The sequence below is a fragment of the Bacillus sp. X1(2014) genome, assembly GCF_007678255.1.
This window is the reverse complement of sequence record NZ_VEED01000013.1, coordinates 1-57671: the sequence shown is the minus strand read 5'-3', so window position 1 is coordinate 57671 and position 57671 is coordinate 1. Positions and strand designations below refer to the sequence as shown.

The window sequence follows — 57671 nt, the reverse complement described above, 5'->3', positions numbered from 1 at the left end:
TCAAGCTGGTCAATTTCCTGGCGGCCATTTTTTAAGACATTAATGAGGAATTGATCTTCCGGCTTTTCACTCTCAATATTTGGAATCGGCACCCAGTGCGATAGGCCGCCAGATGCGACAATTGCAACCTTTAGTTCCTGATCCCATGACTCAATCGCCTTCCGAACGATCTCACCAAGCTGAAAACAGCGGTCCATAGTTGGCAATGGCGGTGCTGAAGTATTTATCGCGATTGGAACAACAGGGATTTGCAGATCAGGGTTTAAGAAATAAATCCCTTGCGTATGACCATGATCCACTTTCATTTTCAACGTAAAGGCAAAATCAATATTGTTTTCCAAGCTAGTATGGAGAATATGTTTCGCTAATTCTTGTTGTACCGGAACATTGTATTTCGGCAGCTGCCAGTCTCCCCAGCCTTCACATTCGCCGATTCCAATCGTAAATGAAGGCATGTGATCGTAGAAATAGCTATTGAAATGGTCATCAGATATCAATACAATGACATCTGCTCCTGAATCCTCAAGATATTTCTTCATTTCCGCTGCCGTATTCAGGAACCTCTGTCCTTTTTCTCCAGCACCCGCTTCATTCGTCATGATCATCGGGCTATGTGACATTGCCACACCTGCGATAATTTCAGCCATTTAATCCACTCCTTTTCAAAAATGATCATATGTTAAGAAATTCGTAATTTCCTTGATTCAACAATTTCCTTTTGCCAGATTATTGATAGTTTCCCTTTTAAAAATATAGGGATCTCATCCGTACATTTGAGTGTTGCGCCATCGTTCTTTATAATCACTTCCCGATGGACGGAACCGCTCTCGTTTGTTAAGACCACTTCATATCGTCCGGGTGCCGGCAGCGTATAATACGGATACAGCGTGAAGGTCTCTCCATTCCACTCACTCTCTGTTCTATAGTAATGACCCAGAAAATCTAAGAGTTCTGCGACTTTTCCATTCTGCAGCCGTTCACGAATACAGGTGGAACTTATTTTCTCGCCCCTTAGTTCTACTTTTGCTACCGTTGTTACGTCAATCAGGTCGCCTGAGTCCAGTTTCAAGCGTTTCAAATTACCCGCGCCGCGTGAACCATAGGAAAAATCAAATCCTGCAACTGCATGAATAACACCAAGTCCATTCAAGTAATCCGCCACAAACTGCTCTGGCGTCAATCCAGCAAACCCTTGATTAAATTCAACGATATAAAAGATATCAACGCCCATTTCACGAAGCTTCGCCTCTTTTTCTGCAAGCGGCATTAAATACTTCACATGAACTTTTCCCTTTGAGATCACCGATTTCGGATGAGGGAAAAAACTCATGACAGCTAACGGCGCCCGTTTCTCTTTTGCCTTTTGCAAAGCGGTTTTAATTACTGCACAATGTCCATGATGAAGACCATCGAAACAACCAAGTGCCATCACATTTGGCCCCGCCTTCTTCTGCCATTCTGCCAAATTATCCTGGTTCAAGTGTATTGTTTCCATAACGGTCTCCCCTCAAATTTTTTAAATAGACACTGGCATTTGTTCTACTAATGAACGGTATTTGCCACTGTAAAAAATCAATGGCTCTCCGTCTTCAAGGTGAATATCGGTTACTTTTCCGATAAACAGAGTATGGTCCCCTTCGACATGCTCGGCGGATACTTCACATGCAATCTGCGCTACTGCACCAGGCAATACCGGCTTTCCATCGAGGCGGTTGAATATGACTTCCTTATGCTCTTTCAATTGTCCAGCGAAAATCATCGACAACTCCTGCTGGTCAGCAGCTAAAATATTAACCGTGAAGATGCTACTTTCTTTTATTTTGCTAAGAATCTTAGCCTTTTCTCCGATTGAAATAACGACAAGCTTTGGATCAAGCGATACGGACATGAACGCATTCGCTGTCATTCCGTGAACGTCTCCTTCAACTTCTGTTGCTATAACAGTGACCCCTGTTGCAAATTTCCCCATTGCTTGACGAAATTGACGATCATCCATATAAAATCCTCCTAAAAAAATTTTCCCCTATTAAACTTTTAAACTCTCCCCTGCTGGAACAAAAATTATCCTCTAACTCCGCTTTCAAAACCAAACAAATCCTTACCATATGCGTCAACGGCATCTTCATATAGTGAAGTTTTATGTGTAGCAACAGCCATGATATCCCTTAAGAATAATTCCATTGGACCGCCTTTATAGAGAGCGCCCCCGCCAAGTGTTAACAAAGCTCTGACAGCGATATCCACACAAATTTTGATAGCTTTTGTACGAATAGCAAAGAATTCAGAGGGCGGTGTTTTACAGCCATCCTTTTCATAATTCACAAGCAGGTCAATATATTTATCCAATAAGCCTTCCGCTATATGAAAGTCGGTTGTCATTTCAGCTAATACACGCTGGCTCCTTGGTGACTCACTTTCCCTAACGCCATCCATTAAGCGCACGCGTTTTTCAGTAAGCACTTTAAATTCCTGAAGAATTCGTTCTGCCCCCCCAAGCGCCATGTACCCAAATCCAAGATAAAAGGAAGGAAAGAAAGGAACATGGTAGAATGGATAATCCGTATCATATTCATCCAAAGGCGGTCTTCTTGTAAGCTCGGCTTGATCCAACCGTAAAATCCTCTCCATTGGAACATATACATCATTGGCAATAATCTGATTGCTGCCCGATCCTCTTAACCCAAAGGTATCCCAATTATGAATGACTTCCACCTCAGAAATCTTTAGCATCGGCAGGCAATACACAGGCTTTTCCGTTTCAGGGAATTGAATCATAACCCCAACACCCACCCAGTCACTATAATTAACACCACTTACAAAGCTCCACTTTCCGCTTATACGGAAACCATCGCCATCCCGTTCTGCTTTGCCTAATGCAGCAAAGATATCGCAAATTAATCCGCCCTGATTGATGACTTCATCTGCACCCTTTTCAGGCAGAAAGGCAGGCAGCATATTGTGAAGTGGATATAGGTACGTAAGCCATGCTGCTGAAATGTTATAATTTGCTACTTTACGGACAATCTTAGCAAACGTTTTCAAATCTACCTGAGGACCGCCATATTTTTTAGGAAGCATCATCCTTGCGATTTTCGTTTCCTTAATAAGATCAACTACATTCTGTGAAATTGTCGCGTTTTTCTCTGCTTCAGCCGCCTCCAGCTCCGCTAATTTTCCGACCCGCTCCGCTCCGGCTAACAACTCTTCAACTGTTACACTTTTTTCCCCAACTGCATAATTTTCCATGTTAACACCCCTTACGTTTCTTATGATGTAGATCATTTTCAACCATCGTTACAATGGATCACATATAAAACTCGCTTCTGTTATCGCTTACATTAACTACTTTTTTAACTTGCTAATAATGTTTACTTCGATATATTAATAGTTTAGTTAATTTATAATCTTCAGACTAGAGCAATAATTGTTCATGATTTTTCTTTTTATCGTATATTTTTGTTCATCTTGTTTTTCAATCAAAAAAGGCCAGCCAGATAAAATCTGGTTGGCCTTCACATCTATTCGAATTCTATTTCCCCTAAAGCAATTAAAGATTTGATAATCAATAATAATTGATGCATTTCATTTGGTTCACGGAGGTCTTTTTCAAGTAAACTTTCTATCTTATTAATTCTATGTCTTAACCCGCTCATTGATAAGGAAAGATCCTGCATCGTCTGCTCCAGCTTTCCTCCATTTATTAAAAAGAAGTATAACGACTTAAGGAGCTCTACTGTTTTTGGGTCCTTCGTATTATAGAGCTGCCCAAGCTCCTGTTTTGCTATCATTTTTATGCCAGTACTATTTTTGGAGTTAATCAGCACTCCAACAATTCCCAATGATCGAAAAGGAACGATTTCTTTTTTCACTGACAGCCGTAAAGCAATCACAGCCTCTTCATAACACGTTACAGCGTTTTCAATTTCATCACTTACATTACTTATGCCAAATTTGAAATCCCCATGAGGATATTTTTGCATTAAATAACCATGAAATTCTTGCATGACATCCGTAATCGTTGAATTTTTTATCGTTTGTTTCGTCAGCAACAAGATGATGTTTCCATCGTGCTGACCTGCCAAAACAATCGGTTTTTTGCCATTAAAATAGCGAAAGGTCGTTTCAAATAGTTGCTCTTGTAACAGAAATTCCTCCTCAATCGAGCCTTGTGTTTTTTTATATTCCATCACGGCTACATAAAAAGGCTTTCCCAGGTCAATTCCCGTATACTTTCCTCTTTTGATCATTTCACTTTTTGGAAGCTTTCCCTCTATTATTTGTTCTAAAAAATTACCTTTCATTCTTTCAAAGGATTCGAAACTCGTCTTTTCATTTAAGAGAATTAGAGAAGCAGCATTGGCAAAACGGTCTAGAAGCAAGTAATCTTCCTCATGTTTTTCCTTATCCCCTTCCTCGTAAATGAATGCACAATACCCTACGACCTCTTTTTGGACAAGAATTGGTGTAATCAGCCGTTCTTGCTTTTCAGTTTTAATCATCTTTTTCCTAAATGGTAACGGGTAATTTGCATGTTTGGCTTGCTGGAACTTCTGCTCACTTTTTTGAATAAAGTGGTCCATATCCTCTTTCAATTCTAAATATCGCTCTTCTGATAAACCGGTATACACCATGGTCCGGTGATCTGTATCTTCAATTATCATTGGAATAGGGAGGTTGTCATATACCTTTTTAGCAATCGATTGTAAATTACTTCCGTTAATTATTTCTTCGGTTAATTTTTGTTGAAAATCAGCCAATTTCATAACAACATTTTTTTGTTCGAGCAATTGATCATATGTATACTCCAATTCCTTTACAATGGGAGTCTCATTGTAAAAATGAAGGTCATTTTCCCCTTCAGCCTCCCATTCTACCTGTCTTTTAATTACCCAGCGGCATTCGATATCACCTTTCCCGACACACGCCACCTCTTTCGCCAGAAGCCTTTCCCCGAAAACCGTGGACATGAATCCGCTTGAATAGCCAATTAGTGTATGACAAACTTGGGTCTTGGATATACCTAAACGTTTAATATGCTCACTAGCCTCATAGGAATCAATCCAAGTACCATTTGAATAAAAATAATTGATTTTACTCTGATCATTCAATTCAAACGTGCAATCATGCAGTATCCCTCTAATATGGCCATTTTCAATATGTCGAATAGGACCATCCTTTATTAATTCCTCTAACGATAGATTGCTTTTCAAAGCGTCTTTGGCATCATTAACGCCCATTTCCCATCCATAATGAAACAGGAAACCCTTGATTCTTTCAATTCCTATATTTTTAACCAGCTGGTGCCTTAGAATCCCAAAGGCCGATGAAGAGGAGATGATTTTACGGTCATCCAAAGTGGCCTCTTTGCTATGGCTTACTTCTGAAATTTGAATTCTCATACGAACACCTCGATTCTCCGTGGTTAGTACTATTCCTTTTTAGCAGGAATTTATCAAAAATTTATTTTAAGTATAGCAGAATCTTTCTATGATGCTGGCAATGCCGGATGTTAGTCCATATTTAAAATAGCTTGTTTAAAAAGCCTTCTAAATTGATCCCGATCTTCTGCTGTAAACGGCTTTGGTCCCTTTGTCCGCTTTCCGCTTTTTCGAGCCATTGCACTTAAGTATCGTGTTTGTAATAATTGATCAATATTTTCATGGGTATACCTAAACCCTTTATGGTGAAGGACGATACATCCTTTTGGTAAACCTAGTGATGCAAGTCCATAATCTTGCGTAACAATCATATCGCCTGATTCGGCTAACTTCATAATCCGATAATCGGCAGCATCCGCTCCAGAATCAACATAAATAATTTCTACTCCTGAAGGTTGTTCCGCATTAGAATAGTGCGAAAAACTTGTAACAAGGGTAACAGGAATTCCTGCTTTCCCTCCTTCTGAAATAATAATATCTTTTACTGGACAAGCATCCGCATCCACATAAATTTTCATCTTTATCTCTCCTATAAAGAAGTTCGAATTAATTGTGATACTATTGGTAAATTACGTTTTTGTCAAACCATGGAATCAGAAGTACGGTGCTTTGCAAAGTGCCTGACCCCCAGTATGTTTAGAAATTATGATACGGTTCTTCATGGACAACCAAATAGAAAAATCCTAATTAACATTAATTTAGTTAATTAGGATTTTTTAATACGAATTTATGCTTCTTTCTCAACAGTTGTGACTTCATTCAATCTTCATTTTCAAAAATAGTCCAAGTGTTTCCCTGTAATGAATCCAGGCGAATCGAATTCTCGAAGCCTGCTGTATTCAATTAATTTATTAGCTCGATAAGTAAATCACCTTGCTGGATTGCCTCCCCACATAACACATATAGATCCTTTACAATTCCATTGGAGGGTGCTTGTATCGTTGTTTCCATCTTCATCCCTTCTGTAATCATGAGATGATCCCCTTTTGATACCCTTTCCCCTTTTTTGGTTAATATTTTAATGACGGTTCCAGGCATGGAGGCTCCTATATGGTATGAATTGAGTGGATCTGCTTTAAGCCTTGATACAACAGTTGTTGTGATGCTTTCATCTTTAATGATCACTTCACGAGATTGACCGTTTAATTCAAAGTACAATATGCGTGTACCGTCTAGTTGCGCCTGACCGATCGAGACAAGTTTAACCATCAGTGTTTTTCCTTTTTCAATTTCCACTTGGATTTCTTCACCAAGACGCATACCATAAAAGAAAGTAGGAGTGTCTAACATCGATATTTCACCGTATTGTTCGAATGTCTTCTGATAATCCAAAAAGACTTTTGGATATAAAGCATAAGAAATGACATCATGACTGGTAACAGAACGGCTAATTGTTTGATATAATATATTTTCCGTTTTTTGAAAATCGAAATCCTCTAATAGCTCTCCAGGACGAACGGTAATGGGTTCTCTTCTTTTTAGAACAATCCGTTGAAGTTCCTTCGGGAAGCCTTCATAAGGCTGACCTAAGTACCCCTGAAACAGTTCAACCACAGAATCTGGGAAGTCTAAGGTTTCGCCTCGTTTGTAAATATCTTCCTCCGTTAAGTTGTTTTGCACCAAATAAAGAGCCATATCACCGACTACTTTTGATGAGGGGGTTACTTTGACTATATCTCCAAATAATTGATTGACTCTTGTATACATTTCTTTTACTTCATCCCAGCGATCTCCTAATCCAACTGCTTTTGCTTGTTGCTGAAGGTTACTATATTGACCGCCAGGCATTTCATGAATATAGATTTCTGTGTGAGGCGACTTCATTCCACTCTCAAAAGTTTGATAGAAAAGACGAACGTTTTCCCAATAGTTAGAAAGTTTTTCAAAACTGCGAATATCGATATTTGGTTTCCGTTCATGGCCTTCTAATGCATAAAATAACGAGTTAGCGCTTGGCTGTGAAGTTAACCCTGCCATAGAACTGACGGCAACATCGACAATATCTACACCTGCTTCTATGGCCTTCGCGTACATTAAGATTCCGTTACCGCTTGTATCGTGACTATGCAGGTGAATAGGAATATCTACTGTTTCTTTAAGTGTGGAAATTAACTCATATGCCGCTTGTGGCTTTAATAATCCAGCCATGTCTTTTATACCTAGAATATGAGCACCAGATGCTTCCAACTCTTTAGCAAGTTGCTTATAGTAGTTTAAGTTATACTTTCTTCTTGATGCATCTAAAATGTCTCCTGTATAACACATGGCTGCTTCAGCTATTTTGCCGCTATCTCTTACAGTATTAATAGCAAGAGTCATACCTTGCACCCAATTTAAACTATCAAAAATACGGAAGACATCAATCCCAGCTTCCGCTGATTCTTTTATGAACGTTCTTATGATATTGTCAGGATAATTTTTATAACCCACCGCATTAGAGGAACGAAGAAGCATTTGAAATAATAGATTAGGCATTTTTTTGCGTAATTGTAATAAACGATCCCAAGGATTTTCGCTTAAGAAACGATACGATACATCAAATGTGGCGCCTCCCCACATTTCTGTTGAGAAAAGATTATGTGCTAAACGTGCCGTTGGCTCCGCAATACGTAATAAATCGTTTGTTCGTACTCGGGTAGCTAGTAGAGATTGGTGTGCATCACGGAATGTCGTATCGGTTAACAGTATTTCTTTTTGTTCCTTAATCCATTTGACGACCCCATCAGGACCTTCATCATTTAAAATTTGTTTTGTTCCCGTTGGAATAGGTTCAGAGTTTTTTATTTCAGGCAAGGAGGGTTTAGAGAATTCTGGCTTCTTGGTTTTACCGATTCCAGGGAATCCATTTACCGTGATATTCCCGATATACCTCAGCATTTTTGTTCCGCGATCCTTGCTCTCAGGAAATAGAAATAATTCTGGTGTTGTATCAATAAAGGAAGTATCATAATTTCCTTTTAGAAACTTTTGATGCTTGACCACATTTTCAAGGAAGGGAATATTAGTTTTGATTCCACGAATACGAAATTCACGAAGGTTGCGTAACATTTTTGTAGCCGCCTTCTCAAACGTATTCGCTGCGGTTGTTACCTTTACGAGCAATGAATCATAATAAGGAGTAATAACAGCCCCCTGAAATCCATTTCCTGCATCAAGGCGAACACCAAATCCGCCACCAGAGCGGTAAGTCACTATTTTCCCAGTATCTGGCATAAAATTATTCAGAGGATCTTCTGTAGTTACACGGGATTGAATCGCATAACCGTTGATTTGTATATCGTCTTGAGAGGGAATACCCACTTCATTACTATGTAAAGTGTATCCATCCGCAATTAAAATTTGTGACTGAACAATATCAATACCAGTAATCATTTCGGTAATTGTATGTTCGACCTGTACGCGTGGATTTACTTCAATAAAATAAAACTTATCTCCTGATACAAGGAACTCTACTGTTCCAGCATTTTGGTAGCGTACGTTTTTCATTAAATGAACAGCCGCCTCACAAATCTGTTTACGTAAGCTTTCGGATAATGTGACACTTGGTGCAATTTCTACTACTTTTTGATGACGGCGTTGTATAGAACAATCACGCTCATATAAGTGGATGATATTGCCGTCTTTGTCTCCTAAAATTTGTACTTCAATGTGCTTTGGGTTTTCAATAAACTTCTCTACATAAACCTCATCATTGCCAAATGCAGTCTTTGCTTCAGACTTTGCACGTTCATAGGATTCTTTTAATTCATCCTCCTTTCGTACAATACGCATACCTCGGCCTCCACCACCAAGTGAGGCTTTAATCATTAGAGGATAACCATACTCTCGACCAAAAGCTTCGGCATCTTCCATACTGGAAATTGGTCCATCACTCCCCGAGATGACTGGTATATTCGCTTGTATGGCTTGATGACGGGCTTTTACTTTATCGCCAAACATATTAAGATGTCTAGATTCGGGTCCAATAAACAAAATGCCCTCTTCTTCACAACGTTTAGCAAATTCAATGTTTTCCGACAAAAATCCATATCCTGGGTGAATTGCATCTACTTCATGTGTTTTAGCTAGTTCAATGATCCCTTCGATATCCAAATAAGCTTCAATTGGCTTTTTTCCTTTTCCGATTAAATACGCTTCATCTGCTTTAAAACGATGAAAAGACCATGCATCTTCTTTTGAGTAAATGGCTACAGTTCGAATATATAGTTCTGTACATGCACGAAAAATACGAATGGCAATTTCCCCACGGTTTGCGACTAAAACTTTGTTAATTTTTTTCGTTACCACACTCAAGCTTTTTACCCCTCTCGCATAAATTAGACAAATTTATAGATTAATATTTTATAAATGATTAAAGAGTTGTGCATTATAAAAAAATATATAAATGGATTATAGAAGAACAATAGAACTGTTATTGAAGAAAACAAACTATTATATTTTCAAATACCTTATAAACTTAGATTGGCCCGGGAGTATACCCTAAAAAGGAATCGTGGGCTGAAAAAATACCTTCTTGTTGTAAAGGTTGAAATACCCGAAACTTACGGAGTTGTTTTCCATAAACATGGATGGTTATCGCCGTTTGATCGCCCTCCGTTTCAAGGATGTGACAATCCGCTGGGGGCAGGAGTTTGCCAGTCATTTGCTGATTTACAATCAATGTATCAGTTTGCCTGAGCATTACTAAACTTTCTGAAATCTCATCCACTCGAAGATAGTTCGTCACCTTGATCTGTCCAGCCACAACCCCTTCAGCTCCCCAAGTACCATCGTGATCATGGAGTGAAGTTTTCTGCCCCGGCTTCCAGACAAGTGCAATTATCTCAAAACGACCCTGCGGATCGCAGTATAGGGAATGGCGGGCATAACCTTCCGAGCTGGGCTTGCGCTTTTCGGGAGAGAGCCAGGATGTGGTACGAAGCAGTTCACCGAGTAAACGCTCTGCCTCTGCCACCCGAACGGCATCACTCTCATTTCTCTCTATTATCCATGTCATATCTCGAATAAAGTCGATCAGTGTATATTCCGTCGTTTGATTTGTCATGATACATTGTCCTCCTATGAAGGATAATTTCTTTTTGAAAATTATGGGATTTACCTTTTCCATAACCACTAACGATACCTTTGTTGATTCTTTAATGTGAGAAATCTTTATCTCAGGTCTGAAAAACAATTCCGCTAATACCAAGGAAGAAAAAGGACCTTATGTAAGGGTCTCTATTGCACTATGGATTCTAATTCTTTACATGACCGATAGATAAGTTCAAAAAGCTGGTCCAAATCACTTAATTCAACACAGGAAAATGCGATTCGAAGATCCGTCTTGGCTAGTGAGATCGTCCCCACTCCGTACTGCTTGAGCAAATGGATCCGCAGCGTTTCTGCATCGGAATGCTTGATTCGAAGACACACGAAATACCCTGAATTGAATGGATAGGGTTCGAATGCATCCGCATATTTCCCGTCTGCTAAGATCTCTTTGACTCGCTTCGCCCTAGCTTCCATTACCTTATTTCTCTCCCTGCGCTGCACTTCAAATTCGGGATTTAACAAGGCATCCAAAATGGTTGTTTGGGAAAGGTGGGGACTACAAGAGATGGTACTTCGAATGGAACCCATCGTCTTTTTCTCCAGCGCTTCCAAAACCAAAGCATCTTGGATTCCAAATGTGAGAAACCCAACACGAAAACCCCAAGCATATTCTTCTTTGGTTGCCCCATCAATTTTAATGGGGAGGACACGCGGGTGTAACCCTACTAAACGAGCAAATATAGATTCTTTGATTGAATCTTCATAATATAATCCAAAATAAGCATCATCAATAACAGCAACAATGTTAATCCCAAGATCCGCTGCCTGCTTGATGGCATGAAGGATTTCCTCCACTTCTTTTTCCAAAGGAGTATAGCCTGTTGGATTATGAGGGAAATTAAGCACAAGGATAACTTTTCCATTCTTACAGGATAAAAGGGCCTCCAGCATACCTTTTCCATTAAATAGGTTTGCTTTGGTGAATAATGGATAGGTCACTGTATGGCTGCCGCGGCGGACGTTGAATGTTATATGATAATTATCCCAATACTTATCTGGTAGTAAAATGGGATCACCCTTTTCCACAAACAGGTCGGATACGATACTCAAGCCATGGGTCAGCGCGTTCGTCACGATCGGAGTGCCAAATTCCTTTCCTTCAAGGGAAGGATTCTCTTTAAGAAGCTTCTTTCTCCAAACCTCACGCAACTCTGGTTTTCCTGCCGTTGGTGCATATGGATACAGGTCTATCGGATCGTATGAGGAAAGGTTCTTGTGGATGACATCTAAATACATTGGTTGTCCACCCTCTGAAGCCATCCCGATTGTTGCATTGAATCGGTCTGCTTTTCCCTTTGCCTCTCCTGCCTGGCTGACAATCCCTTTTGGAAAATACAATGATTTTCCCAACGATGACAACATCTCATATACTGGTTTATTGCGTTCTTCAATGACATGATTTAATTCTAAAGCCAATGGGTTCAGCACTTTATTCACCTTCCTTTTATACATCAATTGTTTGGCTTAATTTAATTCGTTCTTCTCTTTAATCCTGGATATCTAATTTTCATTAATTTGTTAAGTAATAAATCTAAATCTTGACTATATTTAATGGTTCTTGTATCACACAGTCCATACATGAATCCTGATTTCTCCATATTGACTTTTAGATAATTGTATTCCTTCACATATTTCATGAGTTCCATTTTTTATTCCTCCTTAATGTACATTAGATAGTGGTGATTCTAGCCCTAATGGCTGAATAGTGCATATACAAAAAACAAGTCGATAAAATTGATAATTTCGAATATATTGCCAATAAATATTGAGTGAGTACTCAATATTTATTGGCTTCAGATTAATGCATTCTTATTTTCTACTTTCCTCTAAGATTTGGTTGAGAAACTGTTCAACCTCTTCCTGGCTTTTTCCGAGTTTACTAACAAAGCGATTAAGTTCCTTCCCTTCTTGAAAAACAATAAAGCTTGGGATTCCGTACACATCTAGCTTTTCTAATAGTTCCGGAAAATGTTCTCGACTTACTGCGATCATATCTACTTTTTCTTTATATGCTTCTTCCAAAATCGGCATGAATAAATCGGTATGCTGACAGTCTGGGCAATATTCAGCATAAAATTTGGCCATAACTGGTTTTGTTGATAAAATCGCCTCATTAAACTCTTGTTTTGTTTTGATCTCTTTCATAAATAAAATCCTCCCTATATTTTGTTCTCAAATGTTATACTGATTGTTTCCACTACTTAAACGCAATTGTATCAAGGTATCTTTCGCAATCCAGAGCAGCCATACAACCACTTCCTGCAGCAGTAATGGCTTGGCGGTATTTATGATCTTGAACATCCCCGCAGGCAAATACACCAGGAATATTTGTTTCTGTTGTACCAGGATTCACAATGATATATCCCATATCGTCCGTTTTGATTTGATTGTCTAAAAAAGATGTGTTCGGTTTATGCCCGATTGCCATGAAAATACCATCAGATTCCAGAAATTCGTTTTTTCCAGTTTCACTGTTTTTTACTTTCAAGCCAGTAACGTGTCGTTCTCCTGCAATCACTTCTTCAGGAATGTAATTTAAACTCCAAGTAATTTTTGGATTATTTTTGGCACGGTCTTGCATAATTTGGGAAGCGCGAAGCTCCTTTCTGCGGTGCACAACACGAACCTCCGAAGCAAACTTCGTTAAAAAATTTGCTTCTTCCATAGCTGAATCTCCGCCACCGACAACGATAATTTTCTTTCCTCTAAAGAAAAATCCATCACACGTTGCACAGGTACTTACCCCACGGCCAATATTTTCCCTTTCCCCTGGAATATCCAAAAGTTTCGCAGAAGCTCCCGTTGAAATGATTAATGATTGCGTTTTGAGCTCCCCTATTCCTTCCACTGTTAAGGTAAAAGGGTTATTTGAAAAGTCGACTTTTTTAACCCACCCCCTTTTAAACTTTGCTCCAAAATGCTCAGCTTGCCTTCGCATGTTCTGCATCAACTCTCGTCCCATAATCCCTTCAGGAAAACCAGGGAAATTCTCAACATCTGTTGTCAATGTCAATTGCCCCCCTGGTTCAGGCCCTTCGATGACTAAAGGACTTAGGTTAGCACGTGCTAGATAGATTGCTGCGGTCAGCCCAGCAGGGCCAGTTCCTAAAATAACGGTTTTATACATTACTTACCTCCTCGTTGTGCTAATCTCTTAGTCATGAATATTTATTTGCAATTTTTATGCCAACTTTTCATTTTCTGTAATAACGCTATTTTTACAACCGTTCTATAGATCAATCAGTCCCACTTTCTATCACGATTGAGAAAAATATTTTCAAGATTAAGAAAAACATCTTAAGACAATTTTCTCGAAATTTTAATTTAACTGAAATAGCATACAATATGGGATAGGAAGAATAGATTAGCAATGATAATGACTAAATGCCCCAAGAACTGAGTAAAAAAAAGCAAACAGAGCGACTTCTGTTTGCTTTTTCATTATTTAAATCGAGGAAAGTAAATCAAAGATTTCTGCCCCTATTAATCAATATACTTTTAGAACTTTGTTGTTAAAGTGAGGAAAAGCTAGTAGGATTAACCATCCTCTAAATATAGTTAGATCATACGTAAGAATAATGTACTATGTTTAATACGCCGTATGTCTAAGTTTGGGAGATTACTTGCATGGCTGCTTTGCCAGATTATGCATAGTTAAATCGTTTTACGAACAAAGTTTATTTAAAAATTGTAATGTACGTTCATGCTCTGTATTTTCAAAAATCTGTTGTGGTGTTCCTTCTTCGACAATCACACCATTATCAATGAATACTACCTTATCCGCTGCCTCACGAGCAAAGTTCATTTCATGGGTTACAACAACCATAGTCATTCCTTCTTTAGCCAGTTCTTTCATAACCTTCAGAACTTCGCCTACTAACTCAGGATCTAACGCGGAAGTAGGTTCATCAAAAAGTAGGACTTCAGGTTCCATTGCCATCGCTCGGGCGATTCCTACGCGTTGTTGTTGTCCCCCGGATAGCTGAGATGGGTAGTGGTTTGCACGTTCCTTTAATCCTACCTTTTCTAGCAAGTGAAGAGCTTTAGTACGTGAAAGTTCCTTGTCTTGCTTACGAACGATGAACAGACCTTCCATAACATTTTCCAGTGCAGTCATATGAGGGAACAAATTATACCCCTGGAAAACCATACCTGTTTGTTGACGGAACTTAATAACCCTGTCTTTTGGAACATGTTTTTTATCCCGAAAATCCAAAGAATATTTTCCAAGCTTGATAGTTCCTTTTGTAGGTATTTCCAGTAAATTCAAACAGCGTAACAAAGTTGTTTTGCCTGATCCCGAAGGCCCAATAATACAAACCGTATTGCCTTCCTCTATTTTCAAATCGATTCCCTTTAAAACTTCTGTTTTCCCAAACTGCTTATGCAGGTTCTTTATCTCAATCACTTGAATATCCTCCTATCAAATCAGCCCGCCACATATCGATCAAGTCGTTTTTCCATACGGCCTTGAGCGTTAGAAAGAACTGTACTGAAAATCAAATAAATAAATCCTGCTAGACAATATAGTACCAATGGTTCATAGGTTGTTGCTGTAATTTGCTGAGCGATTCTAAACATTTCGGTCACTGTTATGGTAGCAGCCAATGATGTATCCTTTACCAAGCTAATAAAACTGTTTGACATGGGTGGGACAGACACCCTTGTTGCTTGAGGAAGAATAATCCTTTTTAATGCTTGACGATAGCTCATCCCGATTGAGTAAGCGGCCTCCCATTGCCCCTTGGGAATTGAGAGTATAGCTGCGCGAATAATCTCTGAGTTATAGGCGCCAACACTAATAGTAAAACCGATAATAGCCGATGGCAGCGGACCAATTGTAATCCCAACACTTGGAAGACCATAGAAAATAATAAACAATTGAACAAGCAGAGGTGTTCCCCTAATTACCCATACATAAAATCTTGCAACAGCATCGAGAGCTTGAATTCCCGAGATTCGAGCCAGTGCTGTAAGCAAAGCAAGAATGAGTCCCAGAAAAAAAGATATAAGTGTCAACGGTACGGTAAAAGCGATCCCTGCTTTTAACATCGGTAAAAATGAGTTTACAATGATGTCAATAATTCGTAGCATTCTTTCATCAGCAAACATTGGAACACTCCTTATTTTGAAACATCGGTTTCAAAGTATTTTTGTGAGATGCTTAAATACGTACCATCTTTCTTCATGTCGGAGAGTGCTTTATTTACGGCCTCTACCAATTCTTTATTCCCTTTCCTAAGCATAATTCCCATTTGTGCCGGTTCATCAAGCTCTGCTACAGCTTTAATAGGTGCATCAGGCTTTTGCTTTTTGAAATCAAGATAGGACAATCCATCATTTACAGTCGCATCAGCGCGTTTTGAAAGTATTAAATCAACGGATTGATTAAATCCTTCGACTCCCACGATCTCAGCACCGTTGGATATTGCTATATCCTTAAAATTACTAGTTAGTGTCTGAGCTGCTTTTTTTCCTTTCAAATCTGCAAATGATTTAATAGTGTCATTGTCTTTGTGAACAATCAAGAAAGGTTTTGACACAATATACGACTCAGAAAAATCGTATTTTTCCTGACGGTCAGGACGTATTCCAACTTGATTAACAATGATATCGAATCGCTTCGAATCAAGTCCTGCAAATATACCGTCCCATGGGGTCTCAATAAATTCTGGTTTCACACCAAGTCTGTTCGCTACTTCCTCAGCGATTTCGATATCAAAACCAGTTAATTTTCCTGAAGCATCATGGTAGCTAAACGGTGCATAGGTTCCTTCTGTTCCAATTTTAATTTTTCTATCTGCTTTAATTTGCTTTAGCAGATTCTTACTCCCAGCTGCCTTATTATCCGGTTGAGTGGTTGCTTGATTTTGCGTTTTTCCACATGCAGTTAACATAAGTGAAACGAGTAATGAAAAAGCGACTATTTTTAAACTCTTTTTCATACAAATATCCCCCTTTGTAATGCGTTCAATTGTTCTCTCCTGTAAAACTCTTAATAATTCAGGTTGTAACGAAAGTGGCATATTGCCTAATTCGTCTAGAAATATTGTCCCTTTGTGCGCATATTCAAATTTTCCAATATTCCCTTCACGTCTTGATCCTGTGAAATCACCTCCCTCATAACCAAATAACTCGCTTTCCAAAAGATTTTCAGGAATGGCAGCGCAATTTATTGCAACTTAGGAATATTTTCTGAGAATGTTTGGACAAGCAATAGGAATTATACTATTAAAAATATTTAAATTTATTTATATCTTTATATTATTCTGATAATTTTATTTAAAATTTAAGTGGGTTGTTTACAACTTCTCGCCCTAGTGCCTTGGTGTGTAAATGAATGGATAAACTAGGATAATCCCGGGAGGATGCCCGGAGTTTAGAGCTTCCCCCGTATAGAGTTGGACAAAAGGATCCTGATACCATCCGTTATCCTAATGCCATTTCGAGATCTTTCCATATATCTTCCACATCTTCAATTCCAACCGAAAAACGAACGAGTCCATCATTGAGACCAGCTTTTTCTCTTTCTTCTTTAGGGATAATCGCATGTGTCATCGAAGCTGGATGTTGAATTAGTGTACCTATGTCTCCAAGGGAAACTGCTAAAGTACACAATTTTACTGAATTCATAAGTTTAACACCTTTTTCGTATCCCCCCTTCAAGACAAAAGAAATCATTGCTCCAGGACCTTTCATTTGTTTCTCCATAATATTTTTATCTTCGAAACTTGCTAGTCCTGGAAAATAAACCTTCTCTATAGCCTTATGTTTTTCCAAGCGGTCAGCCAAAATTTGTGCATTTTCTTGTGAGCGATCCATACGAATGTGTAATGTACGTATCCCTTGACAGAGAAGCCATGCATCCATTGGGGACAAATTTGCTCCCATAGTCTTCTGCACTTCTTTTCTCATCGGATCAATAATTTCCTTACTGGAAATCACTACTCCACCAATAAGATATCCATGACCGGACAAATATTTTGTTGCACTGTGGACGACAATATCAATTCCACATAGAATAGGATTTTGCAAATATGGGGACAAAAACGTATTATCAACTACGGTCAAGATCCCCTTTTGCTTGGCGATCGCTGCTACACTTTTCATATCCACTAAGGAAAGAGTAGGATTGGAAGGTGTTTCAAAGTAGACCACTTTCGTTCTATCTTTAATGTGTGGTTCAAGCTCTTCCCCATTTTTAAATGGTACAAATGTTACATCAATTCCAAACTTCTTTACCGTTTTGGTTAGAAATGCGTGCGTCGCCCCATACAACGCTGTGTGTGCAACAACGTGATCTCCTGCCTGCAAAATACCCAAAAGGCAACCAGTTATAGCAGCCATCCCAGATGAGAACGCCAAACAACCTTCACCAAATTCCAATGCCGCTACCTTCTCTTCTAGCTCTCGTACATTTGGATTTCCCAAGCGTGAATACATAAATCCTGGATCTTCTCCTGCGAAGCGTTTTGCTCCGATTTCTGCATTATCAAAAACAAACGTTGAAGTCATATAAACAGGGGAGATGTGTGAGCCATGCCCTGGATCTTTATTTACTTTAACTAGTTTAGATGAATAGTTCATGATTATTACGCCTCCTAATTTTAGTAATCTGGATGACAAAGAGCTAAAAAAATCGTTATTTTTTTAGGGACATATTTACTGCTTCAAGCGAATGTCTTCTCATAAACTGACCTCGCCATTTAATTTTTTTAAAACCCACCATTTTTATCATAATTTTCCTTTAGCTGTTTTAAAGCACGTTCTAGTAAAGATCTTGTACAAGCAATATTCACCCTCACAAAATTATCGCTTTCTTTTCCATACATGCTCCCAGCATTGATTCTTACTCCAGAATCTTCAAAAAATTGAACTAATTCTTCGCTATTTAAGCCTAACTCTTCACAGTCAATCCATAGCAAATAGGAACATTCAGGATACTGAACTTTTAACTTTGGTAAATTTTTATTGATATGCTCAATAGCAAAAACAATATTGCTTCGTAAATATTCATTTAATTTATTCACGTAATAATCGCATTCATTATAAGCAACTATTAAAGCTTCAACCCCTAAATAGTTATAATCGAAGTGATATTTCACATAAATATCGTCAAAAGCTTTCTTCAAATTTTTGTTTTTTATAATAACATAAGCACTAAAGAAAGATGCTAAATTGAAGGTTTTACTTGGAGAGTTCATCACCACAACATTATTATCCTCTTCCTCACAAATCTCTAAAAAGGAGTAAAAACGTAAACCTTTGTGGATCATGTCACTATGAATTTCATCACTTATAATAATCACGTTATTCTCTCGACATAAATCGTACATTTTCTTCATTTCTTCTTTTGTCCAAACTCGTCCAATGGGATTAGCAGGATTACATACAAGGAGGATTTTCACATCAGGCATCATTAGTTTAATCTCTAAATCTTCAAAATCAATATCATAACTCCCATTTCGGAACTTTAATGGATTATCGACAGCATTTCTATTAAAATTTTCAATTACCTTTTTAAAGGTGGCATAGACTGGAGGTTGAATCACGACTTTGTCTCCTGGATTCGTATAAGCATCCAAAAACATCCATAGAGCACCTGTCATTAATCCTGGTGCATAACTAATTTCATCATCTCGAATATCGATTTTATGATGGCGCCCATACCAACCTTTAATAGCACTAGTAAATCGTTCATGAGGAAAATTTCCATAACCAAAGACTCCAAAGTCGACCTTTTTCCTTACCGCATCTAACACTTCACGTGGAGCCTTGTAATCGGTGTCAGCAATCCCCAGTGGAATTAATAAGCCGCCTTTCCCTTCATTATCCCATTTATCCGAATCAGTACCGATCCTATTTATAGATTCATCAAAGTTGTGTAACATAGATTTCCCTCTCATTTTTCAAGATATTTTTGTATATGATTACATTTTTTTGCAAACTAAATTCATTCATACAACTCTTTTTTTTAATCTGATGGACACATCTGAAGATATGTCCATCAACAGACACTTTTTAAATCGATTGATATAACATATTAATTTTCTCATCTATCCAAAAATACCACCCGTATGAATAGGTGCACTTCCCTCTTAAACTTCAATAAAAGAGCGAAGTATTGGCGTATAACGCTGGGGCTCCGCCAGAGTGTACAAACAGGATGTTATCGTCCGGCTTTAAGGTGCCTTTTTGTATTAAATCAATGAGTCCCGCTGCTGCTTTACCTGTATATACCGGATCCAGCAAAATTCCTTCTGTTCTTGCCATGAGCTTGACAGCTTCCACCATTTCAGGCGTAGGTAAAGCATAGCCTGGTCCGACATATTCATCAAAACACGTAATAGCCTCATCTGGGATTGAATTTGGAATGCCGATATGTGCTGAAGTTTCTTTAACAAGCTGAAAAACTTTCTCTTCTTGTTCCACTTTTCCTCTGCTAACGTTTATTCCGATTACCGGTATTTTACTTTGATTTCCATAAAAGCCAGTCACCAAACCTGCATGCATTCCCCCGCTACCGCTTACACAAACAACAGCATTCATATTGACTCCTTGATCAAAGGACTGTGCCAAAATCTCCTGAGCGCAAGCAACATATCCCGTTGCACCAATACCATTCGATCCCCCAACCGGAATGATATAAGGTTTATATCCCTCATTCGTTACCTCTTTTGCTACTTCCAGCATTTCTTTCATCAAGTCTGTCCCATTAGGTACAACCTTGACTTTTTCAGCGCCCAGTAAATGATACAGAAAATAGTTACCATTAAAATCTGGCTCAGAATTTGTTAAAAGCCCCTCTTCCAATACGAGAATACACTTCATTTTCTCTTTAACGGCAGCGGCCAGCGATAAACGGCAATGATTTGATTGAATGCCTCCACATGTAATTAACGTATCCGCGCCTTTTTCCAATGCATCGGCAACGAGGAACTCTAGTTTTCTTGTTTTATTTCCACCCGCCGTCAGCCCAAGTAAATCATCTCGTTTAATATAAATCGAAGGGCCGCCAAGAACTTCAGAAAAATGATGTAATTTCTCAATGGGTGTATATGTTGGAGTATATCGTTGTCTAGAAAATTGTGCTAAATTCATATTAATCTCCTCCTGTATCCTCTGTTTAAAGCCATATGTAAATTAAGAAAAGAGAGTATCAATCTGACGTTCTCTTTTCAATTATTATAATTAAGTCATAGCAACCGCTTCGATTTCAATCAAAGCATCTTTTGGTAAACGAGCAACTTCAATCGCGCTTCTAGCCGGATAATTCACGGAAAAAAATTCTCCATATACTTGATTCATCGCGGCAAAATGATTCATATCTCTTAAAAAAACCGTTGTTTTTATTACCTGCTGTAAGCTTGCCCCCGCCGCTTCTATAACCTGCTTGAGATTCTCGAGTGACATCCTTGTTTGTTCCTCAATATTATCAGGCATTTCTCCGGTTTCAGGATGAATCGGGAGCTGCCCTGAAGTATACACTACATTTCCTGCTTTAATACCTTGTGAATAAGGACCGATAGCCTTGGGAGCTTGTTTGGTCATGATTGTTTCTTTTATCATAAAAACCACCTCTTTTTTTATGTAATTCTATTAAACTTAATTGTGTTTAATACTCCTCTGAAAATATGCACTGTACCTTACATACAGCTTTCCCACTATTCTTTGCGCTCAAAATCACACTCCATCAGAGGAACAACTTTTGTTTTCTTAATGAATTTATAACCAAGCCAGAGAAGCAAGAAAATAGGAAGACCAATATATGTCGCAAGAATTTCTGCCCAGCTAACTTGATGTCCGGAAAAAAGATGCTGTCCAAGAATGAAAACCACAAAAAATAACAGCGTGATAACCGGACCTAGCGGGTACCATTTGGCTTTAAACGGCAATTCATTTAAATCTCTTCCTTGTGCCACATATGCCTTACGAAAACGATAATGACTGACGGCAATACCTAACCACTTGATAAATCCGGTAAGAGCTGAAGCATTTACCAGCCAAATAAAAACCGAACCATTTCCAAAAAGGGAAGCCAAAAAGGAGATAAGTCCTAAAATCGCCGTCGTACACAGAGCCAACATGGGAATTCCCCTTCGGTTAAGCCGTCCAAAGATGCGTGGTGCCTTTCCTTCTTTCGCCAATGCCCATAGCATACGTGAAGACGCATACATTGCTGAATTAGCTGCCGATAAAACAGACGTAAGGAGCACGGCATTCATAACTGAAGCCGCAAATGCCAGACCAGCTCTTTGAAGAACAAGCGTGAAGGGACTGATAGAAACATTTTTAACTCCGGATTTAAGTAGGTTCGGATCTGTATAAGGAATAATCAAGCCAATTACAAAAATCGTTAATACGTAGAAGATGAGGATTCGCCAAAAGATTGAACGAATCGCTTTTGGTACGTTTTTCGAAGGATTATCGGTTTCACCAGCAGCCGTCGCAATTACTTCGGTTCCCTGAAACGCGAAACCAGCGACGAGCATTACACTAAAGATAGATATAAGCCCACCATGAAAAGGAGCATCTCCTTGGGTAAAGTTACTGAACCCGACCGCATGTCCTCCCATAATTCCAAAAATCATGGCAACCCCAATAACGAGAAACACGATGATCGAGATGACCTTAATACCGGCAAACCAGTATTCAGATTCCCCAAATGCCTTGACTGATAAAATATTTAAGATTAGCAGCAACCCCAGAAATAGTGCGCTCCACCAGAGAGACGGTACGTGTGGGAACCAATACTTCATTATAAGGGTAGAGGCCACCAAATCAGCAGGAACTGTAATCGCGGTTGTATACCAATAGTTCCAACCTAACGCAAAGCCAAACGCAGGATCAACATACTTTGAGGCATAAATGTCAAAGGCCCCTGGAACCGGTAAAAAGGCCGATAGCTCTCCCAAACTATTCATGACAAAATAGACCATAATGCCGACCACAATGTACGCAGCAAGCGCTCCGCCCGGCCCTGCAGTGCTTATCGTTGATCCGCTGGATACAAACAATCCCGTTCCAATAGCGCCCCCAATAGCCATCATCGTTAAATGTCTAGATTTCAGCTGCCGTTGTAATGATCCTTTTGATTTTCGCTCTTCTAATACGTTACTTAGCTCTGCTTCTAATTTCCCCATAGCATGTCCCCCTATTTACTCATAGTTCAAATGCAATTTGTATTGTCTCATCAGACTGTTAATCTCTCATGAGTCTTTTTGGAAATTTCAATTATTTTAAATCGTAGCTCTCCTGCTTCTTTTGTCCTCACCCCTCTCTAAAAATCCAGGCGGGAAAATGATAGAAGCACTCTCCCGCTTTCATTTCAATTACCTTTTTATGAAGTTAGCATAAATTATATTTTTCCAACTTACGATAAAGAGTAGACAGGCTAATTTGTAGTTCCCGGGCGATTTGTTCTTTATCATATTTTTCAGCTAAGAAGTAGCTCTGGATTACATCTCTTTCATATTCTGAAATCATTTGTTCTAAACTCATTCCTCTACTCTCGACAGAGAGACGATCCTGTTGAAGTATATAATCAGGTACATCATGGAAGCCGATCATATCTGATTCAGCCATATTGACCATATATTCTACGGCGTTTTCCAACTGCCTTATATTCCCCGGCCAATCATAACGTATAAGCCATCGCTCTAGCATAGGGTCAAGTCTCAGTGGAGACCTTTGCATGATCCTGCAATGTTTTTGAATGAAATGTTCGAGATACAAGGCGATATCATCACGCCGCTCTTGTAAGGATTTAGTATGGAGGGGAATGACATTGAGACGATAGTACAAATCCTCGCGAAAAGTGCCCTTCTGCACCATTTCTTCCAAGTTTCGGTGAGTAGCCGCAATCACCCGTACATTAATCCCGATTGCTTTTTTTCCACCGATTCTTTCAATCTCTCTTTCTTGTAAAACCCGTAATAATTTGGGTTGCAAGAATAGAGGCATATCCCCAATTTCATCAAGAAAAATAGTTCCATTGTCCGCTAATTCGAATTTTCCTATTTTCCCATTCCGGTTTGAACCGGTAAATGATCCCCCCTCATAACCAAACAACTCACTTTCCAATAAGCTTTCAGGTATGGCGGCGCAATTGACTGCTACAAATGGATACGTTCGGCGCTTGCTTTCAAAATGAATCGCTTTGGCTAATAATTCCTTCCCCGTACCGCTATCTCCCCTTATCAGGACAGTGGATGGGCTGTTTATAATCCTTCTTGCTTTTTTAATCACATCTTGAAGCCCAGAATCTTTACCAAGAATGTTTTCAAAAGAAATGGTATTTTGGTGGACCGGGATATCCTCTTGAATTTTACATCCCTTTTCTTTACCAAGGTCCAGCATCGCTAACTTATTGCCTAACAATGTACTACCATTGCTTAAAAAACGTATCAGCTTCTCTGATTCTATAATCATTTTTTCCTTTTGTTTATGAGAAAAACCAATCATGCCAATGACGCCAACTAGTTTATCTTGCTTTACAATAGGAAATCCAATGGTGGCGAGTTCTTTGCATTGATTAACGAATTGACACTTCATACATTGGGACTCATCTTTTTTTACATTGTAGATTACTCCAGGCTCTCCAGTTTCCAATATCATTTTGAAAAAGGAGCCTTCCGGAGCCGCTTTGCCAATGAGCTCTTTATAATAGCCGGTCCCGCTAATGCGAACGCCCTTTTCATCAAGTACAGTAATATCCAAACCAAGGATTTCTGCCGTGTTCTCCGTGTAGTCTTGAATAAACTGCTGTATGCCAATAAAGCCTGCCATATGATCCTCCTCTCCTATAGCGTTTGTTATATGGAATAATAGACATCATCACAAAATAACTTAATGAACCTTACATAAAGAAGCGACAGCGTTTTCTATTCCACCCAGCGCATTTTTTAACATCGAACGCGGACAAGCAATATTTAGCCTCATAAATCCTTCACCTTCCCTACCGAAAATGTGTCCTTCATTCATTGCAACTCTTGCTCTCTGTAACATAAATTCATCCAGTTCTTTAACTGAAAAACACAATTCCCGGCAATCCAGCCATACAAGGTATGTACCTTCTGGCTGAATGACGTTGATTTGCGGGATGTTGTTGCGGAAGTAACTCAGAGTGTACTCCAAATTCCCCTGCAAATATTCAAGGAGCTGATCCAGCCATTCTTCTCCATAGCGATAAGCAGCCTCTAACGCAACAACGCCAAATATGTTTGGCGAGCCAATGGATATTGTATTAAGTTCCTGATTATACCTATCGCGCAGTTGCTGATTTGGAATAATAATACTCGACGTCTGCACACCCATTAGGTTAAAAGTTTTGCTTGGCGCAATACAGGAAAGGGAGTGATTCGCAAACTCTTCTGAAATAGAAGCAAAAGGAATGTGAGTATGTGTCTTATAAACAAAATCAAAATGAATTTCATCCGCTACAATGAGAATGTTGTGCTTTATACAAAGCTGTCCCAACCTCGTCAATTCTTCTTTGCTCCATACCCTTCCGATCGGGTTATGAGGACTACACAGAATTAACATTTTTACCTTTGCATCTATCTTTGCCTCCAAGTCTTCGAAATCCATGGAATAACGCCCATTTTCAAGCATAAGCGGATTGCTTACAATTTCACGGCCGGCCGCTTGGATCACACGGGCAAAATGATGGTATACAGGCGGTTGGATAATAATTTTATCTCCTGGCTTCGTAAAGGACTGAATCGCAAGCGATAAGGCCGGAATTACGCCTGGGCTGTGGGTAATCCATTCTTTCTTAACGGACCATCGATGTCTTCTTTTTATCCAGTCAACAATGGATTCCATATACGAGTCTGATCTTAGCCCGTAGCCATAAACACCGTGCTCCGCCCGCTGTTTTAACGCTTCGATGACAGGTTGGGGAGACTGGAAATCCATATCAGCCACCCACATCGGAATAACATCCTTTACGCCAAATTGATTTTTAAGATGATCCCATTTTTCACAATCAGTGCCCAGGCGAAAGAGCTCTTGGTCAAAATTATATTTCATGAAGTATCTCTCCTATTCATGTTTGCTTATGCATAATACTCTTTACGTCATTTATACAAGCAAGTTTCATGCCAACTTATTCCCCTAATAAAATCGCCTTATTTTTATAGAATTTTTGATTGAATTCCGAATACTGAGAATGTTAATTTTATAAACGTTTTCATTATAAGCATTGGCAAGTTTGCAAACATGGTAAATATTTCGCATAGATGATAAAGTTCAAAGATTTCATTTAAAAATCTCTAGTGGTTCGCAGCTTTTCCTGTTTTCTCCATTCCTCATAACCACCCACAAGACTTTGTACGTCTTTAATACCATGAACTTGCAGAAGGCTTGCAGCGATAGCAGATCTTCCGCCAGTTTTGCAATAAACTAAAATGGGTTTATCATGCGGAATGGTGTGTGCCTGTTCCTGCAGATGACCGAGCATCACGTGCTTCGCCTGCGGAATATGGCCGTCTTCCCACTCGCCCTTACTTCGGACATCAAGTACATATATGCCTTCTGTTTGAATTGCGCCCTCTACCTGATCCAATGTCACTTCTTCATATTTCATTCCACGCGAATCAGATTCACCTAGCAGCTCCATCACACATGGATCCATTGTGGCAACGATATCATCCAATCCAATGGACTGGAGATCCTTCACGATATCTGCCACATCCGTATTGGTTGCTAGAAGATAGATTGGCTGATCATAATTCAGCAGCCATCCGGCCCAAGTTACAAATGATTTATTATAAGGAATATTCATCACGCCTTGTAAATGCTTGGCAGCAAAATCACTGGCTGGACGCGTATCAATGACCATATCCTGTTTCACCCATTCCTGCACAATACCGATCGAAACATCCATACGAAGCGGTACTGCCATCCTTTGGATTTGCTGTGCCCCCTCTTTATTCAACCGCTTCATCATTGAAAAATAAGGGGGTGCCTCCGGCTGTCCAGCCAACAGCGCTTCTATAAAACGATCCTCGTTCTCATATTGCAATGCCCAATTTGTCCGTTTTTCATAGCCGATGGTTGAAGAAGGTACTGCTCCTAACGCTTTACCACAGGCACTGCCCGCTCCATGTCCTGGCCATACTTGCAGATAGTCAGGAAGCTTTTTAAACTGCTTTAGTGACCGATACATCATGCGTGCCATTTTTTCTGAGGAACCTCGTACCCCTACGGCTTTTTCTAATAAATCGGGACGCCCCACGTCACCGACAAACACAAAATCTCCGGTAAATATGCCGATTGGGCCCTTGATAGATGCACCGCCATCTGTTACAAGCAGCGAAATATGTTCAGGTGTGTGTCCTGGTGTATGCATCACCTCAAATTGGATATTTCCAATGGCAAAAACATCTCCATTTCTAAGATAAAAGTGTTCATACCCAGTTGCGTACTCATATTTCCAGTCCGGTCCTCCTTCATCAGAAAAATACAATGTGGCTCCCAGCCTGGAAGCTAGCTCCTGCGAACCAGTCAAAAAGTCCGCGTGGATGTGTGTTTCCGTTGCACCCACAATCCGAACACCATGTGCTCTTGCTGTTTCTATGTAAGGTTCTATATTGCGTGATGGATCAACAATGATCGCTTCTCCGGTCTCCTGACATCCCACCAGATATGAAGCTTGAGCCAGTTTCTCATCATAAAAGTATTTGAGTAACATCAGTCATCCTCCTTTTAAGCGCTTGCTTTTGTTTTGTTATGACCATCAGAAACATGATTACATCCTACCTTTGAGCATTCCCTTCCAATACATAACGGGAAGGAAGTTTTTCTTCAATACATACATGCTGTACCTCTCGCGTGCCTGATTGATCGGGAAGGTTTCCTGCGGCTGTAAATCATAATTGAATTCGGCCAGTATAAGCCGTCCATATCCGGTAACAAGCGGGCATGATGTATAACCGTCATATTGATGAACCAATGGTTTGGCTCGCATCCGAAGAAGTAAATTTTTCACAAGTACGGGTGCTTGTTGACGAATCGCAGCCCCCGTTTTCGACGTAGGCAGGTTGGTGCAGTCCCCAATGCCAAAAACATTGTCAAAGCATTGATGCATCAGCGTATTTTTGTCTACATTCAGCCAACCATTACTTGCCGCAAGCGGGCTATTCTTAATAAAGTCCGGGGCGCTCATTGGTGGTACCACATGAATCATGTCATATTGGATATTTACACGTTCTTGTGTGTTCAGATTTTCGAATGTCGCTTGCTTTTTTTCACCATCGATTTCAATGAGATTGTGCATAAACCATGTCTCGATTTCTTTTCGTTCTATTATTTTGTTAAGTGCCTGTTCATATTTTTTCACATTGAATATGCTTGGGCTGCCTGAAGCAAAAATAACTGAAGAGTGTGGGCGCACTCCTGATTTTCTGAAATAATCATCCGCCAAATACATGATTTTTTGAGGGGCTCCACCACACTTCACCGGAGTATTCGGATTCGTAAAGATGGAAGTACCTCCTTTGAAGTTGCGAATCGTTTCCCATGTGCTATCAACATAGTCATAAGAGTAATTACTACATACCCCATTCTTTCCAATACTTTCTTTTAACCCTTTGATTTTATGCCAATCAATTTGAATCCCTGCAGCAACAACTAGATACTCATAGTACAGTTTCTTTCCAGATGCTGTTACAACCGCATTTTCATCTGGTTGAAATTCTGTAACCGCATCTTGCACCCACACGGCTCCACTCGGAATAACGGATGCTTCTTCCCTTTGTGTCACCGTTTTATCCGCTTCGCCAGCTCCGACAAGCGTCCATAATGGCTGATAATAATGTTTTGTTGCGGGTTCAACGATGGCAATATTTCCGTTTAGGCTGTGTGATTCACGCAGGAGACGGGCTGCAACTGTAATTCCAGCACTCCCACCACCTATAATCAAAATTTTGTAATGTGTCTCATCCTTCACCTTTGGCATTCTTATTTCCTCATTTCCATTTTAGTAAAGCAGTTCACAAATCTAAGGCTTCAGCATTAATAATCAGCATGTAAATGGCGACGAACATAACGACACCGGAAAATATATACTGGAGTGTGCGCCGCTGCTTACTTAAGCGTGCCGCAAGTCTTGCTCCTACCATTCCACCGCCAACTCCGCCTCCAACAAACGCCAACATAACCCACCAGTTTATGAGGCCGGAAAAACTGTAACTCACTGCGGTTGTAAGTCCAAATGTACCGACTGATACCAAAGAAGTTCCAATTGCCGCAATCATTGGCATTCTGGCCGCAAAAATCAAGCCAGGAACAATCAAAAATCCTCCGCCAATCCCGAAAAATCCGGATAACAATCCCACCAGGATCGCCATGATGATCAACTGTGGCATTTTAATTTGATTCTTAAGATTGTCTGCTTGACTACTCTCCTCTTTTTTTGGCGAAACCATTTTTACAGCCATAACAATCATCAGAATGGCAAAAAGAAACAACAACTGTTTCCCAGGTACCAACTTTCCAATCATTGATCCTGTATAGGCACTCAGGGCACCAGGGATGGCGAAAACAATTGCTTCCTTCCACTGCACATTACCGGCACGTGAGTGTGGAATAAGGTTTACGTAGGCATTTATAGCTACGGCTAACGCTGTCGTACCAATGACCACATGAGGATCTTTCATACCGACAACGTAAAGCAAAAGAGGAACCGCAAGAATAGATCCACCTCCACCGAGCAAACCAAGTACGAATCCAACAATCGTTCCAGAAAAAATGGAAAGGAATACTTGTAATGTTGTCATTCTTTTCTGAGACTCTCACAGAGTAGCTGGTGATTCATCTCCTCCCTCCCTTCTCTATTTACTTATCATTTATATTGCAAGAACCATGCCAACTGATTTCTTCTGTAAAACTGCTTGATTTGCGCACCTCAATCTTTGAAAATTCTCAATTTTGAATCATTCATTTTAAAAAATCCTTTATCATCAAGCTTAGACTCTTCCTAGAACTAGGAACTATTTTTGCATCTGTGATAAACCTTTTTTTAGATTTCGTATAACTGAAATAGCATACAAGAACATGTTATTGTGTTACCTCTGATAGGGATAGCACCATTTACCCATCAAGCTAATGAACTAGAAATAAAAAAAGCTTGAGAAAAATTTTTTGTCCTCAAGCTTTTTTGCATTATCAATATTAAAGCTAACTGACCCTTAATTCCCCTTGAGAAAAAAATCCCAAAACAAAGGTTTCAAGGAAAATTCAGAAGGGAACAAATCGTACTTCCTTATTCCATAAAAGGGCCAGATTCTTGAATAAGAGAATGAATTAGCAGGCCCTAAGATATACAACTAACTTTCAGTTTTCAATAATAAACAATCATTTTTATACAATAAAGTAAGCTAGAATGGAAAGACAGATAGATGTAATCCCCATCGCGATTAACGGTTTTAATGCTTTCGTACAAAGATCCTGAAGACTTACATTTAATCCGAGTCCGACCATTGCTGCTGTTAAATACCATGTAGTAAGCTTGGAAATACCATTCATAAATTCACTTGATACTGGAATAGTTGTACCAAGAACATAACTTCCAATAATGCTCATGATAATGAACCCTATTAAAAACCATGGAAATTCAACCTTCGTTTCAGAACATTCGTCCCTAGACCTTTTCCTTTTCATGATATACATCAAAAGAAAGCACAGTGGAACAAGTAAAAACACTCGACCTAATTTTGCAAGTAAACCAATAGCTAGTGCATCTTGTCCCCCTGGTGCTGCAGCTAAGGCTACGTGAGCAATTTCATGTAAGCTAATTCCTGACCAAATGCCATAATCTATGTCTGACAACGCTAAAAAGGGCCGTAATATCGTATAAGAAATCGCAAAAATCGTCCCAACTAAAGCTATAATACCAACACCCATTGCGGTATCTTCATCTTTTGATTTAATAATTGGTGCTATCGCAGCTATGGCTGCCGCACCACACACCCCTGTACCTACTCCAAGTAGAAGTGATATATTTTTATCTGCTTTCAACAATCGAGCTAGCCATACTGTTACCAAGATAGCAAAGATAATAACCCCAGTATCTCGAACAAGTAATCCTAAACCATCCTGTAAAACCGTACCTATATTGAGCTTAAGTCCATACAAAATAATCGCAAACCGTAATAATCTTTTTGAAGAAAATCCTATACCTGAACGGAGGAGTTCAGGGTAACCAAAAAATTGCCGATACATGACTGCGATCACAATCGCGGATGCTAGTTGACCAACATGATCAAATCCAGGCGTTTTTGCCAATAAGTAGCCCAGTAAGGCAATCATAAAGGTAAAGCCAATTCCACCGATCCATTGGCCAAAAGATGAGGTTTTTTTTAGGGGTTGGATAGGCTCTTTATTTACTCTAGTGTATTGCGCTTCCATCTCATCACCACCTATATTTATTAAGGCTCTTTTCGTAAACTTTGTTGCTTTTGGAATTTAATAAGGGTCATTTACTAAGTTTCTAGGCAATTTTCGCAAATGTTCTTACGAAAAGATGCCACGAAGCATCTAGTTATACGGGTTGATGAACTTATACGAAAAACAAAATTCTATGCAAAAATAGCCTTTATTAACAATCTCAGACTAAACCTTTTCTATCCATAAGAAAAATAATTATTTATGATACTTATCATAAGTAAAACTATATAATAAAAAATAAACTGTAAAAGGGTTGATAAAAATGGATCAACAGTTACAAGTCTTTGTAACGGTGGTAGAGATGGAAAACTTTTCACGTGCAGCAGAAGAATTACATATGACTCAACCTGCAGTAAGCCAATATATTCAATCTTTTGAGCGTACCATGGGGACAAAATTATTGGAGCGCAGTAATAAATTTGTACGCTTAAATAAAGCTGGGGAAATTGTCTATCATCACGCAAAAGAGATATTAGGTCTCTATACAAAAATGCATTACTTGATAGATGATCTAACCAACAAATCAAGTGGACCTCTTTCAATTGGTGCCAGTTATACATATGGGGAATACGTTTTGCCGCATGTTATTGCAAAAATGTATAGGAAATATCCATTAATCACTCCAACCATTACGATTGGGAACACAAAAGAGGTAGCAAAATTAGTTTTGGAGCACCAATTAGATGTGGGAATTGTGGAAGGGGAATTCAAAGATAAAAATTTAGGAATCGAACCTTTTGCAGAAGATTCCATGTATCTGGTGGCATCGCCAAAACATAGCTTGGCACAAAAAAATGGTGAAATTAACATATCAGAATTAGAGGAAGAAACGTGGATTGTCAGGGAAAATGGTTCTGGAACTAGAGAAGTAACTGAGAAAATGTTCAGATTATGTGAGATCATTCCGAAAAAAACATTGGAGTTTGGAAGTACACAACTGATTAAGGAATCTGTAGAAGCAGGTCTTGGTGTTAGTCTTCTTTCTTACTGGGCGATTCGTAAGGAATGTTCAATGGGCTCTTTAAATGTCATAAACGTAAAACAACTTCCATTTATACGGAAATTTTCAATTGTTTTACGATCCCCCTTCCAGACTAAAGCGTTAAGTTTATTTTTAGAACTAGTAAGAGAAAGTAATAAGGCCATCCCTGATTTATGAAGTGGTTGCAGTTTTGTTGCATTATACAATAGGGCGCCATTCTTTACCTGCAACAGATAGTAACAACCCTGCTTGCTGGGTACGCAAAAAAATGCTGATTGAATAAGCAGCACTTATTTAATCAGCATCCATTTTAGTAGTTATTTTCTCCGGTCCCGTGGTTCCCAGCCTAAAGACCTTCTACCGATTACTCTCAATCATACTTTGAATCTTGCTTTCTAAATCCTTGGGTTCATTGGCATAATTATAAAACCCTAGGAAGGTTTGGGTTAGGTCCGGATTCATCCCGATTAAACGATTGACCAAATGTTGTTCCTCCGTGAATGGCCTATTTTTCGTAAATTGGCAAGCCATTTCAAACCTTGCAAGCATCTTTTCGTTCATTCTTTGGTTGTATTGGTTCGCCATTTGCTCCCAGTTCTTGGACCAGTCTTGGTGCTGACTTAGGACTTCCGCAAGAATTCGTGCCCCGTACAGGCCATCATGCATACCTTGACCAACGGCTGGGTCCTTAAAGGAAAGAGCATCCCCAACTAGTGCCCAGCCCTGCCCCATTCCGTTGTACCAATCATTGTCATAGCCCAATAATCCTTTAACCTGACCTGTAAAATCGGCTGCCTGCAATCGCTCTGGAAAATCAGTATTCCTAAAACCAAAATCGACCAGAGCACGAAAAGCACCTTCAGGATTAACTTTGAACCGTTCCATCCATTCCTTGTCTTCAAGGGGGAACATAATCCCAATTACATAAAGCTGATCGCTTGTTGGAAAAGCGATGATTAATTTATCCTTTATTTTATAAAATTCAGCACATCGTTCTCCCTTTTGGGTAAAGTTTTTGACATAGCCTACATAAGAAGCAAAATCGGTAGGAACAGATTTCCACTTCTCACTATTCACCTTTTTCCGTATAGTAGAATTTCTACCATCGGCGCCAATGACCAGTTTTGCTCTAAATTCAACCGTGTCTCCATTCGGATCAATGGCCTGAATTCCTGCAACTGCTCCATTCTCCATTAAAATATCAGTTACACGAAATTTTTGAAGGGCTGTTACATTCTCTTGTTTTATCGCATGTTCGAATAGGATTTGATCGAGGTGTGTTCGGCGAATACATAAACAGTTAGGTTCTCCATCCACCTCGGGAAATCTTCCGTCAATCACTTCCTCATCGAATTGAATGAACGCCCGATTGTAGGTTGGTGTACCCGTTGCCAGCAGTTTCCCTAGGACTCCCATTTCTTTTAACATAAGCAATGAATTGTTAAAAAAGTTATGGGTGGAGAGGATATCACTTGGAAATTGACTCCGCTCCAGAAGCAGGATTTTGAATCTTTTCTTAGATAGTTCAAACGCTGTTGCAGCCCCCGCAACACGGCCGCCTACAATAATAACATCATATTGATTCTGCACTTTTAATAACCTCCTGTAACAGCCTTTGCTGTTGATATCCCCATGGTATTAAATCGTCCATTGCGATTAATCTAACAAAGGTTATAGAGGGGGTTATATATGTTCAAATCAGCACAGCTCAAATCCTATCTCATAATGTTAAACGTGTGGTTTACCAACTTTTTTCTTCCATTTTTCGAATGGCATCGACTCTGCCTTTTGCTCCCAGCTTGCTGTAAATGCGATTGAGATGGATTTTCACAGTCCCCTCGGTTACTACCAGCTTTGCGGCAATTTCTTTATTGGATAAGCCCATGGACAACCAGTTAAGAACCTCTATTTCTCTAGCGGTCAGTTTGTGAACTCCGCCTCGGTTACTAGACTCTTCAGGTGGAACGTCTATCCCCACCTGTTTCAGGATCGAATTAAGATAGTTCTCTGAAACGTCTGAGTATAGTTCCAACTGGTGACGTTTATTTTTCACTAGAAAGTATTGTTGAAACAATTCTTTAGGGTTAAAACCGATATCGGAAAAAATTCGTTGGTAACCATGCTTTTCGCCAAGTCTCAACGCTTGATTTAAGTGGGTAATGCTTTCAAAGCCTTTTCCTAGCCCTCGGGAGATCTCGGCTAAATAGATGTGAGCTTCAATCTTCGTCATCATTCGTCCATTTTCCTCTGCTTGATTTAGGAGGAAATTTGTAAAGGTATCAGCTTTCTTTAATTGCCCCTTTGTAATTAAAATGAGGATATAAACCAGCAGCTCAAATTCCTGGTTAGGAGGAAGTTCTGTTAGATCTTGAAAACGACAGGATTCCGCCCATTTATTCACCTGTTCACTCTCACCATTTGCAAGCTGAAATCGAACGATTTGTGCAGTTAATAGCCGGCTCCAGTGACTAGATTGCAGGTTTAATTCATTCAGGTACGCTTTTGCTAGCGTAAGACTCTCAAAGGATTTACTAGACTTTTCTCTCGCCCATTCTACCTTTGACTTGATAACCACTGCCGGTATATACGCTCCCACTAACCTAAATGTCCTCGCGAGCCTGATTGCCGTTTCCGCGTATTCCAGGGCCAACTCATCTTGATTTCGTTCGTAATGAATTTCACTAAAAGCCGCACGCTGATAAGCAGCATAAGCCGTTTCCTGGTACTGATTCTTTTCAATAAAAGTATGGTATAGCTGATGGAATATGTAAGACTGTTTTCCTCTGCCATTCATCCCATAATACCCTCGAACGATAGGGAGTTCTCCTGAATTTAGCTCAATTCCATAATCAAGCCATATTTTAACGTCAGGCATAGTGTCCCGTTCTGCTAATTGGCGTAATAAGTTAATAGCTCTCTCATAATCCCCCATTAATAAGGCATTAAAGTTTTCTAATACTACCACTTCCTCTTTTAGACGGAGGATTAGTTCGCTATGATTCTCTCTTGAAAAGGCTGCCTTTATTTTTGTAAGAAAAAGACTTACATTTTCATATTTACCCGCTAACATTTCGGCCCATGTTAATACAATTAAAATCTCCGGACGTTCGATAATGGATGTGGGTAATTGATGTAACCATTTTTCTAAAGTTGTTACTTCCCTTCTTCTTAGTAAAGGTGAGACAATACTCAAAATTAATTCGGCTGCTAGTTCATAATTTTCAGCCGTTAACGCATATGGAATCGCTTCTTCCTTAGAACCAGACTGAATGAACCAATAACAAGCTTTTAGATGCAGGGATTTATAGTCTTCTGGCATTTCCCTTTTCAACCGCGCGGCTAAAAAGTCGGCAAAGAGATGATGATACCGATACCAATATTGCTGGCTATCTAACGGTATTAGGAAAAAATTTGACCGCTCAATTTCCTTGAGTAATTGGCTAGAGTCACTTCGATCTGTGACCTTATCACATAAATCACTATTCATTCGATGAAGAATGGAGGTTTTCATTAAGAATAACTTTAGATCATCGGAAAGATGCTGAAAAACTTCCTCCATTAGGTAATCAACAATATATCGGTGGCTTCCACTAAACTGATGTAAGGTATCCTTTTGACCGGATCGTTCTGAAAGGGCAGCTAGCTGAATTCCGGCAATCCATCCTTCTGTAAAATCAGCTAGAAGCTGAAGGGCTGACGTTTTTGGGAACACACCCGTTTGCTTTAGCCAATAGGCTGAGATTTCCTCCATCGTAAATTTCAGCTCATTGCTGTTAATATCATTTATTTGTCCCTTGGCCCGAAGTGCACCAATTTGAAATCCTGGTTCTTTCCGACTAATTAAACAGATATGTATATGACTGGGCAAATGGTGTAAAAGAAGCGATATGGATTGATGAACTTCGAAGCTTTCAATATGATGATAGTCATCAAAAATGAGGACGACCTCTTCCGGAATATCCATCAGCCTATTTATCAGATTGATAATCATTTGTTCGGAAGAGAACACTAACGTCGGCTGCAACAATGTTTCGTAGATTCCCCCCACTTCAGGATGGAATTTATCCAGTGAGGCGATTACATACGTCCAAAAGCGAAGCACATCGTTGTCACCTTCATCCAGCGATACCCAACAAGCATTAATTTGTTGATCTCGGACCCAATCACTTACGACCGTGGACTTCCCATATCCAGGCGGGGCCGCAACCACTGTGAGTTTACATTGCAGGGCACCATTTAATTTATTGTAGAGTCTGTCTCGGGATATGTTTTGATTGGGTGGATGGGGCAGGTGAAATTTAGTTGATAATAGAAAATTTCGGTTCGGAAAGTTTTCTGGATTATTTTGTGTCGATAAATTAGTAATCAACTCACTATCCTCTCTTTCTTCCGTAGTATGGAACTACAAAATCATGAACCCTAAAAAAGCGAAAATCCATAACATAGGGACTAAATTGATCACGATTGCTAATCGTGGCTTTTTCACTCGGAACACCCAGGCAAGAATGGAACCCGCGATAACCACAAACGGAAATAGTGAGATTGCTAGAACAAAAGAGCCATTAGCGAGATTCACACCGCCATCGAAACTCATAAATGACAACCCCCAAATAACAAACCAGGGAATCAAAGAAAGTACATATAAGATTTGGCTAATAATTAGATACGGTTTCATAATTCCTCCTCAATAAAATTCTAAATACAATTATGTCATTATGACTAATTATATGAGTGAATAACATGATTAATCTATAGTAATCTTTAGATCCCCATGGAGGATGTCCGGGTGGAGAAGTCCGTGGCCCCGTGGCTCCAAAAAAAGATGCTGATTGAATAAGCACTCAAGCTTATTCAATCAGCATCTCTTCGAGAATTTTATTTTCTTTTCGGAGCAAGTTCGACACCTTGGCGGATTGCTTCCATTAAGCTTTTCTCTTCGACAATGCCCTTACCTGCAATGTCAAATGCAGTTCCGTGGTCTACACTTGTTCGAATAATTGGTAAGCCAACTGTAATGTTTACACCAGCATCTAAGCCTAATACTTTGACAGGACCGTGTCCTTGGTCATGGTACATCGCTACCACGATATCAAAATCGCCCCGAACGGTGCGGAAAAATAATGTATCTGCTGGTAATGGACCAACAACGTTGATTCCTTCTTCCTTCGCCTTATTGACGCCAGGAATAACCTTCTCTTCTTCCTCGCCGTAACCAAATAAGCCATTTTCACCTGCATGCGGGTTGATTCCGCAAACTGCGATTCTTGGGTTTACAGTTCCGGATTTAGTTAGTGTTTCATGCGCTAACTTAATCACACGGTAAACACGTTCTGGATTAATCATTTTAACTGCATCGAGAATTCCAACGTGGGTTGTCACATGGATAACCTTTAAGTTTGGTGCAGAAAGCATCATCGAGAACTCACTTGTATTCGTTAAATCCGCTAGAATCTCTGTGTGCCCAGGATATCGATGTCCTCCTTTATGCAAAGCTTCTTTGTTTAAAGGAGCTGTACAAATGGCATCAATCTTCTGTTTATTAGCTAAATCAATTGCTTTTGCTAAGTATTCAAATGCTGCATGTCCTGCATCTGCTGACACTTGTCCAACAGGGAGGTCTTCGTTAAGTAAATTAAGATCTAAACAATAGACGATTCCACGTTCAAATGTAAGATTATCAATTTGATCATCAGTGATGGTTTTAACCGTTAAGTCACTATTAACAAATCCTTTTGCACGGTTCATGATTTTGGTATCACCAATGACAATGGGATTACATATATCATAGATTTCCTGATTTTTAAGGCTTTTTAAAATGATTTCAGGGCCTACACCTGCTCCATCACCCATTGTAATTCCGATAATTGGTTTGGTTTCAACCATGTCAAACATCCTCTCTTATCATATATTTCAAAGTATTTCGTAATGAATTTTCATTTCCAAAACCGCCGGCTTTTGTAACAGTCCAGTACCTTCGAGCGTTTATTGCGTTACCCAATTTCCCTAAAGGTAAACCAACTTCTATTTCTGTATGCAATTGCATTTGATTCATATTTAGTTGGTTACAGACAGCTTTTGCCGTGTCCCCTCCGGTTAGAATTAATCCATTAATATCTTGAATTGCTTCTACAATTGCTTTAGCAATTACACCAAGCTCCATTGAAATAGCTTCACTAATTTGTTTATTATCTAAAGAAAGCTCAGTTTCAAGCTGTTTGGTAGCTTCTCGATTTTCAATTGTTGAATCCACAAATAATACATAATGCTTTTTGCTAGATTGGCTCGTAAACTGATCAACAACGCCTTGTAAACTATAGGTTTTTTTAATTAAATCCACTGGATCCATTTCGACAAAATAAGTATCAGATAAAGTCTTAACCATCTCCAGTTGAGTTTTTGTAACCAAAGATAGGCTTGCTGATACCGTAAGTGTTTTTGTGATAGCTAGTTCCTCTTGCTGATTTTTTTCCGCCTTTTTTAGTTGTAAGGCATTCGGCAAATATTCAATCAAACCAGCTGATCCAGCCCAAACTGTCCTTTTATTAACCTTTGCAAATGTTTCCGCAATAATCTTTAAGTCTTCATCTGATGATGCATCACAAATAAACCATGTACGTCCTTGCCCTGTATTCTCTACAATTTTGTCGATTAAATCCTCCATTGAGGAATTTAAAAGCTTATGGTCAATTAGAAAAATTTGATCGTCTACATATCTTTCAAATAAATTCGGAATAAAGCTATCTTTTACTGGTGTTTTCGGATCCCTGCCGAATTCTGTTTCCGATACACGTTCACCGTTCACGTATTGATACCCATTAATCGTTTGACGATTCATTTTCGGAAAAGCTGGAGCAACAACAATCATCTCAGGTTGATAAACAGAAACAAGAGCCGCTAATTCAGCGGCTACATTCCCTCTTAATGTCGAGTCCATTTTTTTATATACTTGTTCATATCCTTGTTCTCGAAAAATAGAACTTGCATTATAAACCGTTTCATAAGCAGCTTTTTCACTTATCGCACGACTATCGGTATCAATAATGGCTACATCCTCTGTTGATTGTAAAGATGAATCTTTATAATCAAGAAACACAGTAGAGGAGATCCCAATTTTCGATAACTGCACACCTGCATCATTTGCTCCTGTTAAATCATCCGCAATAATGTAAAAACGTTGCATAAATGACGACTCCTTTACTACTACATTCTTCCTTCACAAATTAGGCAGTTTTTTCACGTTTTTCTACTCGTTTTGCATACCAGGTCGTTAATAGCGGAGTTAAAATCGCTGTAACGATAACAGCTGCAGTAACTTGAAGTGTAGCTGTAGCAGCAATCTCACTGTAGCCTGTGTAAACAGCCGCAACAGCCATTGGAACAGCTGCCGCGTTACCAGCAGTAGATGATGCAGCAATACCAGCTACACCGCTTCCTCCTGTAAGACGGTCAATGAAGAATAAAACTAACCCAGTAACTACGACAACAGCTAAACCTAAAATGACTCCAGAGAAACCAGCTTTTACGACATTGGTTAAGTTAATTCCTGCCCCAATGGCTAAAGCAAATAATGGAATAATCACATCTTGGCCTTTACTTAAGAATTCCCGCATTTTTTCATCTAGGTTTCCTAGGATCATTCCAAGTAATAATGGAAGAATCGCAAACACAAATGCAAGGATTGGGAAACTTGCTAATCCAGCAACACCGAGAATTAACATCGTGAAGAATGGACCAGATTCAAGAGACATAATAGAATAAGCAGCAACATCTTCTGCTTTCTTTCCTAATTGCCCCATAAGCGCCATATATAGACCACCGTTTGTATCAGAGAATGCCGCAATAATGGCTAAAGCAGATAAACCAAGGAATAAGTTATTCTGATCTGGGAAAATAGTTTTAATTAGAAAAGCTATTAAAAATGTTGTTCCAATTTTACCGAACCATAAGCTTACCCCTTTTTTCAAAATGTATCCGGTTGCTTGGAATCGTATAGTTGAACCTAAACAAATATAAAATGCTGCTAGTAGCGCTGAAGTTCCTGTTAATAATCCCCCTGTGAAAGAGCTTTTAAATTCAGGAAGTTCAAAAATCCCCGGTAAAAATGTACGAATTAATGCTCCAATAAGTAACGGTATTAACATCATACCGCCTGGAATTTTATCAATTGCTGCTTTAATTCTCATATCAATTTCATCCCCTATGTTGTATTTTTAAACAGTTCGAACTACTGAAATCGATTACATTTTTTATTTTAAATCCATATAGCGAAAAATGCAACGATTTTATCCAAGAAAATATTGGATGAAATACTATCGTTGCATTTTTAAACACTATTCAATTATCCTTTTAACTTTCGCCAAAGTGTTGAGCGATTAATATTTAAGCGTTTTGCTGCTTTGGTTTGATTATAGTCCTCTTCTTCTAGCACTTTTTCAATGATTTTCTTCTCAATTTCTTCTAATGTCCCACTCAAAAAATCAGAAGAAATATTTACATCCTGGTTTCCTTTCTGATTTAAGAGACTTTCAACTAATTCTTTTTCAATGATATAGCCCTTTTCTATGAGGACCGCATCTTTTAATAACGCTTTTAATTCCTCCACATCACCTGGCCATTCATACTTTGCCAATACAGCTAAACCATCCTCTTTTATTTTAATCGCAGATGTCCCTAACGTTTGGTTAAAATGAAGAATAAATGACGTAACAAGTTCCCTTAAATCCTCTTTCCGTTCAGCCAATGAAGGGAGATAAATTCGAATGATATCATCATCATATAACCCCAATGGTTCCTGTTTTTCGATCATAGCCATTATAATAGTTATACCTTTACTTTTTAGAGAAACTATTTTGCTCCACAACTCATCTCTTAATTCATTATCTAATAGATCAATGGAATGAATATAAATGGTTTTGATATCCTTATCTACATTTTCAGGGCTTATATCTAATAATTCCAATGCTTTAATCGAGGCATATAAGCCATTCCCATGTGTTTTATGGTAATGAATATACTGTGCAATCAATTCCTTTTCGGTGCCCCTATTACCATTAAAGATAAAATGAGAATGATTAAGACATCGATGAACCATGTTTAGACATGAATTCATAGCTTCACTTTGATGTATGATTAAAGGGGGGGATAAAACATTGACCTTCAAATTTTCCTCTGATGCGGAATTTATTTTCATGCGAGAAAATTGACAAAAAAGATAGGTGGATTCGGAGATTGTCATTTTCGTTTTGATTAATTTTAATGTTTCTCCATTATTAGCCTTTATATAGGCGGTTTCCTTCCCGCTAGTATGATCCAAGATGATTGGAATTTCATTTATAGGTCTTGGGTCAAAAGTAGTCCATTGTTCATAAACAATATCGCCATTATGCGAGAGGAGCATAAAGTCTTTAACTGTAGCATGTAATAAAGCTTTTAATCGTTCATTTTCCAGCTTATTATTCATCATCCACCTGGCCACCATTTTCGCTTCCTTAAATGAATCAAATATGGCTTCCCTGCCTGATTGAAGCAATATCCCTAGCAGTCCCAATCTCGATGCAGTCTCAAACGTTACAACATCCCCTATAATCAGTTGATATCCTTCTTTTTTCAACCTTGATAGTAATGGCTCTGTTTCACTTTCATCATCGATCGTAAAAATATCTATGGGTATATCCAGTAGGTCTAGGATCGATTTTGCTCCGAGGGTAATACTAGGGAATCCTACGATTGCCTTCTTTCTTGGCAGATCATTTGCGAGCGTGAAGACGCGAAGCATGTCATAACCAGAAACATGAACATCGATAACAGGAATACCCACGGCTTCTCCAATTAGCTTCGCAGTTCCACCACGACTTATGATGACGTCAAATCCCTGATCTTCCGCCCTTTTTGCCAGAACAACGCCCTCCTGAAGATTCCCAATCTTAATCTGGAGATCTAATTCGGTTTCTTCGACTCGACACTCTTCTATTAAGTTCTCCATTGCCGCATATGGGGCCACAAACAACGCTTTAATCTTCATTAGTCCACACCTATATCCTTTAAATTCTAGTCTAGTCATAGCATAAGTCGAATAGGAATGCAATTAGCTAAGACCAAATACCTATAACAAGGAAAGATAGCCGCTTCATTCAATACTTTTTTACCATTTTTAGAAAATTGCAAATAAACTTAGTTTATTCGATGGACAAACTAAGTTTGTATCATTTATACTATATTTAGGACAGGACTACTGCACCTAGAAGATTTTTAATACATACTGACTCCCCAACGTATCTCCTGGCTTTAAACTAACAAAAAGGAGGTTTCGGTTCGACTTTTTAGAAAGCCCTTTCAAACAACCCCAACTAATAAATTATAAAGGAGATCCATACATGTTAAAAGTTATGCGTAAACCCCTCATTACTGGATTAGCTTTAGCTTTATTATTACCTGCAGGAATGTCTAGGGCAGCTGCTGAAGTAACAAGTAACCAGTCTTCTCATGCATTAACCGTACCGTCTATCGCTGAAAGATACAAAGATTCTTTTGCCATTGGTGCGGCCGTCGAACCCTATCAGTTAAATACCACTGACGCAGAAGTTTTAAAACGCCATTTTAACAGCATTGTAGCTGAAAATATCATGAAGCCGATTAATATTCAGCCAGAGGAAGGTAAGTTTAATTTTACTGAGGCCGATAAAATTGTGAAATTTGCGAAAGAAAATGGAATGGAACTCCGTTTCCACAACCTGGTCTGGCACAGTCAGGTACCAGATTGGTTCTTCCTTGATGAAAAGGGAAACCCAATGGTAGATGAGACCGATTCCAAACAGCGTGAAAGGAATAAAAAGCTTCTATTAAAACGTTTAGAAACCCATATTAAAACGATCGTAAAGCGTTATAAAAATGATATAAAATCTTGGGATGTTGTGAATGAGGTTATTGACGATGCTCCTCAAAATGAACGAGGTCTGCGTGAATCAGCCTGGTACAAAATCACTGGCGATGAATATATTAAGGTAGCTTTTGAGACTGCTAGAAGATATGCAGCAAAAGATGCCAAGCTATATATTAATGATTACAATACCGAAGTAGAGCCAAAAAGAACGAACTTATATAACCTTGTTAGTGATTTATTACAACAAGGTGTTCCAATCGACGGTGTTGGTCATCAGTCTCACATCCAAATCGGCTGGCCTTCTAACGCGGACATCGAAACATCCATTAACATGTTCGCTGATCTCGGCTTAGATAACCAAATAACTGAGCTGGATGTCAGCCTCTATGGCTGGCCGCCAAGACCTGCTTTCCCTACTTATGAAGCTATTGTGGCTGAGGGTGAAAGATTGAAAGCTCAGGCAGACAGATATGATGCTTTATTCCAGTTATATGAAAAATTAGGTGATAAAATCAGCAATGTAACGTTCTGGGGCATAGCGGATAATCATACTTGGTTAGACGATCGAGCAAAGCAATACAATGATGGTGTAGGAAAAGACGCTCCATTTGTGTTTGATCCAGAATATAAAACTAAGCCTGCTTATTGGGCTATTATGGACTAAGAAAATAGGTAACTAGCCAATACCAGCTCCCTCTAATAAGGAGCTGGTTTACACTATTTAAATACGTGTTATCGTTTATAATTTATCGTTTCATCAATGATAATTTTTACTGTGATATCCTTTATTTGATCTTTCTTAAAATTGTTGATTGTATTTTTATCCCACGTTTTATTTTGATATCGATATGGTTTTTCACTTATATTTAAAAGGTCTGCCTTCATTTCATCACTTTTATTCAACGTTTTTACAATTTGATTTTTTATTTGTTGTGATAATTCTTTTTCGATTTTATTTACACTAATATTTCCTTCATTATGAACGATTACTGCATGGGTTTTTACGTTTAATCGATAGGACGGATTTCTCCCATTTAGTACTTTAACGGACCCTTCAGGTTTCTTGATTATTACACTCACTTTTTCCTTAAATAATGAAAGTGGGATATTAGGAGCATGTTTAGAAAACCACTTTAAACCAGCAAGGTCTTGTTTATTCACCCAGCCTTTGTATTTTTGCTGTGATATCGCATATCCTCCTGTAAGAGTAACAATATTCAACGGTTTTTTATTTTTTAAAAATTTCCCTTTCTTAATATCAACAGAGGGGATCAAATACAAACCGACCGCTTGGTAGTATTTGGAGATGAACCGATTGTATTTTTCAATAGGCATAATAAAATTTTCTCTATATAATGGTTCTGGACGATGCAGGAGTGTATATAAAGATGGAAAATTGAAGAATCCCTCTCCTAATAATATTTCTTTTAAATTTCCGTTTGTCCCATAAAGCCAGCAGTTGTATCTGAGAGAGGGATTTTGCCCTATAAATTCGATAACTGAGGGTAATTTTTTCTCTAACAAATTTTGACTTAGAAGTATAGTATTCACATGCCCATAGTAAAGCGTCAGGGCTGCATTTTGTTCTAATTTACTGATTGCAGACTGGATACTTTTTCCCTTTGTTTGCCCAATTAAAATAGGTGCAGATTGCTGCAGTCCGGAGCCTCCCTCTAGTTTAGCAATATTAGAAAAATTCAAGGCTTGAGTATACACGATAAACTCACCTTTGGAATAATCGAGTCCCAAAACTGTAATATACGTTTGATTTTGAATTTCTTTAACGCCACCTGTACAACCGGAAAGGACTAAAAGCAGACAACTTATGATCAGAAATAATTTTTTACTCATGAATTACTCCTTTTGACTATCATCGTCAATTGGACTATAAGCTTGATTTCTCTTCTTTAAATATCGGATGGGCAGACTTAAAAAGTTTTTTAGAATATCCATTCCATGGGGTTTGGACAAATAGGAAATATAGGGCTGGCCAAAACTTTCCAAGGAAACCACTAATGTTGTGATGAGAAAGAAAGAAAGAAAAAAGCCAAACAATCCTAGAAATGACGAAAATAATAAAACACTATAACGGAGAATCACGATATTACCTGCCATATTTTGATTAATCAGTGTATATCCTGAGATGACGGTAATGGCGATAACCACCAACATGTTTGGTGAAGTTAATCCTGCACGAATAGCTGCGTCCCCGATAATTAAACCACCCAAAACAGTCACAGTCTGACCAACTGCTTTTGGGAGCCTTAACCCTGCCTCTTTAAATAATTCAAATAAAGTTAACATAATAAAGGCCTCTGTAGGTGCAGATAAAGGGAGACCGATTCTGGAAACTGATATCGTTGCTAAAAGGGTATAAGGAACTTGATCTGGTTGATACGTAATTAACGCAATATAAAATCCCGGTAAATAAACGGTGGTAAACACCGCAACCAGCCTTAGAATTCGAACTAAACTATTATAATAAAAGCTTTCATGTGCGTCTTCGGGCGAGTAAAGAATTTGGTTAAAATTTGTCGGACCAATTAAACAAGTTGGATTTCCTTCCACTAGAACCACGAATCTTCCTTGACTTAAAGATTTGGCAGCAAAGTCTGGCCTCCCAATATAGTCCATTTGAGGTAAAATTGAAAATGTATTGTCGTATAGAAGCTCTTCAATTTTGTAACTGCTTATAATAACATCAATTTTTATTGATTCTAAGCGTTTTTTTACGTTTTCAAGAATGGAGGGGTTCATAATGTCATCGATATAAAGCAAGATTAATTTTGTTCCGCTTCTATCACCAATCGTGTATTCTATGCTTTTTAAGGAGGAGGTTCTTAACCTCTGCCGTATTAATGCCAAATTATCCGATATGTTTTCAACAAATCCATCTCTTGGCCCTCTTACAGATGGCTCTGTGCTTGATTCTTCCGGACTTCTCTTTGGAATATCCGTTGCAGGGATAAAAAAAAGATCGTTTAATTCATAACTAAAAATGATTAATTCTCCAGAAAACAGCTTCTGTTCTACTTCGGTTTTTACTTTTCTTCTATCTTTAAGACCACTTACCTCAATCAGATTTCTTAATTGATCAATATTTAAGCGATCTTCTTTTTCCACTACTGTATGAATGCCGGGAAAAATAACTTCGTTTATATATTTCAAATCCACTAAATTGGAACAATACAAAAATTCCAATGAAACAGCAGATTCTTTTCCTTTATAGGTTCTTTTCTTAATGACAATATCGGAAGAGCCTTCAAACCAGCTTTTCAATTGGTCAATGTAAAGAACTTTACTTGTTGCCTGATGCATTTTCATGGCCTCTCACCTTTATTTTCATTAATAGTAACAGTAACAACATGGTGGAAATTTGAAAAATAAGGCTTATAGGAAAATAAAACTTCTTCAAGAAGGAAATAAACGAGATGGCATCCCAAGGAATACATGCTGCCACGATTAAAATGAAATAAAGTGTCGGAAGTACCCACCTATTTTCACTTTTATTAGGAAAAACTCTTCCAGCTATAAATAGTGATAAACTGATTCGGATATAGGCACCGGATAGCCATTGGAAAATAGAAAGAAAATCAAGGCGGGTTATATGTTGGCCAAGTGTTAGCAATTTCCATTCCTCGTAAGCGGGATTCCTTAATTTCCCTGCTTCTACTGAACCAAATTCGGCTATACCTGCTGCTAAAGGGCCAAAGGAAATCCCAATGAGAAATAATCCAACCAAGATAAGCCATTTTAGCTTTAGTTTGTCAGTAAGATTTTTGGTTAAAAACAGAATAAAGAAAACTTCAAATAAGCTAGCACAAGCATATCCTATACCTTGAAAGAATCCTTTATAGCCATCCTCAAATAAAGGAAATAATTGCTCATAATTTTTATTTGGGGTATTTCCCAATCCCACTAAAAATCCAAAAAAAAGCACAAAGGGCAGTACGAGAAATGCCATAGTAGCAATCGTTCGCAGCCCTTTAACTGATGCATAATAGCAAACAAACGAGAACAGAATGACAACCACAAAATTTGGGAAATCAAGTGTGTAGTTGTCTTTAGCCCAGTAAACCGTAAACTTAAGCGTAATAAAGGCAGTTATTAAAAAGTAACAGCAAAAAATAGCGGAAAAAGTAACAAAAATCCATTGGCTAAAAGAATTCTTAAGGAAGGAGATCAAATCATGATGGTTCAGTTTTTTATAAATATAAAAAACTAGAAGAATCCAAATCGTCACAGGAATGACACTGAAGACAACACTTAACCAAGAATCTCTTTTAGCAATAGCTAATAAAACGGAAAGGTCTAGAACATGTACCACGAAACCTGTTGAAATAATCAGTAATATATAAATATGAACAGCATGAATAGGCTTTTGGCTCATCAAAACCACCTATCGTAATTTTTTCTTAGTTTAACCACTCATATAAAGGTTATGTACTTATTTCCAGTTTTGGACAGGATATCAAATGGCTTAAAACCTCTTACAAAAAAAGACTAAGCGGCCTAAGCCCCTAGAAATACAGAGCTAAAGCCGCTTAGTGTCGTTTATTTATTTTATCTGACAAACTTGATCGGGGTCACTTAAAATTCATATATCCATTATTACCCTTTAACAGACCCTGCAGCAATCCCCTCTACAATACGGTCACTTAAAATAAAGTACGCAATCAATACTGGGATAATACTAATCATCAGTGTTGCACCAATCGCACCCCAGTCAGTCAAGTACTGTCCTACGAAGTTGTTTACTCCAACTGTAATGGTTTTCCATTTGTCAGAACTTAGGAATGTGTTAACAAATACGAATTCATTCCAGTTGTAAATCATGTTGATAATGACAGTAGTAGAAAGAACAGGTACTGTCATTGGAAGGGTGATTTGGAAGAAGATTCGGTGGATCGAGCAGCCATCCACTACCGCTGCTTCTTCAATCTCCCTTGGGATTGTTCTATAAAATCCTGAGAGAATCATGATCGTAATCGGCAAGTTAAATGCTACATACGAAAGGATAACGGACATTGGATTATCAATCATATTGGCCGTTTTAAAGAAATTAAATAATGGAATTAAGGTTGAATGAAGTGGAATCATATATCCGGCCATAAACAAACCTAGAACTAATCCACTTAATTTCCATTCCATTCTTGTGATTGCGAATGTTACAAAGCTCGCAAGAATAACAGTAAGCACAACCGCTGCAACCGTATATAACACACTGTTAAAGAAGTAAACATCGATGTGACCCGCAGTCCAAGCCTTTGCATAGTTGCCCCATTGTGGAGCTTGTGGAAGCGCAAACGGTGACATCCCAAAAACCTCTTGATTGGTCTTTAAGGAAAATAGGAATAGCCATACCAGCGGATAAACCTGAATAATCGCAATGACTGCCAGGACAAAGTACAAGATTCCGTATCCAAATTTGTTTCCTAGCGATTTACTGGTTTTATAAGAAGCTGATAGGGTCGTTTTTTGTATTTCAACTGCAACCTTACTCATCCTTTTCACTCCCCTTTTTAATAGTCAACATCTTTTGTATTAAGTAATTTTTGAATTAGCCATGTTGCTACAAGACAGATGATCAATAAGCCGAATCCAATCGCACTTCCGTAACCGAAGTTATATTTACTGAATGCTTCTGTATACATATAAGATGCCATAACCTCACTCGCACCGTTTGGTCCGCCGCCGGTTAAGACGAAAATCAAGTCAAAGTATTTTAACGAACCGACAATAGCTAAGATGACCATGACTTTTATGACGCCTGCAATAAGAGGAACCTTAATTTTATAAGCAATTTGAATTGGTGTCGCTCCATCTATTTTCGCCGCTTCGATCAGTTCCTCTGGAACATTTTTTAACGCTGCATAGAAAATAATGATGTAGAAACCTGCATATTGCCAAACAATTGGAAAGAATAGCGCAAATAATACTATTTTAGAATCCGCTAGCCAAAGCGGAGGATTTTCAACGCCAACCAACACTAGCAATCTGTTAAGCATACCGTTCGTTGGGTCAAAAATCTTCGCCCAAAGCTGTCCGATCGCTACTGAAGATAATAACATCGGGATTAAGTAGATTTTTCTTAAAAAGTTAGCACCTTTGATTTTACTTGCTAAAATCAAGGATAAAATTAAATAACCAACTAAGCTTAAAGTTGAAAAAAGACCGAGTAACAGGGAGTGCCATGCACTTTGCCAAAACTTTGTGTCCTTTGTTAATTCAATGTAATTTTCTAAACCGATGAACTTCATCTTGCCGATGCCGTTCCAGTCCATCAAACCATAATATCCAGTTAAGACTATTGGGATATAGATTAATAAGAGAATAAGAATTAAGGCAGGAAGTACATAAAGGCTGATTACCCATTTATTTGACATTACACTTCTCATATGAATACTCCTTTCTTATTTGAAAAGAAGTTAAAATGATAGAGGGCATAACCTGTATGCCCCCTACATTTAGATTTATTAGGCCAATTTTTACTTTTTCTCTTTAGCAAGTTCCTCTGCATGCTGCTTAACAAAATCCTTCGGCGTCACTTGTTTTCCGAATAGAGCTGTCATTAAATCGTGGTGTAATTCTGCTACAGCCGGGCTTGATTGAGTATCAAAATAAGTAGTTACGTTTGATGCTTCACTTAAATCTTTCAAGATATCAATGTACATTGGTGCAAGATCCAATTTTGAAGTGTCAACTTTGGTAGCAGGGATAACACCAGCGTCCGTTACTGATTTTTCTCCCCATCTCTTTACAAGATAGCCAACAAAATCTTTTGCTTCTTTTTGAACTTTAGAATCTTTTGCTACGAATAAACCAACACCAGGGCCGCCTACGTAGCTGTTAATGCTTGTCCCTTTTCCGCCTTCATAAGTTGGGAACTTGAAATAGCCAATCTTATCTTTAAATTCTTGTTTAACATCTGGGCTAGTTGTATAGTTTGGTAACTCCCAAGTAGCCGTTAAGAACATCGCTGCTTGTTCGTTCATGAAGTAACCCTTTGCATCGTCATTTGATAATGCGCTCGCGCCTTTAACAAATCCACCCATGTCGACAAGGTTTTGTACCTCTTCAGCTGCTTTCACAATGGCTGGATCATCCATTTTTGCTTTTCCTTTAATTACATCTGTTAGAATAGTAGACCCGCCAATCCGATCTGCTAGATACATAAACCAGAAAGATGCCGGCCAGCCGTCTTTCGCACCTACAGTTGCAGGAACTACGCCATTATCTGCTAAAGTTTTAACCACATTTTTATACTCGGAGAAAGTCTTTGGAACTTCAAGATTATATTTTTTGAAAATTTCTTTGTTGTAGAACACGTAGGAAATATTTAATTCTAGCGGAAGACCATATGTTTTTCCGTCCACTGCATATGATTCTTTTACACCTGGGATAAATGCATCTTTAAGGTCTGCATCTCCGTCTACGATATCATCTAGCGGCGCTAACATGTTGCCTTCTACATAAGGCTTAATAAATCCATCTGACCAAGTCATTCCAATATCAGGAAGTTCATTAGAAGAAGCTAACACCTTAAGCTTTTCTCTGTACTGATCAGGATTTAAAATTTCAGTTTCTATTTTTACATTATGATCTTTTTCGTATTCACTAATGATGTTCTTTACAATGGAGAACTGAGCATTCGAGCTGCCCTCCGGCCATAAATGCATGAATTTGATAACTTTTTTACCATCTGAACTGCTTTCCTCTGATGAACTTGAGGAAGAGCAACCCGCAAGTACTAGAGAGACAAGCATGATTACAGACATAAAGATTGCAACCGTTTTCTTTTTTAACAATGTGATTCCCCCTATGACCTTTTCTAGATTTTACTTACACTTATAGTCTACATTCAGACAGTTTTGAAAAATAGGTCACAACGATTAGGAAAAATACTACTATTTTTAGAAAGCCTTTTCATTATTGTCCTTTCGGTATGCGCTTGGTGTCATTCCCTCTAGTTCTCTAAAGATCTTAATAAAATATTTAGCCGTTTTATACCCGGACTCTTCTGCAATATCGTTAATGGGAAGACTGGTAGATACCAATAATTCCTTTGCACGCTGGATTCTCCGTCGAGTTACATATTCACTGAATGTTAATTTGACATGTTCTTTAAATAGGACACTTAGATAACTTGGATTTAAATGAACATGATCGGCGACTTCCTTTTGGGATAACTCATTTTTTAAATTGTTGTTGATGTAATCAATTGCTTCCCTAACCGGCTCACGGTTAGAAGGATTTTCGGCATTGGCATCAACGAGTTTCGTATCTACCACTTTCTCGATTAATCCTGCCCGTTCTTTTTTCTCCACCGTTTGAACCGCTTCCTCTACGGCCTCTATTAACGCTTTTTTACTAATGGGTTTTAGTAAATAGTTAATAACACCTAATCGAAGGGCTTCCTGGGCATATTCAAACTCCGAATATGCTGAAATCACAATGATGACAGGGGATATATTTTGTTCTTTCGCGATTTTCAATAATTGTAAACCCGTTATTTCGGGCATACGGATGTCTGTAATGAGAATATGCACTTTATCTTGCTTCATCTGTTCAATAGCTTCTTCTCCATTCGAAGCTATCTTTATTTGATATTGCCCATTTGCCCAAGTATCTAATGTTTTCTTGAGCCCTTGGCGGGTTCTTGGCTCATCATCTACAATCAAAATTGTCTTTGTGGTCAACATGGTTTTCCTCCCCCTTTACCGGTATAACAAATGAAACCGTTGTTCCAATGTTTACTTCACTCATAATAGTAAGTCCACTTCTTAGACGATCAGGATAGTATAATTCTAAACGCTTGTGTACATTGGAAATCGCCATTCCATTGCCTCTTTTAGAAATGATCCCGCCTGATTGAATGGCCTGTTTAATCGAATCTAATTTTTCTGAATGGATTCCTGGACCGTCATCCTCTACAAGTATTTGCAGGTACTCTTGATCCGCCGTTGGCTGGATCGTAACCGATATCGTACATGGCTTCATTGTATTCCCTGCTCCATGAAGAACTGCATTTTCGACTAATGGCTGGATTAACAGTTTTGGAATTTTCACGCGCCCTGTTTCAGCATGCATGTTTAACTTCCATTTTAAGTGGTCACCGAAACGCATCTTCATAATCTCCATATAGTTTTCAATATGTTGGATTTCTTCCTTTATAGAAACCCAATCTCCATCGTTTTGCTTGGTTATCGTATAACGGAATAAATTTGACATGGCAACAACAAACTCTGCCAGTTCCTCCTCATCTTTATCCTCCAGCGTCCACTTAAGAGCGTCCAATGTATTAAACAGAAAATGGGGATTAATTTGCGCTTGCAATGCTTTTAATTCACTCCGGCTCCGAGTAATTTCCTTTTGATACACCATTTTAATCAGATGATTGGTTTCTTTAACCAGTTGGTTATAGGTACTATTTAATTCATTGATTTCATTGACAGTGGTTACACTGGGGTTCATTGTTAATGAGCCTGCGCTTGCCTGCTGCATCGTTCTCGTTAATTTAATAATCGGCCTTGTAATAAAAGTCGATAGAAAGAGTGAACTAATTAAAAAGATAATGAAGCCAATAATCCCAGATATAATAATTACTGAGCGTAATACACTAATTCCTTTTGTAAGAGCCTTAACAGGGGTTAAGATGACCATTGTCCACCCGGTTTCATTAGACGTTTGTTTTGTCATCATATACTCCTGGTTGTTTAAAGAAAGAGTTGGGGCTTCATTCTTTATAATCGGTTCGAGAGGCCTATTGTAATTTGATAGGATCACCTTTGAATTTTGATTTAATAATATCGAATACTGGTTTTCACTTTTGGTTTCATCTAGGTCTACAAACTGAAGATAATTTCGATAAATACTGATGAGCAGATAGCCGCCATTTGCGTAGGCACGCCCCATTAAATTCACGCGCCTCAAGGCGAGGATGTTATCTGAGTTACGCGGATCATCACCAATCCAAACCAGTCGTCCATTCGCGCTATCAGCCTGCTGGATCCACTTCCCGTCAATCCTAGTGACTAGATTCGTATCATCTAGTGGAATTAAACTATTCATTGTATTGGTATAAAGTTCAAAAGAAAAAATCCCCTCTGTATTAGCTTGTATGGTATTCACAATTCCTTTTAATTGCTGGCGCTCAGCAAAAGAAATAGGCTTCCCTCCATATGCCTTAGTTAAGGTTCTTTGAATCGTATCATTCGTCATGACCAGCTTCGAGGCCATGTTAATTTGTTTATACAAAGATTCTAATCTTCCATTTGCCTCAACTGCTGTCTGTTGAATTTGTTTTTCGGCATTATTTTTCAGCAAAGTTGACACTTTATTAAAAGTTAACAATCCGACTATCAATAAAACAATCAGCATAACGACTAAAAATACGACGAGTATTTGATTTCGTAATGTGTTCCATTTATGCAATCTTGAGAACATATTATCGCCCTTCTAGCAGAAATTTGTTAAATTTTGTTATATTAGTTTAAAAAATCAAAAATATGTCAATTTTTTTAAAAGTTGGTCATGTTCAATATAGCTTCAATGATCTATAATTGTATAAAAATAAGCACCATAAGAAGGAGACTTTTTATGAATAAGCTATCTATGAGTGGTCTTTATACCCTTACTGAGTGGATCACTAAATTCGCCTATGTTAATTTATTATGGATTGGCTGCTCTCTCCTTGGACTCGTGTTGTTTGGAATTAGCCCTGCAACCACGGCGATGTTTACGGTTATACGGAAATGGATCATGGGTGAAAGTGATATCCCAGTGTTTCAAACCTTTTGGAGCACCTATAAAAAAGAGTTTCTTAGAAGTAATGGAATAGGATTGGCTCTCACTATATTAGCCAGTATTATTTATATTGATTTGAACTATATCAAAATCGGTACAAGCATTCAAATTCCTTTATATGTAATTATTTTCGCGATGATCATGACGGTTTTGTATATATTCCCCGTTTACGTTCACTATGAAGTTAAATTTATCCAGTTATTTAAAAACGCTTTCTTCATCATGCTAGTAAATCCGGTTCCCAATATGATGATGATTATTGGGTTTATCGCTGCGATTTTTGTCATGAGGTTTATACCCGCACTATGGTTTATCTTTGGCGGGAGTATTACGGCAGGAATCATCATGGCATCCTGTTATCTAGCCTTTCAAAAAATCGAAAAGAAAAAAGGGCAGGCAGCAGCTTAACACTCTTAATATTAGAAACTAAAGTAGCAAAAGGAAGCACAAACTCTTATTGTGCTTCCTCTTTTTTATGTTAATTCTAATAGTTCGCTGACCGTTACAAGTTGATAGCCTTGTGATGTTAACTCTGAAACTAGCTTTCGAACCGCTTCTATCGTTTGTGAACGATCCCCATAGCCATCATGGAAAATTAAAATACTTCCATTTTTGATCCCTTCTCTTGATTTTTCGAGGATATGCGTCACACCAGGCTGTTCCCAGTCATGAGCCGCTAAATTCAGTGCACCAATTATCGGATATCCCTTCTGCTTGAGTAATGAAACTGTGTCCTGATTATAATCTAAGTATGGAGGACGGAAGACAACAGGTTTTCGTCCGGCCAACTCCTCTATTAATTTCTCGTTTTTTTCGATTTCTTCTAAACATTCGATGTTACTTAATTGAGATAATTTCGGGTGGGTGAACGTATGATTTCCGATTTCATGTCCTCGGGCAGCCACTTGTTTTACCACCTCAGGATTTTTCTTCATTTGCTCACCAATCATAAAGAAGGTCGCTTTTCCAACTGTCTCCGAAAAAATCTCTAATACTTGAGGTGTGTAGATGGGATTAGGCCCATCATCAAACGTAATCGCCACTGCCTTACGCGATGTAGGAACTTCGTTAATCATATATATTGAACACCCCTCAATACGGACCTCTAATATAATCCTTTACTTTTTCCTGATAGAATCGTTGAAGTTCTTGCTTTTCTTCTTCTGAGAATGGTTTTGTCTCAAGTGCTGAGAGATTGTCCTCCACCTGTTTAACATTTTTAAACCCAGGAATAATACATGTAATTTCCTTTTGGTCCAAAATCCAGCGTAGTGCTCCGCTCGCCATCGATTTCCGTCCATCTCCAATCCAATTTAACTGATCAGCCAATTCAACACCCTTTTGAAATCCAAGACCAGCAAAGGTTTCTCCTACATTAAAAGCTTCTCCATTTTCATTAAATCGGCGGTGGTCATTCTCTTCAAATCTATGCTCGGCAGTAAACTTACCAGTGAGCAGGCCGCTTGCTAGCGGTAATCTTACGAGAAGTCCTACCCCTTTTTGATAAGCCTCAGGGATTAATTTCTCTAATGGCTTTTGGCGGAATATATTAAAGATGATTTGCAGGCTCTTCACATTTGGATACTCCAAACAAATAAGCCCTTCTTCAACGGTTTCCACACTAACTCCATATTGACGGATTTTCCCTTCCTGTTTCAGCCGATCCAGTACTTCAAAAACACTGCCATCCTGCAAAATCTCCGTTGCCGGGCAATGAATTTGATACAAATCAATCGCTTCTCTATCCAAACGGTGAAGACTGTCTTCACAATAGGCACTAACCTTTTCATAGCTATAATTTTTCGGATCAAAAATGTCTCCCTGACGGCAGAACTTTGTTGCAACATAAATCTGGTCTTCCCTGCCTTTTGTGGCTTTGGCCAGTAACTTTTCACTATGACCGTCCCCATATACATCGGCGGTATCAAAAAAATTAACACCCTGATCAATTGCATATTGCAAAGATTTTAGCGCTTCTGTGTCATTTGTTTTCCCCCAAGCACCACCGATTGCCCATGTGCCAAAACTAACCTCACTGATCATGATTCCTGTATTACCTAGTTCACGATAATTCATTGCTTAATCACTCCTTTATTAAGAGAGCTGACCTAGGCCGGCTCTCCGTTACTTTCTAAACTCTCTTAATTGCTCATTTAGTTCCTTAGTTTGTGGATAAACTTGTTGATAAATTGTGAATAACTTTTTATATGCTTCAACATTTTCCTTAATCGGATCATAGGTTTTTGAAGTTTGGATAAATTCCTGTGCACATTCTTTTAGGGACGGATACCAACCGCATCCATAAGCTGCTAACATGGCTGCACCCATTCCAGGGCCTTGCTCACTCGAAAGCTTTTCAATTCTTGCGTTAAAAATATCTGCCTGCATTTGCAGCCATGTGTCGTTCTTCGCTCCGCCGCCAATAGAGATAATGGAATCAATGGTCTTACCGCTGCCTCTAAAAATCTCAATCGATTCATGTAAGGAAAAGGTAATTCCTTCGAGTACTGCTCTGGCAAAATGCATACGCTCATGGGAAGCATCGACCCCAATAAAACTGCCGCGAATCGTTGAATCCGCATGCGGCGTTCTTTCCCCTACAAGATAAGGCGTAAATAATAATCCGTTGCTTCCTGCCGGTACTTCATCCACACCTGCTAATACCTGTTCAAATTCTTCTTCTTTTGCAAACGTATCTTTAAACCAGCTTAAACTATAGCCAGCTGCGAGCGTTACTCCCATCGTATAGTAAGCATTTTCTTCACCGTGATTAAAGTAATGAACCTTCCCCTCAAAATCAAGGTCATTTCGTTCTTCATAGGAAAGAACAACTCCAGAAGTACCGATACTGCATAAGGTTTTACCTTCCTTTAAAATCCCTGAACCAATCGCACCGCAGGCATTGTCCGCGCCGCCCGCGAACACTTTTACAGCCTCAGACAATCCCGTTACTTGGGCAAATTCTGCCTTAACAGTACCCACAAATGCATGAGATTCTACCAGCGGAGGACAGAAATCAGCTGAAATACCAAAAGCTTCTAAAATTTCATGACTCCATTTACGCTTTGCAACATTTAATAGTAAGGTTCCTGCAGCATCAGAGTACTCCATTTGGATATTTCCTGTTAATCGATAGCGCAAATAATCCTTTGGAAGCAAAAATATGCTGGCACGTTCAAATACTTCAGGCTCGTTTTCTTTTACCCAGAGAATTTTCGGCAAGGTAAATCCTTCTAATGCTGGATTTTTGGTAATATCCAATAAACGCTCTCTGCCAACAATCTTGTAAATCTCCTTACACTGCTGCGTTGTTCTTGTGTCATTCCACAAAATCGCATTTCTTAAAACTTGATTATTTTCATCTATTAAAACAAGGCCGTGCATTTGCCCGGAGAAGCTGATGCCCTCGATATCATTTACATCGCCTTCGAATTGCTCAACCAATTCTTTTAAACCTTCAGTTGTTTTTTCCACCCATTCTTCTGGGTTTTGTTCACTATAACCTGATTTTTCAATAATAAGTGGATATGATTTTGACACTTCTTGGCAAACTTCCCCGTGTTGATTGACGAGTAAGATTTTTACTGCACTGGTTCCAAGGTCGACACCAATTACGTATTTCATTATGTATCATCCTTTTCTAAAAAAAGTGCTGGAGTAATAAGCTGCCAGCACTTTTTTATAATTTTAATTAAACTGTTACACTTGAAAGTGTTTCTAGTAAATATTGATTAATTATAGCTTTTAGTCGCTCTGTTCTGCCTGAGATGTTTTTAATTTCTGTTAATTGAAGGGCATAAGCTTCAAGTTCACGGAAGTTTGTTTTTCCTTCTACGATGTCTAAGCCAATTCCTTTTGTATAACTGCTGTAACGCTCTTCGATAAAGCTATCAAGTACTTTATCTTCGATGAGCTTGTTAGCAACTTTTAGGCCGATCGCAAATGCATCCATACCAGCAATGTGAGCGTGGAATAAGTCTTCTGCTTCGAACGAACCTCTTCTTACTTTAGCATCGAAGTTTAA

47 protein-coding genes and 1 pseudogene (1 of these 48 running past the window's edge) are annotated in these 57671 nt (G+C 38.7%); 3 read left to right on the top strand and 45 right to left on the bottom strand.

The window, feature by feature from the left end:
* From FS608_RS20745 to FS608_RS20620, 26 genes are all read right to left on the bottom strand, one after another.
* Positions 1–647, bottom strand: the 5' portion of a protein-coding gene (locus FS608_RS20745) for a DODA-type extradiol aromatic ring-opening family dioxygenase (protein ID WP_144554491.1). Its footprint begins 334 nt before the window's first position; 647 of the gene's 981 nt are visible here — the first part of the coding sequence; its start codon is at positions 645–647; the stop codon falls past the left edge of the window.
* Positions 648–679: 32 nt separating this feature from the next.
* On the bottom strand, positions 680–1495 hold the full coding sequence (locus tag FS608_RS20740) for an FAD synthetase family protein (RefSeq protein WP_144554490.1): 816 nt from the start codon (positions 1493–1495) through the stop codon (positions 680–682).
* Between the two features lie 21 nt (positions 1496–1516).
* Positions 1517–1996, bottom strand: coding sequence for a flavin reductase family protein (locus tag FS608_RS20735; RefSeq protein WP_144554489.1), 480 nt, complete (start codon positions 1994–1996; stop codon positions 1517–1519).
* A 65-nt stretch (positions 1997–2061) separates the two neighbouring features.
* Entirely contained in the window at positions 2062–3246 is a 1185-nt protein-coding gene (locus tag FS608_RS20730; RefSeq protein WP_144554488.1) for an acyl-CoA dehydrogenase family protein, read from the bottom strand.
* 272 nt (positions 3247–3518) lie between these two features.
* Positions 3519–5399: a XylR N-terminal domain-containing protein gene (locus FS608_RS20725; protein ID WP_260871753.1), complete on the bottom strand. Its 1881-nt coding sequence runs from the start codon at positions 5397–5399 to the stop codon at positions 3519–3521.
* Between the two features lie 110 nt (positions 5400–5509).
* Positions 5510–5956, bottom strand: a complete 447-nt coding sequence (locus FS608_RS20720; protein WP_144554487.1) for a YaiI/YqxD family protein — start codon at positions 5954–5956, stop codon at positions 5510–5512.
* A gap of 325 nt (positions 5957–6281) precedes the next feature.
* Positions 6282–9725 (bottom strand): pyruvate carboxylase, encoded by a 3444-nt coding sequence (gene pyc, locus FS608_RS20715; RefSeq protein ID WP_144554573.1) that lies wholly within the window; start codon positions 9723–9725, stop codon positions 6282–6284.
* Positions 9726–9894: 169 nt separating this feature from the next.
* Entirely contained in the window at positions 9895–10626 is a 732-nt protein-coding gene (locus FS608_RS20710; RefSeq protein ID WP_144554486.1) for a cysteine dioxygenase family protein, read from the bottom strand.
* A 29-nt stretch (positions 10627–10655) separates the two neighbouring features.
* Positions 10656–11954: an aminotransferase class I/II-fold pyridoxal phosphate-dependent enzyme gene (locus tag FS608_RS20705; RefSeq protein ID WP_144554572.1), complete on the bottom strand. Its 1299-nt coding sequence runs from the start codon at positions 11952–11954 to the stop codon at positions 10656–10658.
* Positions 11955–11998: 44 nt separating this feature from the next.
* Positions 11999–12175 carry an aspartyl-phosphate phosphatase Spo0E family protein gene (locus tag FS608_RS20700; protein ID WP_144554485.1) on the bottom strand — a complete coding sequence of 59 codons (177 nt, stop codon included), beginning with the start codon at positions 12173–12175 and terminating at the stop codon, positions 11999–12001.
* 163 nt (positions 12176–12338) lie between these two features.
* The gene (locus tag FS608_RS20695; RefSeq protein ID WP_144554484.1) at positions 12339–12674 is read right to left on the bottom strand and encodes a thioredoxin family protein; all 336 of its coding nucleotides are present in this window, start codon (positions 12672–12674) and stop codon (positions 12339–12341) included.
* Positions 12675–12726: 52 nt separating this feature from the next.
* Entirely contained in the window at positions 12727–13656 is a 930-nt protein-coding gene (trxB, locus tag FS608_RS20690; RefSeq protein ID WP_144554483.1) for a thioredoxin-disulfide reductase, read from the bottom strand.
* A 537-nt stretch (positions 13657–14193) separates the two neighbouring features.
* Positions 14194–14937, bottom strand: a complete 744-nt coding sequence (locus FS608_RS20685; protein WP_144554482.1) for an amino acid ABC transporter ATP-binding protein — start codon at positions 14935–14937, stop codon at positions 14194–14196.
* Positions 14938–14957: 20 nt separating this feature from the next.
* The gene (locus FS608_RS20680; protein WP_026564827.1) at positions 14958–15641 is read right to left on the bottom strand and encodes an amino acid ABC transporter permease; all 684 of its coding nucleotides are present in this window, start codon (positions 15639–15641) and stop codon (positions 14958–14960) included.
* An 11-nt stretch (positions 15642–15652) separates the two neighbouring features.
* Positions 15653–16705 (bottom strand): amino acid ABC transporter substrate-binding protein, encoded by a 1053-nt coding sequence (locus FS608_RS20675; protein ID WP_144554481.1) that lies wholly within the window; start codon positions 16703–16705, stop codon positions 15653–15655.
* Between the two features lie 253 nt (positions 16706–16958).
* Positions 16959–18116, bottom strand: a complete 1158-nt coding sequence (locus tag FS608_RS20670; RefSeq protein ID WP_144554480.1) for a trans-sulfuration enzyme family protein — start codon at positions 18114–18116, stop codon at positions 16959–16961.
* Between the two features lie 128 nt (positions 18117–18244).
* Positions 18245–19420 carry a MalY/PatB family protein gene (locus FS608_RS20665; protein ID WP_144554479.1) on the bottom strand — a complete coding sequence of 392 codons (1176 nt, stop codon included), beginning with the start codon at positions 19418–19420 and terminating at the stop codon, positions 18245–18247.
* Between the two features lie 214 nt (positions 19421–19634).
* Positions 19635–20630: a D-cysteate sulfo-lyase gene (gene cuyA, locus FS608_RS20660; RefSeq protein ID WP_144554478.1), complete on the bottom strand. Its 996-nt coding sequence runs from the start codon at positions 20628–20630 to the stop codon at positions 19635–19637.
* Between the two features lie 90 nt (positions 20631–20720).
* Entirely contained in the window at positions 20721–21098 is a 378-nt protein-coding gene (locus tag FS608_RS20655) for a RidA family protein (RefSeq protein WP_144554477.1), read from the bottom strand.
* Positions 21099–21193: 95 nt separating this feature from the next.
* On the bottom strand, positions 21194–22672 hold the full coding sequence (locus tag FS608_RS20650; RefSeq protein WP_144554476.1) for an amino acid permease: 1479 nt from the start codon (positions 22670–22672) through the stop codon (positions 21194–21196).
* A gap of 205 nt (positions 22673–22877) precedes the next feature.
* The gene (locus tag FS608_RS20645; protein ID WP_144554475.1) at positions 22878–24317 is read right to left on the bottom strand and encodes a sigma-54 interaction domain-containing protein; all 1440 of its coding nucleotides are present in this window, start codon (positions 24315–24317) and stop codon (positions 22878–22880) included.
* A gap of 60 nt (positions 24318–24377) precedes the next feature.
* Positions 24378–25562: a MalY/PatB family protein gene (locus FS608_RS20640; protein WP_144554474.1), complete on the bottom strand. Its 1185-nt coding sequence runs from the start codon at positions 25560–25562 to the stop codon at positions 24378–24380.
* Between the two features lie 232 nt (positions 25563–25794).
* Positions 25795–27225, bottom strand: a complete 1431-nt coding sequence (locus tag FS608_RS20635) for an MBL fold metallo-hydrolase (protein ID WP_144554473.1) — start codon at positions 27223–27225, stop codon at positions 25795–25797.
* A 57-nt stretch (positions 27226–27282) separates the two neighbouring features.
* Complete coding sequence (locus FS608_RS20630; protein WP_144554472.1) at positions 27283–28491, bottom strand: NAD(P)/FAD-dependent oxidoreductase; 1209 nt, start codon at positions 28489–28491, stop codon at positions 27283–27285.
* A 34-nt stretch (positions 28492–28525) separates the two neighbouring features.
* On the bottom strand, positions 28526–29311 hold the full coding sequence (locus FS608_RS20625) for a sulfite exporter TauE/SafE family protein (protein ID WP_144554471.1): 786 nt from the start codon (positions 29309–29311) through the stop codon (positions 28526–28528).
* Between the two features lie 583 nt (positions 29312–29894).
* Complete coding sequence (locus FS608_RS20620) at positions 29895–30941, bottom strand: YeiH family protein (RefSeq protein WP_144554470.1); 1047 nt, start codon at positions 30939–30941, stop codon at positions 29895–29897.
* Between the two features lie 301 nt (positions 30942–31242).
* Between FS608_RS20620 and FS608_RS20615 the strand changes: the two genes are divergently transcribed.
* Complete coding sequence (locus FS608_RS20615; protein ID WP_144554469.1) at positions 31243–32139, top strand: LysR family transcriptional regulator; 897 nt, start codon at positions 31243–31245, stop codon at positions 32137–32139.
* A gap of 180 nt (positions 32140–32319) precedes the next feature.
* On the opposite strand, the gene FS608_RS20610 is transcribed toward FS608_RS20615, so the two are convergent.
* From FS608_RS20610 to FS608_RS20580, 7 genes are all read right to left on the bottom strand, one after another.
* Complete coding sequence (locus FS608_RS20610; protein ID WP_144554468.1) at positions 32320–33552, bottom strand: NAD(P)/FAD-dependent oxidoreductase; 1233 nt, start codon at positions 33550–33552, stop codon at positions 32320–32322.
* A gap of 151 nt (positions 33553–33703) precedes the next feature.
* Complete coding sequence (locus tag FS608_RS31655) at positions 33704–36331, bottom strand: winged helix-turn-helix domain-containing protein (RefSeq protein WP_144554467.1); 2628 nt, start codon at positions 36329–36331, stop codon at positions 33704–33706.
* A 33-nt stretch (positions 36332–36364) separates the two neighbouring features.
* On the bottom strand, positions 36365–36637 hold the full coding sequence (locus FS608_RS20600; RefSeq protein WP_144554466.1) for a hypothetical protein: 273 nt from the start codon (positions 36635–36637) through the stop codon (positions 36365–36367).
* Positions 36638–36837: 200 nt separating this feature from the next.
* Positions 36838–37845, bottom strand: a complete 1008-nt coding sequence (gene pdxA, locus FS608_RS20595; RefSeq protein WP_144554465.1) for a 4-hydroxythreonine-4-phosphate dehydrogenase PdxA — start codon at positions 37843–37845, stop codon at positions 36838–36840.
* Between the two features lies 1 nt (position 37846).
* Positions 37847–39142, bottom strand: a complete 1296-nt coding sequence (locus FS608_RS20590) for a four-carbon acid sugar kinase family protein (RefSeq protein ID WP_144554464.1) — start codon at positions 39140–39142, stop codon at positions 37847–37849.
* Positions 39143–39182: 40 nt separating this feature from the next.
* Positions 39183–40145, bottom strand: coding sequence for a 2-keto-3-deoxygluconate permease (locus tag FS608_RS20585; RefSeq protein ID WP_144554463.1), 963 nt, complete (start codon positions 40143–40145; stop codon positions 39183–39185).
* A gap of 155 nt (positions 40146–40300) precedes the next feature.
* The gene (locus FS608_RS20580; protein ID WP_186328831.1) at positions 40301–41983 is read right to left on the bottom strand and encodes a sigma-54-dependent Fis family transcriptional regulator; all 1683 of its coding nucleotides are present in this window, start codon (positions 41981–41983) and stop codon (positions 40301–40303) included.
* A gap of 352 nt (positions 41984–42335) precedes the next feature.
* On the opposite strand from FS608_RS20580, the gene FS608_RS20575 reads away from it, so the two are divergent.
* Positions 42336–43505: an endo-1,4-beta-xylanase gene (locus FS608_RS20575; RefSeq protein ID WP_144554461.1), complete on the top strand. Its 1170-nt coding sequence runs from the start codon at positions 42336–42338 to the stop codon at positions 43503–43505.
* A gap of 68 nt (positions 43506–43573) precedes the next feature.
* On the opposite strand, the gene FS608_RS20570 is transcribed toward FS608_RS20575, so the two are convergent.
* The 8 genes from FS608_RS20570 to FS608_RS20535 form a co-directional block, all read right to left on the bottom strand.
* Positions 43574–44692: a Ger(x)C family spore germination protein gene (locus FS608_RS20570; protein ID WP_144554460.1), complete on the bottom strand. Its 1119-nt coding sequence runs from the start codon at positions 44690–44692 to the stop codon at positions 43574–43576.
* Positions 44693–44695: 3 nt separating this feature from the next.
* Positions 44696–46165, bottom strand: coding sequence for a spore germination protein (locus FS608_RS20565; protein ID WP_144554459.1), 1470 nt, complete (start codon positions 46163–46165; stop codon positions 44696–44698).
* Positions 46140–47231 (bottom strand): GerAB/ArcD/ProY family transporter, encoded by a 1092-nt coding sequence (locus FS608_RS20560; protein ID WP_144554458.1) that lies wholly within the window; start codon positions 47229–47231, stop codon positions 46140–46142. Before FS608_RS20560 ends, FS608_RS20565 begins: the two co-directional genes overlap by 26 nt.
* Positions 47232–47452: 221 nt before the next feature.
* Positions 47453–48346 carry a carbohydrate ABC transporter permease gene (locus FS608_RS20555; protein WP_144554457.1) on the bottom strand — a complete coding sequence of 298 codons (894 nt, stop codon included), beginning with the start codon at positions 48344–48346 and terminating at the stop codon, positions 47453–47455.
* A gap of 17 nt (positions 48347–48363) precedes the next feature.
* On the bottom strand, positions 48364–49239 hold the full coding sequence (locus FS608_RS20550) for a carbohydrate ABC transporter permease (RefSeq protein WP_144554456.1): 876 nt from the start codon (positions 49237–49239) through the stop codon (positions 48364–48366).
* Positions 49240–49329: 90 nt separating this feature from the next.
* The gene (locus FS608_RS20545) at positions 49330–50619 is read right to left on the bottom strand and encodes an extracellular solute-binding protein (RefSeq protein WP_144554571.1); all 1290 of its coding nucleotides are present in this window, start codon (positions 50617–50619) and stop codon (positions 49330–49332) included.
* 135 nt (positions 50620–50754) lie between these two features.
* Positions 50755–51540, bottom strand: coding sequence for a response regulator transcription factor (locus tag FS608_RS20540; RefSeq protein WP_144554455.1), 786 nt, complete (start codon positions 51538–51540; stop codon positions 50755–50757).
* Complete coding sequence (locus FS608_RS20535; RefSeq protein ID WP_144554454.1) at positions 51509–53287, bottom strand: sensor histidine kinase; 1779 nt, start codon at positions 53285–53287, stop codon at positions 51509–51511. The genes FS608_RS20540 and FS608_RS20535 overlap by 32 nt, the downstream gene beginning before the upstream one ends.
* A gap of 153 nt (positions 53288–53440) precedes the next feature.
* Here FS608_RS20535 and FS608_RS20530 point away from each other — a divergent pair, with 153 nt between their 5' ends.
* Entirely contained in the window at positions 53441–54055 is a 615-nt protein-coding gene (locus FS608_RS20530) for a YesL family protein (RefSeq protein ID WP_144554453.1), read from the top strand.
* A gap of 65 nt (positions 54056–54120) precedes the next feature.
* Here the strand turns inward: FS608_RS20530 and FS608_RS20525 are convergent, their stop codons facing one another.
* The 4 genes and pseudogenes from FS608_RS20525 to FS608_RS20510 all read right to left on the bottom strand — a co-directional run.
* Complete coding sequence (locus FS608_RS20525) at positions 54121–54723, bottom strand: polysaccharide deacetylase family protein (protein ID WP_144554452.1); 603 nt, start codon at positions 54721–54723, stop codon at positions 54121–54123.
* A gap of 16 nt (positions 54724–54739) precedes the next feature.
* Positions 54740–55723, bottom strand: coding sequence for an aldo/keto reductase (locus FS608_RS20520; protein WP_144554451.1), 984 nt, complete (start codon positions 55721–55723; stop codon positions 54740–54742).
* 48 nt (positions 55724–55771) lie between these two features.
* Positions 55772–57271, bottom strand: a complete 1500-nt coding sequence (xylB, locus tag FS608_RS20515) for a xylulokinase (RefSeq protein WP_144554450.1) — start codon at positions 57269–57271, stop codon at positions 55772–55774.
* Positions 57272–57338: 67 nt separating this feature from the next.
* Positions 57339–57671 (bottom strand): annotated as a pseudogene (locus tag FS608_RS20510) (xylose isomerase); the annotation flags it as partial.

Bases quoted from the DNA above. Each gene is read 5' to 3' on its own strand.
- trxB (WP_144554483.1), bottom strand. From the start codon at position 13,656: ATGTATAAAACCGTTATTTTAGGAACTGGCCCTGCTGGGCTGACCGCA.
- FS608_RS20590 (WP_144554464.1), bottom strand. From the start codon at position 39,142: ATGCAACGTTTTTACATTATTGCGGATGATTTAACAGGAGCAAATGAT.
- cuyA (WP_144554478.1), bottom strand. From the start codon at position 20,630: ATGAATTTAGCACAATTTTCTAGACAACGATATACTCCAACATATACA.
- FS608_RS20635 (WP_144554473.1), bottom strand. From the start codon at position 27,225: ATGTTACTCAAATACTTTTATGATGAGAAACTGGCTCAAGCTTCATAT.
- FS608_RS20615 (WP_144554469.1), top strand. From the start codon at position 31,243: ATGGATCAACAGTTACAAGTCTTTGTAACGGTGGTAGAGATGGAAAAC.
- FS608_RS20700 (WP_144554485.1), bottom strand. From the start codon at position 12,175: ATGGAACTCATGAAATATGTGAAGGAATACAATTATCTAAAAGTCAAT.
- FS608_RS20720 (WP_144554487.1), bottom strand. From the start codon at position 5,956: ATGAAAATTTATGTGGATGCGGATGCTTGTCCAGTAAAAGATATTATT.
- FS608_RS20630 (WP_144554472.1), bottom strand. From the start codon at position 28,491: ATGCCAAAGGTGAAGGATGAGACACATTACAAAATTTTGATTATAGGT.
- FS608_RS20545 (WP_144554571.1), bottom strand. From the start codon at position 50,619: ATGTCTGTAATCATGCTTGTCTCTCTAGTACTTGCGGGTTGCTCTTCC.
- FS608_RS20665 (WP_144554479.1), bottom strand. From the start codon at position 19,420: ATGTTACACAACTTTGATGAATCTATAAATAGGATCGGTACTGATTCG.
- FS608_RS20600 (WP_144554466.1), bottom strand. From the start codon at position 36,637: ATGAAACCGTATCTAATTATTAGCCAAATCTTATATGTACTTTCTTTG.
- FS608_RS20580 (WP_186328831.1), bottom strand. From the start codon at position 41,983: ATGAAGATTAAAGCGTTGTTTGTGGCCCCATATGCGGCAATGGAGAAC.
- FS608_RS20550 (WP_144554456.1), bottom strand. From the start codon at position 49,239: ATGAGAAGTGTAATGTCAAATAAATGGGTAATCAGCCTTTATGTACTT.
- FS608_RS20735 (WP_144554489.1), bottom strand. From the start codon at position 1,996: ATGGATGATCGTCAATTTCGTCAAGCAATGGGGAAATTTGCAACAGGG.
- xylB (WP_144554450.1), bottom strand. From the start codon at position 57,271: ATGAAATACGTAATTGGTGTCGACCTTGGAACCAGTGCAGTAAAAATC.
- FS608_RS20670 (WP_144554480.1), bottom strand. From the start codon at position 18,116: ATGAACTATTCATCTAAACTAGTTAAAGTAAATAAAGATCCAGGGCAT.
- FS608_RS20560 (WP_144554458.1), bottom strand. From the start codon at position 47,231: ATGAGCCAAAAGCCTATTCATGCTGTTCATATTTATATATTACTGATT.
- FS608_RS20680 (WP_026564827.1), bottom strand. From the start codon at position 15,641: ATGTTTGCTGATGAAAGAATGCTACGAATTATTGACATCATTGTAAAC.
- FS608_RS20725 (WP_260871753.1), bottom strand. From the start codon at position 5,399: ATGAGAATTCAAATTTCAGAAGTAAGCCATAGCAAAGAGGCCACTTTG.
- FS608_RS20640 (WP_144554474.1), bottom strand. From the start codon at position 25,562: ATGAAATATAATTTTGACCAAGAGCTCTTTCGCCTGGGCACTGATTGT.
- FS608_RS20570 (WP_144554460.1), bottom strand. From the start codon at position 44,692: ATGAGTAAAAAATTATTTCTGATCATAAGTTGTCTGCTTTTAGTCCTT.
- FS608_RS20730 (WP_144554488.1), bottom strand. From the start codon at position 3,246: ATGGAAAATTATGCAGTTGGGGAAAAAAGTGTAACAGTTGAAGAGTTG.
- FS608_RS20655 (WP_144554477.1), bottom strand. From the start codon at position 21,098: ATGATAAAAGAAACAATCATGACCAAACAAGCTCCCAAGGCTATCGGT.
- FS608_RS20740 (WP_144554490.1), bottom strand. From the start codon at position 1,495: ATGGAAACAATACACTTGAACCAGGATAATTTGGCAGAATGGCAGAAG.
- FS608_RS20585 (WP_144554463.1), bottom strand. From the start codon at position 40,145: ATGAGAATTAAAGCAGCAATTGATAAAATTCCAGGCGGTATGATGTTA.
- FS608_RS20555 (WP_144554457.1), bottom strand. From the start codon at position 48,346: ATGAGTAAGGTTGCAGTTGAAATACAAAAAACGACCCTATCAGCTTCT.
- FS608_RS20520 (WP_144554451.1), bottom strand. From the start codon at position 55,723: ATGAATTATCGTGAACTAGGTAATACAGGAATCATGATCAGTGAGGTT.
- pdxA (WP_144554465.1), bottom strand. From the start codon at position 37,845: ATGGTTGAAACCAAACCAATTATCGGAATTACAATGGGTGATGGAGCA.
- FS608_RS20650 (WP_144554476.1), bottom strand. From the start codon at position 22,672: ATGGGGAAATTAGAAGCAGAGCTAAGTAACGTATTAGAAGAGCGAAAA.
- FS608_RS20645 (WP_144554475.1), bottom strand. From the start codon at position 24,317: ATGGCAGGCTTTATTGGCATACAGCAGTTTATTCAAGACTACACGGAG.
- FS608_RS20575 (WP_144554461.1), top strand. From the start codon at position 42,336: ATGTTAAAAGTTATGCGTAAACCCCTCATTACTGGATTAGCTTTAGCT.
- FS608_RS20625 (WP_144554471.1), bottom strand. From the start codon at position 29,311: ATGACAACATTACAAGTATTCCTTTCCATTTTTTCTGGAACGATTGTT.
- FS608_RS20565 (WP_144554459.1), bottom strand. From the start codon at position 46,165: ATGAAAATGCATCAGGCAACAAGTAAAGTTCTTTACATTGACCAATTG.
- FS608_RS20695 (WP_144554484.1), bottom strand. From the start codon at position 12,674: ATGAAAGAGATCAAAACAAAACAAGAGTTTAATGAGGCGATTTTATCA.
- FS608_RS20535 (WP_144554454.1), bottom strand. From the start codon at position 53,287: ATGTTCTCAAGATTGCATAAATGGAACACATTACGAAATCAAATACTC.
- FS608_RS20525 (WP_144554452.1), bottom strand. From the start codon at position 54,723: ATGATTAACGAAGTTCCTACATCGCGTAAGGCAGTGGCGATTACGTTT.
- FS608_RS20530 (WP_144554453.1), top strand. From the start codon at position 53,441: ATGAATAAGCTATCTATGAGTGGTCTTTATACCCTTACTGAGTGGATC.
- FS608_RS20620 (WP_144554470.1), bottom strand. From the start codon at position 30,941: ATGGAAGCGCAATACACTAGAGTAAATAAAGAGCCTATCCAACCCCTA.